A 53,625-nucleotide genomic window follows, 5' to 3' on the forward strand; every position below is an offset into this window, starting at 1 on the left:
GGCCGCTGGGGTCGCCGTCGTCGTCTCCGCGGGGTGGTGGGTGGCCCTGGTTCAGCTGTGGCCGGCGGGGTCACGGCCCTACATCGGTGGCTCGCAGGACAACGACTTCCTCGAGCTGACCTTCGGCTACAACGGTCTGGGACGGCTGACGGGCCGCGAGGTCGGCGCCGTAGGCACCACCGTGGGCCCCGGCGGTGTCGGCCACTGGGGCGAGACCGGACTGCTCCGCCTCGTCGGTTCGCAGTTCGGCGGTCAGATCGCGTGGCTGGTGCCGGCGGCCTTCGTGCTGGGTGCCACGGCCCTGTGGCTGCTGCGCCGGGCCGAGCGCACCTCGGTGCTGCGGGCGGCACTGGTGCTGTGGGTGACCTGGCTGCTGACCACCGCTGTGGTGTTCAGCTTCATGTCGGGGATCTTCCACCCGTACTACACGGTCGCGCTGGCCCCCGCGATTGCCGCGATGGTGGCCATCGGAGCCCTGGTCACCTGGCAGGCCCGTGACAGATGGCTGGGGACGACGGCGCTTGCCGTCGCCACTGCGAGCACCGCCGTGTGGGCGTTCGTGCTGCTGGAGCGCAGCAGTGACTACTACCCGGCGCTGAAGTGGCTGGTGCTGCTCGTCGGGCTGGGGGCCGCAGTGGGCTTCGTCGTCCTCAAGGCGTTCCCGGCGCTGCCGACCCTCGGGCGGACGGGGCTGTTGTCGGTGGTGGGCGCTGCGATCGTCGCCTCGCTGGCGGCGCCGACGGCGTACGCCGTGGACACCGCGGGGACTGCGCACACCGGTTCCCTGCCCAGCGCCGGTCCGGCGGCCGCGTCGGGGAGGGCCATGTTCGGGTGGGGTCCGGGGGGCTGGCCTGGCGGGCAAGGCGGCCCCGGCGGGCAGGGCTGGCCTGGCGGGCAAGGCGGGCAAGGCGGGCAAGGCGGGCAAGGCGGCGGCTGGCAAGGCGGCCCCGGCGGGCAGAGCTGGCCTGGCGGGCAAGGCGGGGGCTGGCAAGGCGGCCCCGGCGGGCAGGGCTGGCCTGGCTGGCAGGGCGGGGGCTGGCCCGGCGGGGGACGTCCGGGGGCAGCGGGCGGCCTGCTCGATGCGACGACGCCGAGCGCCGGGCTCACGTCTCTCCTGCTGGACGACGCCGACCGGTACCGCTGGGTTGCCGCCACCATCGGCTCGCAGAATGCGGCCGGCTACCAGCTCGCCACGCAGCGCCCGGTGATGCCCGTCGGTGGGTTCAACGGCACCGACCCGTCGCCGACGCTGGCCCAGTTCCAGCGGTACGTGAAGGACGGTGCCATCCACTACTTCATCGAGAGCGACACCGAGGAAGCAGCAGACGGCGAGGAGCCGGCCTCCGCGCAGATCCGTGCCTGGGTGGAGGAGAACTACACCCCACAGGAGGAGGGCGGGGTCACCATCTACGACCTCACCGCGCTTCCGGTGCAGGCTTCGGCGTCGAACACGTGGGACGGCACGACCGCCTGACCTCCCCCGCCCCCTCGTCCTACCGAGGCTCACTCAGGAGGTGGCGCTGGTCGCCGATCCGGTGGCCTCGGCGGCGGCGATCGCCTTGATGGACTCGGTGTCGTCGTCCTTGATGGCCTGGAACACCTGGTTCGCCTTCTCCTCGTCCCAGTCGACGACGAGTCCGGCCTTGGTCCGGCGGTTGTCGCTCGCGATCGGCACGTTCAGCGACACCGCCTGACCGCCGGCCACGGCGCGCACACCCATGACGAAGCCGAAGAGGTCCGCAGGGCCGAAGCCGTCGTTCACTGACAGCGCCGCGCCGCCCGCGGAGGCCAGCGGGAACGCGCGCGTCGGGTTGAGCAGCACCGCGGGGGAAGCTGCCTCGTGCGCCACCGCCCCGATGATCGCGCGCTGGCGCTGGGCGCGGCCCAGGTCGCCGTTGACGTCGAGGTCGCGGCTGCGGGCGTAGCCGAGCGCCGTCGCCCCGCTCATCGTCTGGCAGCCGGCGGGGATGTCGAGCCCGGCCTTCGGGTCCTTCATGGCCTTCTCGGGGCACATCTCGACGCCGCCGACGGCGTCGACGAGGTTCGCGAACCCGCCCAGCCCCGTCTCCACGTACCCGTCGATGTGGATGCCGGTGGCGCCCTCCACGGTCTCCACCAGCAGCGACGGCCCGCCAAACGCGTACGCCGCGTTGATCTTGTTGGAGCCGTGGTCGGGGATCTTCACGTAGCTGTCGCGCGGGATGCTCAGCAGCACCGTCGGCCCGCCGCCGGAGGGGCGGTGCAGCAGCATGATCGTGTCGGTGCGCTTGCCCTCGACGTCGGTGCCGGTGGACAGCTCCACCATCTGGTCGCGCGTGAGGCCCTCGCGGCTGTCGGAGCCGACCAGCAGGATCGTTTGGCCGGGCGTCGCCGCCACGGACGAGTCCGGCATCGCCCCGATCCGCTGCACCGACGTGTACGCCACGCCGCCCAGCGCCAGCGGGTACCCGACCAGAGCTAGGAGCAGGACGACGACGGTGCGCCCGGGCCTGCGCCGCCGGCCCGCCGGGCGCGCCGATGGCGGGGGAGCCGCAGGCTGGGGCGGCTGACCGCCGCGGCCGCTGCCGCCACGTCCGCCGCCGCCGCGTCCGCCGTCGCCACCCGAGCCGCCACCGTCTTCCCGGTAGGCGCGCTCCCCGCGGTGGGGGCCCTTCCCCGACCGCTCCTGACCTGCGGGTTCACGCTGGCTCGGGGCGCCACGGCGCAGCGACGGCGACGACCTGTAGGTCGTCGCGGGGCCCCAGCGCGGTTCCTCAGCCACGTCGCGAGCGTAGGACGGCGGAGCCCGCGAAGGGCTGAGAATCGCCTGAAGCCTGGTCGCGCCGCAGGTCAGCGGCCCGTACGCACCTCAACGGCCGAGCCGAGGCGCCTCGATGAGCGGGCACGTATCCATGACGACGTCGAGCCCCGCAGCCGCCGCCCTGGCTGCAGCGTCGTCGTCGACCACGCCGAGCTGCAGCCACACCGCTCCCGCACCCACGGCGATGGCCTCGTCGACGATGGCGCCGGCGCGGCTGCTGTTGACGAAGACGTCGACGACGTCGATGCGACCGGGCACCTCCGCGAGCGTGCGGTAGCCGCGGGCGCCGTGCACCTCTTCGGCGCGGGGATGCACCGGCACGATCGGGTGGCCCATGAGCTGCAGCCCCGCCGCCACGCGGTACGCCGCGCGAGCGGTGTTCTGTGACAGCCCGACCACCGCCCAGCGCCCGGGCGCCGTGAGGAGCCGCGCGATGACCTCGGGATCGTTGCGGTGGGTCACCCTGTGACGGTAGTCAGCTGGCGGGGACGGAGCGCGGCGCCGGCACCGTGCGACGCACGGGGGCGCCCGTGGCGGGCTGCGTCATCGGGCCGACCGGCGGCACCACCGGCGCCAGCGGCGCGGACGCGGCGGCGCTCGTCGTCGTCGTCGATCGAGAGGAAAGGGCGGCCCGTGCGGCGGCGGCCTGCGCCTCGGCCAGCTGGGCGGCCAGGGTGGCTTCGGCGGCGGCGCGTGCGGCGGCCTCGTCGAGGGCCAGGCGGCGGCTCAGCACGGTGACCTGGCGCTGCAGGTCACGCGTGCGCAGGTAGGAGCTGACCATGAACCCGAGGAACGCGACGATCGTCGCGTAGAGCAGCAGGTCGGTGCCGCGCCCGACGCCGAGCACGCCCGCAGCCGACTGCCAGGTCTGGGGGAAGAGCAGCGAGGCGATCGCCAGCGCCACGAAGCCCAGCACGCCGACCCGGCGTATCGCCTGGTGGCGCGCTGTCGAGTGCCCGCGCACGAAGAGGAGCGCCACGACACCGATCCCGACCATCAGCAGGGCCTTGATGAGCACGCTCTCCACCTCGCCATCGTGCAACGCCGTCAGTACCCAGCGTGGCCGTTCCGCATACTCAGAGCAACGACGACACCCGGAAGGGTGCTGACAGTGCCTTCGGGTTCACGGGGACGTCACTTGAAGATGAGCTCGGTGACGATGTTCACCGAGTTCAGCACCGACTGCCCCTTCTTCACCGAGTAGTCGGTGTAGAGGATCTCCACGGGGTGCTCCACCCAGCGCCAGCCGCCGGAGCCGATCTGCTCGACGATCTCGCTGGCGTGCGCCATCCGGTTCTGCGTGATGTCCAGCGACGACGCCACCGCGCGCGTCATCGCCCGCAGCCCGTTGTGCGCGTCGGTCATCTTCACGCCCGTGGTGGCGTTGGAGTAGACGACGCCGGCGCGCAGCACCGCCCGCTTGAGTGCCCCGACGCGGGTGCGCTGATCGAGGAAGCGGCTGCCGATGACGACGTCGGCCTCACCGGAGCGCAGCCGCTCGACCATGGCCAGCGCGTCGGCCACCTGGTGCTGGCCGTCGGCGTCGAACGTCACCACGTACCGGGTGCCGGGATCGGCGAGAGCCCAGTCGATGCCCGTCTGCAGCGCGGCGCCCTGCCCGAGGTTCACCGGGTGGCGCACCACGCGTGCACCGGCGCGCTCGGCGACCTCGCCGCTGCCGTCGCGGCTGGCGTCGTCCACGCAGACGACGTGCGCGAAGCTTCGCCGCAGCCCCGAGATGACGTCACCGACCACGGCCGCCTCGTTGTAGAGCGGCACGACCACCCAGGCGTCCTCTACCAGCACGACGACGACGGTACGTGCGCCCGGCCCTGCGCCGCTGGCGTTCGCGGCGTCTCACCGGCTCGGGGCCTGCGCATCGTGGGAGGGTGGCCGGGTGACAGGGAGGGGGACGACGACGGCGACGAGCGTGCGCCGCGGGTCCAACCTGCCGCGCGTCGGTGACTACAACCAGGTCGTGGTGCTCGAGGCGATCCGCCGGCACACCTCCGGTCTGAGCCGGGTGGAGATCGCCGTCCTCACCGGCCTGTCGGCGCAGGCGGTCTCCAACATCTGCCGTCGTCTGCTGGAGCAGGGCCTCGTGGAGGAGGCCGGCAAGCAGGGCGGCGGCCCGGGCAAGCCGCGCACGCTGCTGCGCCTGGCGCCGCAGGGCCGGTACGCGGTGGGGGTTCACCTCGACCCGGCGGTCGCGACCGTCGTCGTCCTCGACCTCCTCGGGCACGTGGTGGCGCGGCGCGACCACCCGCTGCGTCCGGGCGCCGGTCCGGGGCAGGTGCTGGCCGACATCGCCGGCGACGTCGACGCCGTCATCGCCGAGTCCGGCGTCGACCGTGAGCGCATCGTGGGGCTGGGCGTGGCCGCGCCGGGACCTGTCGACAGCGCCTCCGGGGCCGTGGTGAACCCGCCGAACCTGCCGGGGTGGAGCCGTGTGAACGTGCGCGACCTGCTGGCTGAAGCAACGGGACTGCCCGTGGTGCTCGACAAGGACGTCGTCGCGGCGGCCGTGGGCGAAGTGTGGGCCGGCGGCGTCGGTGGTACCGGCAGCGCGGTGTTCTTCTACCTCGGCACCGGTGTCGGTGCGGGTCTGGTGCTGCGCGGGGAGGTGTACCGCGGGGCGTCGGGCAACTCCGGCGAGGTCGGGCACCTGGTCACCGGGCGCGGCGGCGCGGAGTGCCCGTGCGGGCTGGCGGGGTGCCTGGGGGAGTCGAGCGGGCCGCTGCACCTCGTGCGCGAAGCCGAGCGGCTCGGCGTGGGCCGGTGGGACCTCGATGCCGGTGATCCCTCCGACGAGTCGGCCGCTGAGCCGGCCACCGCGGCAGAGCACCGCGCGTCGGTGGCCTCGGCGTTCGTCGAGGTGTGCTCGCTGGCTGACGCAGGGCACCCAGCGGCGTCAGAGCTCCTGGAGGATCTCGCCTGCCGGATGGCCAAGGCCGCCATCGACGTGGTGGACATGCTCGACGTCGAGCGCGTCGTGTTCGGTGGGCCGCTGTGGTCACCGCTGCGGCGCACGTTCCTACGCGTGGTCCCGCCGCTGGTGGCCGCAGGCGCTGTGGCGCGGGCGATCCACCCGGTGGAAGTACGGGGCACGCTCGTCGGAGACGACGTCGCCGCGGTGGGCGCGGGATGCCTCGTGCTGGAGGACTCGTTCAGCCCCCGATCGGCGACCCTGCTGCTGGAGCACTGAGCCCCGGTCGGCCCCGGTTCCACCGGCGTGCAGATCTTGGCGATCGATCGGGACTTCCCGCCTCAAGGCCCGACCGATTGCCAAGATCTGCACGACCCTCGGAGCCCAGGGGGCGCTCAGAGGGCCCGGCGCAGCCGCCAGGGGATCCGCATCGGGTCGAACGTGTCATCCCAGGTGAACCGCTCGATGTCGGCGCCGTCGGCCAGCAGGTCGCTGGCCTTGTCCCGGTCTCGGTAGGCGGCGCCGGGACTTCCATGCGGACCTCGGCCGTCAGCCTCGATGTAGAGGGGGCCTCGTTCGGGGCGCCGCCGGCGGTGGCGGTCGATGGTCATGTCGGGGCGGGCGTAGACCCGGCCCGAGGAGTCACGGAGGCGCTGCTGAAGTGCGTTCGGCGCCAGGTGGCCGTCGATCATCCGCGATCGGACGCGGCTCTCCAGCGGCGTCTCGGCGTCAGGGTTTGCCAGCTCCCACAGGTCATCGACCTGACGCCACCCGTTGCTGCCCCTGGCCCGCTCCCGAGCCGTCGCCAGGTCGGACCGCCGCACCCGGCGTCGCAGCGCCCCGTCGAGAACGGCCAGCCCGCTCGGCCGGTCCAGAGTGGGCAGCAGGTCCGCGAGTGTCCGCACCATCGATGTTGTGCGTAGACCCCATGGCGACACGACGTCGTGGGTGGTGAGTGGGCGTACGAGCACACGCAGTCCTGGGCGGGCCCGCAGCTCCTTGCCGGGCGGGACGATCACAGTGACGCCGTCGCAGCGCGGCACGCCGACCAGGCCCCACTCCACCGCAGCACTGTCGAAGCCGAGCGCCGCATGGGGCAGGACGAGCGCGGCGGCTTGGTTCCAGGCGCGCATGAGGTCCTGGGAGGCGTCGGGGCCCGTCTGCACCGCAACCATGCGTGTGCCCTGCAGGGGCGTGCGCCAACCGTCGCGGCGTCCGATGTCGTGGATGCGCGTCCGGTTCAGCCCCGCAGCCAGGAGTTGGCCGGTGGTGAGCACGCCTCGCTGAGAGAGGGCGAGCCCCGCCAGGTGCTGGGGGAGCGAGGGGTCCAGGAGCAGTTCCATGCGCCGCAGGCTGGTTGCCGCGGCCGCCGGCGCGTCGTCGTCGTCCTGATAGCTGTGGACGAACGCCATCGGGGGGGACCCTGTGGGCGGACGACACGCAGATCTTGGCGATCCGTCGGCTCAAAGCGCCGTGAAGTCCGACTGATCGCCAAGATCTGTCACGTCTGCTGGGCCGCTCCGGCGCGCGAGGCGCAGCGGTGCGCGTCTGCCGGAAAGGGAACCTCCGCCGGGCGCGGAGGGCACTCTCGAGTGAGGGCGAGCGCGGTGTCTTCGGTCGAGGTGAAGCCCGGTGAACAGGTGCTGGTGCGCTCGATCACCTACCGGGTGGTCGGAGTTTGATCACGGAAACGTCACGGGCTCGGAGAACCCTTGACAGGGGTATCTCCATTTGATGTAGAAACTTTCCAGTGACGAGTCGCCGGTGACTCGTCGAGTGAGCGAAGGGGCCACCCCAATGCAGCGCAGGCGCATCGCAGGCATCGCCGCGGCAGCCGTCACCCTCAGCCTGGCGATGACCGCGTGCGGTTCGTCCGGGGGCAGTGGCGACGGCGGCGGCAACGACAAGACCGTCACCGTCGTCTACCAGAAGACGTCGAGCTTCACGCAGCTCGACAGCGTTCTCACCAAGGCCAAGGGCGAGTACGAGGCCGCTCACCCGGGCATGACGGTGGAGCTGAAGCCCGTCGAGTCTGAGGCCGACCAGTACTTCACCAAGCTCGCGCTGATGAACAAGTCCAAGGACACCGCCCCCGACGTCATCTACGAGGACAGCTTCCAGGTCCGCTCCGACGCCGCCGCCGGCTACCTCGCCCCCCTGGACGAGCAGCTCAAGGGCTGGAGCGACTGGAGCCAGTTCGACGACACCGCCAAGCAGGCCGGCCTCGGCGACGACGGCAAGACCTACGGCGTGAGCCTGGGCACCGACACCCGCGCCCTCTACTTCAACAAGACCCTCTTCGCGCAGGCCGGACTCCCGACGGACTGGAAGCCGAAGACCTGGGACGACATCCTCACCGCTGCCCGCGCCATCAAGGCGAAGGTGCCCGGCGTCATCCCGCTCAACATCTACGGCTCCAAGGCCGGTGGCGAGCAGACGTCGATGCAGGGCTTCGAGATGCTCATGTACGGCACGAAGGACCCGCTGTACGACACCGACAGCAAGAAGTGGCTGACCGGATCGAAGGGGTTCACGGACTCCCTGGGCTTCTACCAGACGGTGTTCTCCGAGGGCCTCGGCCCGAGCCAGGACGTCGCCCTCGACCCGACCCTGGGCAGTCAGGTCTCCACCACGCTCATCCCGCAGGGCAAGATCGCCATGGCGATCGACGGCTCGTGGCTGCCCGGTCAGTGGCTCAAGGGCGACAACGCCTGGCCGCAGTGGCAGGAGACCATGGGCTACGCGCCCATGCCGACGCAGGACGGCTCCGCCCCCGGCGCCACCTCGATGTCCGGCGGCTGGCTGCTGTCCGTGGGTGCCAACGCTCCTGACAAGAAGGCCGCGTTCGACTTCGTCTCCACGGCGCTCAGCAAGGAGAACGCTCTCAAGTACGGCACCGAGGCCTCCCAGATCGCCGTCCGCAAGGACGTCGCCACGGACCCGGCGTACCTGGGCTACAACCCCTCGTTCGAGTTCTTCTCCTCGCTGGTGCCCGTGACGCACTTCCGCCCGGCCACGCCTGACTACTCGCAGATCTCCAGCAACATCCAGGTCGCCGTGGAGTCCGTCGTCACCGGAAGCTCCAGCCCCGCCGACGCCGCCAAGGCGTACGACGAGGCACTGACCGGCATCGTCGGCGAAGACAAGACCCAGGCCGCGAGCTGACCATGTCCACCCTCGAGCTCGACAGCTCGGCGTCCCGGGGGAGCAGCGTTCCGCTGCGCCCCCGGGGCAAGGGCAAGGACGCCGCCCGCACCGCCGGGCGCCTCCTGCCGCTGACGCCGGCGATCGCCCTCATGGGCGTCTTCCTGGCCGGCCCCATCGGCTACGCGCTCTACGGGTCGCTCACCAACGCGACGCTGTCGGGCTACCGGGCCGTCAACCCCGACTTCGTCGGCATCGACAACTACACGCGCCTGCTCACGAGCTCCGGCTTCTGGGAGTCGGCGCTCCTGACGCTCGTGTTCGTGGTCACCTCCGCGGTGATCGGCCAGAACGCGCTCGGCATGTTCCTCGCCGTGCTCATCGAGAAGGCGCCCAAGCCGGTCGCCAATCTCGTCGGGGCCCTCGTGGTCGGCGCGTGGGTGATGCCGGAGATCGTTGCCGCGTTCGCGCTGTACGCCTTCTTCTCCACCAACGGCACGCTCAACAAGCTGCTGCTGTTCTTCGGCGCCGACAGCGTCACGTGGCTCATCAGCTTCCCGCTGCTGGCCGTGATCCTCGCCAACATCTGGCGCGGCACCGCGTTCTCGATGATGGTCTACGGCGCGGCGCTGGCCGAGGTGCCGCCGGAGATCGACGAGGCCGCGCAGATCGACGGCGCCAACCCGGTGCAGCGGTTCTTCCGCATCACCCTGCCGATGGTCCGCCGGGCCATCGCCACCAACATGATGCTCGTCACGCTGCAGACGCTCGGCGTCTTCACCCTGATCTGGGTGATGACCGCGGGCGGCCCCGGCACCAAGAGCACCACGCTCCCGCTGCTGGCGTTCCAGCAGGCGTTCAAGCTCTCCCAGGTCGGCTACGGCACGGCCATCGCCACCGTCACGCTCATGGTCGGCGCGATCTTCGCGGTGGTCTACGTGAAGGTCCTCAAGCCGGAGGTGGACTGATGACCGTCCCGACCGCAGGCCGTGCCAGCAGCGCCAGCAACGCCAGCGCCAGCAACGCCAGCGCCAGCAACACGAACGGCGCCGCCCCCGCCGTCGTCGTCCCCTCCGGTCCGGCGGCCGCCCAGCCGCCGCTCCCGGCCGGCGTGCCCGGCCGCCCGAGTCGGCCCAGCCAGCCCGCCCGCAAGCGCCGTCGTGACGCGATGGCTCTGGCCTCCCCGCGCAAGACCGGCACGGCGATCGCGGCCAGCATCGCGCTCGCCGTGGTGGGCGTGGCGTTCTTCGTGCCGCTGGCGTGGATCGTGCTGGCGTCGGTCGACCCGGCGGCCACGGTCGCCGTCGGCATCCCCGGCAGCTTCACGCTCGACAACTTCACCACCGTCCTCACGCCGGACCTGACGTTCGTCCCGCTGTGGAACTCCCTGGTGGTCTCCGGGGGCACGGCGGTGGTGACGGTGCTCGTCGCGACGCTCGCCGCGTACCCGCTGAGCCGCTACCAGATGCGGTGGAACAAGTCGTTCCTCTACACGGTGCTGTTTGCCAGCTGCCTGCCCATCACCGCGGTGATGGTGCCGGTGTACGCGCTGTTCGTGGCCCTGGGCCTGCTCGACTCGCTGCCCGGCACGGTGATGTTCCTCGCCGCGACCAGCCTGCCGATGGCGATCTGGATGATGAAGAACTTCGTCGACAGTGTGCCGATCTCCCTGGAGGAGGCGGCGTGGATGGACGGCGCCAGCGCGATGCAGGCCCTGTTCCGCGTGGTGGTGCCGCTGATGCGCCCCGGCCTCGCGGTGGTCTTCATCTTCGTGTTCACCCAGGCGTGGGGGAACTTCTTCGTGCCGTTCGTGCTGCTGCTCGACCCGGACAAGCAGCCCGCCGCGGTGAGCATCTACAACTTCTTCGGCGTCAACGGCGCCATCGCCTACGGGCAGCTGGCCGCCTTCTCCGTGCTGTACACCCTGCCCGTGCTGTTCCTGTACCTGCTGGTGCAGCGCCTGTCCGGGGGCTTCGCCCTCGCCGGCGGCGTCAAGGGCTGACCCGCCCCCCTGAACCGCGCACGGCCGGCTGATGCCCCCCAGCGGCCGGCCGTGCGCGCCCCACCTCAGACTCTCCCCCGTAGGAAGGCACCACCGTGCACGACGACTCCCCCCTCGTGGAGATGCGGGTCGAGCGCTTCGTCAGGGAGCGTCTCGTCCCCGCCCTCCACCGGCGCCGCCACCCGCTGACCGTCACCCGCTGGGAGGCACCCGGCGAGCCGGTGCCCTTCGCTGCGGCGAGCGCCCAGGCGTTCACGCCGTTCGAGATCGGCCCGGCGGGCACGCCCTACGGCAAGCCGTGGGGCACCACGTGGTTCCGCCTCACCGGCGAGGTCCCGGCCGGCTTCGGTGACGACCCGGGTGTGCGCGTGGAGGTCGACGTCGACCTCGGCTACCTCGCCATCCAGCCCGGCTTCCAGTGCGAGGCCACCGCCTACCGCCCCGACGGCACCGTGGTGAAGGGCCTGCACCCCCGCAACCGCTACCTGCCACTGGCGCAGGTCACCACTGACGCCGCTACCACGAGCAAGACCACGACGACGACGGCGAGCGCGGTGTCCGTCGACGTCCTCCTGGAGGCCTCGTCCAACCCCGACGCGTCGGGCGCCGAGGGCGGCCACGACTGGTACTTCCAGCCGACCGCGGTGGGCTCGAAGGAGACCGCCGGTACCGACCCGGTGTACCGCATGCGCGCCGCCGACGTCGTCGAGCTGGATCTCGACGTGTACGAGCTCACCCGCGACGTGTGGACGCTGCGCGGCCTGCTCGCTCAGCTTCCGCAGGCCACGAGCCGGCGCGCCAGCGTGCTGCGCGCGCTGGAGGACATGGTCGACGCCGTCGACCCCGAGGACGTCTCCGGCACCGCCGCCGCCGGTCGCGCCGCCCTGGCGTCGGCACTGGCCGCCCAGGCAGACGCCACCGCGCACCGCACCGTGGCCGTGGGCCACGCGCACATCGACTCGGCGTGGCTGTGGCCGACCCGCGAGACCGCGCGCAAGTGCACCCGCACCTTCTCCAACGTGCTCAGCCTCATGGAGGAGGACGACGACTTCACGTTCGCCTGCTCCTCTGCCCAGCAGTACGCGTGGGTGCGCGACGCGCAGCCGGAGCTGTTCGAGCGCATCAAGAAGCGCGTCGCCGAGGGCCGCTTCGTGGCCGTGGGCGGCATGTGGGTGGAGTCCGACACCAACCTGCCCGGCGGTGAGGCCCTGGCCCGCCAGTTCGTGGCTGGCAAGCGCTTCTTCGCCGAGGAACTGGGCGTGGAGCCCCTCGACGTCTGGCTGCCCGACTCCTTCGGCTACACCGCCGCGATGCCGCAGATCGCGCGCCTGGCCGGCGCCCGCTGGTTCCTCACGCAGAAGCCGAGCTGGAACGAGACCAACCGCATCCCCCACCACACGTTCTGGTGGGAGGGCATCGACGGGTCGCGCATCTACACGCACTTCCCGCCGGCGGACAACTACAACTCCGAGGTCTCCGCGGAGGACCTGGCCCGCGCCGAGCGCCAGTACGCCGAGAAGGGCCGCGCCAACACCTCGCTGCTGCTGTTCGGCTACGGCGACGGCGGCGGCGGTCCCACCCGCGAGATGGTCGCCGCCACCAAGCGCGCCCGGAGCCTGGAGGGCTCCCCGCGCGTGGAGCTGGGCGACCCGCACCAGTTCTTCCGCGACGCCGAGGCCGAGTACCCCCAGCCCCCGGTGTGGAGCGGGGAGATGTACCTGGAGTTCCACCGCGGCACGTACACCTCGCAGGCGCGCACCAAGCGCGGCAACCGCCGCAGCGAGCACCTGCTGCGCGAGGCGGAGCTGTGGGCGACGGCCGCCGCGGTGAAGTCAGCCGAGCAGGGTGGCACCGGGGCTGGGTACGCCTACCCCTACGACGAGCTCGAGCGCATCTGGCACACCGTGCTGCTGCAGCAGTTCCACGACATCCTTCCCGGCACGTCCATCGCGTGGGTGCACCGCGAGGCCGAGGCCAACTACGCGCGGATCGCCGTCGAGCTGGAGTCGCTCATCGCCGAGGCGCTGGCGTTCCTGGCCGGCGACGGCGAGAGCGTGATCGCCTTCAACGCCGCTCCGCACGAGCGCGCCGGTGCGCCGGCCCTCGGCATGGCTCCTCTTTCCGACCGTGATCATGGGAAGTCGGCCACCTCGGGTGGCCAACTGTCCATGATCACCGCCGGGGGGATCGTGCTCGACAACGGGCTGGTCCGCGTCGTCATCGACGCCGACGGGCTGCTCGCCTCCGTGCGTGACCTCACCGCCGAGGGCGGCCGTGCTGCTGGAGGAGGCCGCGAGGTGCTGCCCCCGGGCACCCGCGGCGGCCTGCTGACGCTGCACCGCGACACCCCCACCCAGTGGGACGCCTGGGACGTCGACGTGCACTACCAGCGCCACACCACCGAGCTCACCGCCGCCGAGTCCGTGGAGCTGGTCGAGGACGGCTCTGTTGCTGGATCTGGTGCTGGAACCGGCGCGGGCGCTCGTGCTGCAGTGCGGGTGGTCCGCAGCTTCGGCTCCTCCCGCGTCGAGCAGCTCATCACCCTCGAGCCGGGCAGCTCGGTGGTCGGGTTCGAGCTGGACGTCGACTGGCACGAGAAGCAGAAGATGCTCAAGCTCGCGTTCCCCGTGGATGTCCACGCCGACCGTGCCGCCAGCGAGATCCAGTTCGGCCACGTCATGCGCGCCACCCACACCAACACCAGCTGGGACGCCGCCCGGTTCGAGACCTGCGCGCACCGCTGGGTGCACGTCGGCGAGGCCGGGTACGGCGCGGCCGTGGTCAACGACTCCACCTACGGCTACGACATCGGCCGTGCGACCCGTGAGGACGGCGGCACCACCACCACGGTGCGGATGTCGCTGCTGCGCGCGCCCGTCTACCCCGACCCGCAGGCCGACCAGGGCGAGCACCGCCTGCGCGCCGGCCTCGTGGTGGGGGCGGGCATCGCCGAGGCCGTCCGTGAGGGCTACCGCGCCAACCTGCCCGTCCGCGAGGTCACCGGCTCCGCCGAGGCTGCCTCTGCCGCCCCGGTGGTCAGCGTGCAGGCGCTCGCGGGCCTGGTCAGCGGCCATGAGGGCGTCGTCGTCGAGGCCGTGAAGCTCGCCGAAGACCGCAGCGGCGACGTCATCGTGAGGCTCTACGAGTCCCTGGGTGGGCGGGCGTCGGCGCGCGTCGTCGCCGGGTTCGCGCACGCTGGTGTGACCGAGGTCGACCTGCTGGAGCGGCCCGTCGAGGCGCCCCGTTCCTTGGTCGAGAGCGCCGAGGGCCAGGATGCTGACGTGCACCTGCGTCCCTTCCAGATCGTGACCCTGCGCTTCTCGCGGAGCGCCCGGTGAGCGGCCAGCAGCTTCCCGGCTGGCTCGGTCAGCCCACGCACCGCGCGTGGCTGGACGAGCACTGCCGTGACCTGCTCGCCTTCGGCCAGCTGTTCCCCGCCGAGGGCGGGGGAGCGGCGTGGCTGGACGAGGTCGGCGAGCCCGACCCCAGCCACGGCGTGCAGACGTGGATCACCGCGCGAATGGCGCACGTGTACTCCCTGGGTCACCTGCTGGGCGTGCCCGGCGCCGGAGCGCTGGCCGATGAGGCGCTCGCCGGCCTGTGGGACGCCGAGGACGGCGCCGACGGTGAGGCCCCGCTGCGCGACAGCGTGAACGGCGGCTGGTTCTCCAAGGTCGACTCCGGCGGCACGCCCGCCGAGGGCAAGGCCTGCTACGACCACGCCTTCGTCATCCTGGCCTCCTCCACCGCGACGGCCGCGGGTCGCCCCGGCGCCGCCGCGCTGTTCGACGAGGCGCTGTCCGTCTACGAGCAGCGCTTCTGGGACGAGGCAGCGGGCATGCCCGTCGACACCTGGGACACCGCGTTCACCACCCTGGACGACTACCGCGGCATCAACGGGGCCATGCACTCCGTGGAGGCGTGCCTGGCGGCCTCCGACGTGCTGGCGGATGTCTACGACGACGACGACGACGAGCGCGCCGCGCTGTGGCGCGCCCGTGCCCTGGGGATCCTGGCGAAGGTGGCCGACTGGTCGAGCGCCAACAGCTGGCGCGTGCCGGAGCACTTCGACAGCTCCTGGTCGGTGCAGCTGGAGTACAACGCCGACAAGAAGGCCGACCCGTTCAAGCCCTACGGCGCCACCATCGGCCACGGCCTGGAGTGGTCGCGGTTGCTGCTGCACGGAGACGCCACCGCCCGTGCCGCGGGCGAGGTGCCACCCGCCGACTTCGTCGGGGCCGCCAAGGCGCTGTTCGCGCAGGCCGTGGCGGACGGCTGGCACGTCGACGGGCGCCCCGGCTTCGTCTACACCACCGACTGGTCAGGCAAGCCCGTGGTGCGTGACCGGATGCACTGGGTGCCCGCGGAGGCGACCGCCGCCGCGGCAGCGCTGGCCATCGCGACCGGAGCGCCGACCTACGCCGCTCAGTACGCCCTGTGGTGGGACCACATCGCCGACGTCGTCCTCGATCACGAGGAAGGCTCCTGGCACCACCAGCTCGACGAGCGCAACCTTCCCAGCGGCACGGTCTGGCCCGGCAAGGCCGATCTGTACCACGCGGTGGGTGCCACCCTGGTGCCTCGGCTGCCGCTCGCGCCGTCGCAGGCCACAGCTGTGCGCCAGGGCCTGCTGCGCGGCTGACGCGCTCACCTCGGACTCGTCGGGGGCGGCGGGGCGTCCCCCTAAGGGGGGATCCGCCGCCCGGCGTGACGGAGCCTCAAGGTGCGGTTGGCGTGGCCGATGGACCGATCATGACGTCGGTGCGCGGCCGTGCCGCCCGGGGCCCCGGGCGGCACGCCCCTGCCCTGCCCGACGCTGTCTGGGAACACCGGCACCGGTGGGTGACCACGTTCCTGGCGGTGTTCGTGCTGGCACTGGGCCTGTGGCCCGCCCTGGGGATGCCCGTGCCGGGAATGCTGTCGCCGTTGTCCATCATCCTGGCGGTCGCAGCCCTGGCCCTCATGGTGCTTACGGCTCTGTACCCGTGGCCACGCCTGCCAGCCCCCGCCATGCGAGCGGTCCGAGCCGTGGCGTGCTCGGTCGGGTGCATGGGGGGCGCGAGCCTCGCGGTGGCCCTCGCCGGCGGAGTCACGGAGGCGCACTTCGCGTTCTTCATCCTCCTGCCGGTGGTAGCGCTGTACGAGACGGTGCTGCCGTTTCTCGTGGCTGTCGTCATCGTGGTCGTCGAGCACGGAGTTGTCGGCATGCTGTGGCCCCACCTGGTGTTCGGCCACATGCACGGCCCTGACGGCGCCTGGTCGATGGCCGCGTTGCACGGCGTGCTCTTCGCCGTCGGGTGCGCCGGGTCACTGATGGCCTGGACCGGTGCTCGTGCCGCGCGGCGCCACGCGAACGCCGTCGTCGCCGAGCTGAGCCACCGCGCCCGCCACGACGAGCTCACCGGTCTGCCCAACCGCACCGGCCTGGCGCAGACGCTCGAGAGTGCGCTGTCAGGTGCCCCGCAGGACCTCGCCGTCGTGGTGGTCGACCTCAACCGGTTCAAGGACGTCAACGACACCCTGGGCCATGAGGCCGGCGACGAGCTCCTGCGCCGCGTCGCGCGACTCCTTCACGGGGCTGTCGGCGAGCAGGGCGTGCTCGCTCGCCTCGGCGGTGACGAGTTCGCCATCGTGCTGCCCGGCGCCGACGGCCCCGGCGCGTGCGCCGTCGCCGAACATCTGCGTGATCGGGTGCGCGAGGGCGTGGTGGTCGCAGGGGTCGCCGTCGACGTCGACCTGTCGGCGGGGGTTGCCGTGCACCGCGCGGGAACCTTCCAGAACGCAACGGCCGTGCGTGCCGCATGCACCGAGCTCCTGCGCCTTGCCGACATCGCCATGTACACCGCCAAACGGTCTGGCGGGGGAGCGCTCGTCTACGACGTCGCCACCGACCACCACAGCACCGCCCAGCTGGAGCTGGCTCGTGAACTGCGCACCGCCATCGCGCGGCGCGAGGAGCTGCTGGTGCACTACCAGCCGCAGGTCAGCCTCGACGCGCACGACGAGCAGACGGACGACCAGACGTCCGTGCGGCTGGTGGGGGTCGAGGCGCTGGTGCGCTGGCAGCACCCGACGCGGGGCTTCCTGCCGCCGTCGTCGTTCATCCCCCTGCTGCACGACAGCGACCTCGCCCACCCCTTCACCGCCCTGATGATCGAGATCGCGCTCGACCAGGCGCAGCAGTGGTTCCTCAGCGGGCACGAGGTGCCGGTGGCGGTCAACGCCTTCCCCCGGTGCCTCGTGGAGCCGAGCTTCGTGGCGCAGGTGGCGCAGGCGCTGCACTCGCGCGGTCTGGCCCCCCACCTGCTCCGGTTGGAGATCACCGAAGACGCCCTCATGGCCGACCCGGAGCGGGCCGCCGCCGTCGTCACCGAGCTGCGTGACATGGGTGTCGCGACCGCCGTCGACGACTTCGGCACCGGCTACTCCTCGCTCTCCTACCTGCGGCGACTGCCGGTGGACGAGGTGAAGCTGGACAGGTCGTACGTGTCGGGCCTCGGCGGCGTGGACGGCGGGGGTGACGAGGTGCTCGTCGCCTCAATCGTCCACCTCGCGCACGCCCTCGGCATGCACGTCGTGGCCGAGGGAGTGGAGCATCCCGAGGAGGTGCGGGTGCTGCGCCAGCTCGGCTGCGACACGGCGCAGGGGTACCTGTTCGGCAAGCCGGCTCCCGCCGACCAGCTCGCTCCGGAGCTCCTGGCGACGGCGCGCACGAGCCGCCGGTGGCAGCCCGGCGGTCAGCTCACCGGCGAGATCTCCGGTCCGGCCTCGGGGGGCCTGGGCGCGTCTTCGGGGTAGGCACGCAGAGCCACGATGGCGACGTCGTCCTCGACCTGTGCCCCGACCTGCCGCAGCAGCTCGTCGCAGATCTCTTCCACCGTGGCCTCGTGGAGCCCTTCGACGGTGTGCGCGAGCCACGCCAGCCCCTCGTCGAGCGGCGCTCCGCGGCGCTCGACCAGACCATCGCTGAACAGCAGCAGCGTGGAGCCGGGTTCCAGCGGTACCTCGTGCGCCGTGCGCGGCACGTCGGGGGCCAGGCCGATGAGCAGCTCGGGCTCGCTCTCGAGGTAGCGGGCGCGTCCGTCCGGGCCGACCAGGAGCGGCGGCGGGTGGCCGGCGTTGGACCAGCGCAGCAGACGCTCCCCGCGGCGCTTCATCTCCGGGGTCTGCACCACCTTGACCAGCAGCACCGTGGCCATGGCGCCGACGTCGAGATCGCGCACGGCCGCGTCGAGGCTGGACAGCACCTGGGCGGGTTCCGCGCCGCTGACGTGCGCGATGCCACGCAGGAGGTTGCGCATCTGCCCCATCGCGGCGGCGGCCTCGCGGTCATGGCCGGTGACGTCTCCGACGACGATGCTCGTGGCGCCGTCACCCACCATGAACGCGTCGTACCAGTCACCGCCGACCTGCGCCTCGGCGGCGGCGGGCAGGTAGCGCACCGCCAGGTGCAGGTGGTCGGGCTCGGGCGGGCGGGTGAGCAGGCTGCGCTGCAGCGTCTCGGAGAAGCGCCGCACCGCGGCGTTGGCGGCCCGCTCGGCCTCCTGCGCGTGGATGCGCGAGAGCGCCGTGGCGGCCAGCGCGGTGAACGCCCGCACGAGCGCCTGCTCGTCGGAGGTCCAGGTGTGGTCTCGGTCCAGGAAGAGGGCGAGGGACCCGACGACGACGCCCGCGTCCGTGAGTGCCAGCGCCGCGCAGGCGTGCGTGCCGGCGGCCTCCAGGAGCTCGGCCACCTCCTGCTCGCGGCCCGGGAACAGCGCCAGGGCGGCGGCGCGGTCGGGCAGGAAGTGCGCGCGGCCCGTGGCGGCAGCGTCGACCATCGGCAGGGGCACGCCGGCGGGCAGCTCGGAGACGTCCGCGCGGACCGCGCCGTCGCTGAACCGTGCGGTGAGCGCCCGCAGGCCGCCGTCTTCGAGCACCTCCGAGTGCAGGCACAGGACGGCGCCGCACGCCCCGAGCAGCCCCACCCCGCCTCCGGCGATGACGGCGAGCACGCCCTCCTCGCTCTCGGCGAGTTCCAGCGACTGCGCCAGCGCCACCAGCGCCGTCTGCTGCGCGGCGGTCTGGCGTGCGCTGTGCAGCGCCCGCAGCTCGGCGGTGCGCGCCCAGATCCGCCGCAGCGCCTGCGCCGTGAGGGACCCGAAGGTGGTGAGGAGCGCCCGGTCGGGTTCACGCCACGGGCGCGGCCCGGGGAACCCGATGGAGAGCGCCCCGGCGACGCCGTCGTCGGAGAACAGCGGAACGCAGCCGACGGCGTCCGTGCCGGAGGCCGCCCAGATCGGCGCGCCGGCCGCGAAGGCGGCCGGCGCCTCCGCCCGCGAGGTGACGAACCAGCTGGTGCCGGTGGTGGCGGTGTGGACGGCGGGCAGCGGGACGTCGGCCGGGAGGAAGGCCACGCTGGCGCCGAACGCCTCGTCGTAGGCCGAGGTCAGGGTGCGCAGCGCCCGGGGGCCGGGCTCGCCCGTATGCAGCACCAGCGCGGCCGATGACGCCCCGAACACCTCCGAGGCGGCGCCGTTGACCACCTCGAGCACCGCCTGCTCGGTCTCGGCGTCTCCGAGGGCGCGGGCCACCTCGACGAGGCGGCCCAGGCGCTCGGCGTCCTGAGCTGTCTGCCGCTGGGCACGGCGCAGCTCGGTGACGTCGGAGTTGGTGCCGACCATGCGGACCGCGGCGCCGCTCGCATCGACGAGCACCTGACCGCGGGCGTAGAGGATGCGCTCGGAGCCGTCGGGGTGGACCGTGCGGAACTCCGCCTCCAGGGTGCCGCGCTCGGCGATGGCGCGCTGCAGCAGCTCGGCGATGGGCGCCTGGTCGTCAGGGTGGACGGTCCGGGCGAAGTCGCTGACCAGTCCGGTGAGCGGCATGTCGTCCTGGCCGTACAGGGTGCGGCTGCGGGCGTCCCACTGCAGGGCGTCGGTGGTGAGGTCCCAGTCCCACAGGCCCAGCTGCGCCGCCTCCGTGGCCACTTCGAGGCGTGCGCGGACCAGCTCGTGGGTGACGGCGACGTCCGGCACCTGGCTCGAGCTGGTGTCCACGGCGTCAGTATGGGTGACAGCCGGGCACCCGGCCCCGCGGCGACGTCCGACTGCTGGGCCGATGGAGGCCGAGGTCGAGCCGAGGTCGAGCCGACCTCCAGCCGACCACGAGCAGGACACGAGGAGCGACTTGCTGGCCCGACGTGGCTCCGACCAGCCACACTCCACCGTGTGAGCGGTCACATCGATGTGAGGCACGCAGGGCGTACCCCGTCCATCACCGACGTCGCGGCGCGCGCCGGCGTCTCCATCCAGACGGTCTCGCGGGTGCTCAACGCCGCGCCCAAGGTGGCGCCCGGCACTCGTCAGAGAGTTCAAGACGCCATCACCGAGCTGGGCTACCGCCGCAACCCCGCCGCGCGGGCACTGGCCACCGGCCGCGGCGGCGTGGTGGGCGTTCTCACCTCCAGCTCAGCCCTGTACGGACCGGCCTCGGTCACCGCGGCGCTCGGGCTGGCCGCCGTGGAGGCGGGGGTGCACCTGGCCGTGGAGCACGTCGTCGACTACGACGTCGCCTCCCTCGAGCTCAGCCTGCAGCGCCTGGTCGAGCAGTTCGCCGCGGGCATCGTGGTGGTCGCGCCCGTGCGGGAGGCCTACGGGGTGCTCGCCGGGGCCCAGCTTCCGGTGCCGGTGCTCGCGGTGAGCAGCGGTGGCCAGGGGCCCGCCGAGGTGTCCGTCGACCATCGGGCCGGAGCCCGGCTGGCCACCCAGCACCTGCTCGACCTCGGCCACGCCACCGTGTGGCACGTCCGCGGGCCGCGGGGCTGGTACGAGGCGGACCAGCGCGTGGCCGGTTGGCACGAGGCCCTGGAGGCGGCCGGCCGGGAGGTGCCCCCGCTCATCGACGGCTCGTGGTCGGCGGACTCCGGTTACAGCGCCGGTCAGCTGCTGGGCCGCATCCCCGAGGCCACCGCGGTCTTCGCAGCCAACGACGCCCAGGCGCTGGGGCTCGTGCGGGCGCTGGTGGAGCGGGGCCGGTCGGTTCCCGACGACGTCAGCGTGGTCGGCTTCGACGACGTCCCCGAGAGCGCCTACTTCCTGCCGCCGCTGACCACCGTGCGCCAGGAGTTCTCCGAGCTGGGACGCACCGCGCTGCAGGTGGTGCTGCGCCTCATCGACCGTGAGCATGCCGCGGGCCACGCTCACGACCAGGCCGGGCAAGCAGGACAGGCCGAGCAGCTCACGACGGGTCAGCCGGGGTGGTCGGTGCAGCTGCAGCCGGACCTCGTGGTGCGCAGCAGCACCGCCCCTCCGCGCTCCGGTCGGTAGCCCACGCGCGAGAGCCGTCTCCCTCTCGGGTGTCACTCGCAGATCAAGGTTGAGCATGGTCGAGCCGATCCCCTGGAGAAGAGGTGGCGCCGCGGTGCGCCGCCGTGTCGACGGGAGGGTGAGGGTGGACACCTCCGAACCCGACGATCTGCGCGCTCGGCAGCACCAGGTGATCCGGGACTGCGACCTCCTGGAGGCCGACCAGGACGCCGACCTCCTCGCCGTCACCCGCACCGCCGTCGCTCTGACCGGCCACACCCTGGCACGGATCAACGTGCTGCTGCCCGAGCAGGTGTGCAGCCTGGCCAGCGCCGGTGGTGAGGCCGTGCCGCTGGTGCGCGAGGAGACCCTGTGCCACCGCGCGAGCCTCGTCGGCGGTCCGGTGGTCTCCAGCGACTGCTCCCGTGATCCCCGCTTCGCTGACCTGCCCTGGGTGGACGGCCGTCTCGGCCGTGTCCGCCGCTACGCCATGGCGCCGCTGCAGGTCGACGGTCTCACCGTGGGAACGCTGTGCGTGCTCGACGAGGACGACGGCCCCGCCCTCACCGAAGGCCAGGTCGACCGGCTGGCTGACCTCGCCGCGGTGACCTCGTCGCTGCTGCAGCGCCGCCGCCAGAACCGTCAGGCGCGCGCCGACCACGACGAGCTCGCCCGTGCCCGCGCCTTCGACAGGGCTCTGCTGCAGGCGCTGCCCCTGGGGGTGCTCGCGGCGGACGCCGAGGGCCGCCTCACGCTCGTCAACGACACCCTCCTGTCGTGGTACGGCGGCCAGTTCGCCACCGAGGTGCCTCTCGCGCAGCAGGAGCGGGCGGCGGCCTACTCGCTCTTCGAGCTCGACGGCGTGACGCCCCTGGCTCCGGAGCGGCTACCGATGGAGCAGGTCCTGAGGAACGGCGCGGTGCACAGCAGCGAGTGGGTGCTGGCACCGCCGCTCGCTCCGCGGCGCACCGTCTCGAGCTCGGGCGCGCAGGTGCGCGACGCGGACGGGCGTCTGCTCGGCGCCGTGCTCGCGGTCAGCGACATCACGGAGCGGCGCGCACTGGAGGAGCAACTGCGCCGGTCCGCCACCCACGACGTCCTGACAGGCCTGCCCAACCGGGCCCTGCTGGTCCAGTGCCTCACGGCGGCGCTGACCGACGCACCGACCGCCGCACTGACCGCCGCGGAAGGCCGCCGGGTGGCGGTGCTCTACTGCGACCTCGACGGCTTCAAGGCCGTCAACGACAGCTATGGCCACGCCGCCGGTGACGCCGTGCTGCGCGCGGTGGCCGGGCGGCTCCGGGCGGGGCTCCGTCCCGGTGACGTGGTGGCGCGTCTCGGTGGCGACGAGTTCGTGCTCGTGTGCCCCGGCATCGCCGACCTCGACGAGGCCCGCACCATCGCGAGTCGCCTTGCCGAGAGCGTGTCCGCCCCCATCGAGGCCGACGGCGCGCTCCACCGCGTCGGAGTCAGCGTGGGTGCCGTCCTCAGCTCTCCCGACGACGACGGCGGCTGCGCCGAGAGGCTCCTCAGCTGCGCTGACGCCGAGATGTACGCCAGCAAGCGTGCCCGTCGCCAGGAGCGCGCCGGGGGCGCGTGAGCCTGCCGCTCACCTCCTGAGTACGTGGTGAGATCACCCTCGACCATTCGTGATCATGGACTTCCGGAACGCTCTGGCGTCACAAACTGTGCTGATCTTGGCGATTGGTCGGCTTGTGAGCCCTCGCATGGCGACGGATCGCCAAGATCAGCGAGCTCCCCGCCCTGAGGTGTTCCGGAAGTCCATGATCACGGACTGGTTCAGGGCCTACCGCACGAGGCTCTGAGGTCGACACGCACGAACGCCCGGCCGAGCCCCCCTGCTGGGGGATCCGGCCGGGCGTCGTCGTCGGGTCCTTCGGGGAGCCTCAGTCGAGGATCGCCCGGGTCACGGCAACCTGCTCGGTGAGCACCCCCGCGATGATGTTCTGCGTCTCGTTGATCTCATCCACCACGGTGGTGATCTGGGTCAGGCGCGCGATGACGTCCTGCACCTGGGTCTGGATGAGCCTGACGCGCTCGTCCACCTCGGTGGTGGCCTTGGCGGTGCCGTTGGCCAGCTCCTTGACCTCCCCGGCGACGACGGCGAAGCCCTTGCCCGCATCTCCGGCTCGTGCCGCCTCGATGGTGGCGTTCAGGGCGAGCAGGTTGGTCTGCGCGGCGATCGCCTGGATGGTCGAGACCACCTTGGAGATCTGCGCGCTGGACTCGCCGAGGCCGGCGACGTCGTCGTTGGCCTCCACGGTCAGGGCGCGACCGCGCTCGGCAACCATGCCGGCCGCGACGACGTTCTTCTCCACCTCTTCGATGGAGATGACCAGCTCGCGCCCGGCCACGTTGAGCTTCTCGCGGGTGGCGATGCGGTCCAGGGCCTGGCCGAGCAGGAAGCCGGTGTTGCGCAGGGCGCTCTCTCGGCTCTCGGACATGACCAGGGTGCGGGTGGCGAAGAAGTCCATCGTTCCGACGACCTCGCCGTTGACGATGATCGGCAGGCAGACACCGCTCTTGACGCCGGCGTTGCGCGCCGCGGGGGCGCGGACGCAGTCGGTGACCTCCGCCAGGTCTTCGACGAAGAGGAAGTCACGGGCGGCCCAGGTGCGGCCGGCCACGCCGACGCCCTTGGCGAAGCTGGCCGTGGTGGTCACGCGGCGGAACTCGTCGCCGACCTGGCCGACCTCCTGGTCGAAGTGCAGCGCCTTGCCGGTGGGGTCCACGCTCCAGTAGGAGCCGTAGTTCCAGCCGAAGCCGGAGCAGATGGTGTCCAGGGCGAAGCGGACGGCTTTGGTGGGGTCGTTGGCCTTGGACAGCTCGCGCAGCACGGCGTTGACGGCCTCGACGTCCTGGGCGGCCTTGGCTTGACGCTCGGCCTCGGTGGCGCGCTCGATGGCCTGGGAGACCAGCACGCCGATGGAGCGCAGCACGTCCAGGCGGCCGGGGCTGGGGTCGAGGGTGTGATCGGCGAAGAAGTCCATCGTGCCGACGACGGCGCCGCCCGCGGTGATGGGGAAGCACACACCGCTGCGGACGCCGGAGCGCTGCGCGACGGGAGCGCGCACGCAGTCGGTGAGCTCGGCGATGTCGCGGACGAAGACGAGGTCACGGGCCTTCCAGGCGCGTCCGGACAGGCCGATGCCCTCGCAGAAGGAAGCGGAGCGGGTGACCGCGCGGAACTCCTCGCTGGTGGCGCCGGACTCCTGGGTGAAGCGCAGCTCTGCGCCCGATCCCTTGCCCTCGACGGTCCAGTAGGAGCCGTACACCCAGCCGAACTGGGAACGTACGGCTTCCAGGGCAACACTGACGGCTTGCTGCACGGTGGTCGCGGCGGCGACCGCCTTGACGACGGCGACGACGGCGCGGACGTCTGCCTCGGCCTCGGCGGCTGCCGTGGCCGCGGCGGTCGGGGCCTTGTCCCGACCTGCTCGCTTCATCACTGGTGCTCCTTGCTCCGGCGGCGCCTTGCGTGCCGCACAGAGCAGGTATCGGCGTCAGCCGCTCCGGCATGTAGCCGGCCGGACCTACCGCTCGAAAGGGGGACACCGTGCACTCTGTGTCTTTTCATCTCCGATCGGTGACGTGTCGAGTGATGAACCCGCAGGTCGCAGGCTGTGTGTCAGGCGGATGGTGCCGGACCGGCAGGTGTGGCCCCGGCTGTAGGCGCCGTTGCGGAGATCACCCGATTGCAGTCCCGCTCCCGTCAGCCTGTCCCTCTCATGGGAGCGAGGTGGGGGAGGGGGCGGGTCAGAGGCGGAACCGCGAGATGGTGTCGCGCAGCTCGGCCGCAGTGCGCGAGACGTCGTGCGCCGTCGTCGTCGTTGCCGCCGCCGAAGCGGTGGTCTGTGTGGCGGCCGCCGCGATCCCACTGATGTTGGCGCTGATCCCCACGGTGCCCGCGGAGACCTCGGTGACCGAGCGGACCATCTCCGCCGTCGTCGCCGACTGCTCCTCCACCGCCGAGGCCACGGTGGCCTGCAGGGCGTCGATGCGGCCGATGACCTCGCCGATCTCCTGGATAGCGGCGCGGGCGTCGGAGGCGTCTGCCTGAGCGGTGTGGACCCGAGCCACGATCTGCTCCGTGGCCTGGGCGGTCTGGCGGGCCAGCTCCTTGACCTCTCCGGCCACCACGGCGAAGCCCTTGCCGAGTTCCCCGGCCCGGGCGGCCTCGATGGTCGCGTTGAGTGCCAGGAGGTTGGTCTGCTCGGCGATGGAGGTGATGAGCTTGACCACCTCGCCGATCTCCCGCGAGGACGTGCCGAGGCGTTCCACGGTGGCGCCCGCGGACTCTGCCGTGGAGACGGCGTCGGCGGCGGTCTGCGAGGCGGTCGCGGTGGAGGAGGCGATCTCGCTGATCGCGGAGGTCATCTCCCCGCCGGCGGCGGCGATGGTGGACATGGACAGGGAGATCTCCTGCGAGGTGCCGGCGACCAGCTGGGACTGGCGCGATGACTCCGTCGCACCCGACGACAGCTGGCCGGCGACGGCCGTGAGGTGCTCCGAGCTGCGCATGAGGTCGTCTGCGCCCGAGCTGATCTGTCGCACGACGGTGGCCAGCTGCTCGACGGAGGCGTCCGTGGCGGCGGCCACCTGGCCGACCTCGTCCTTGCTGGCGATGCCGGTGCGCTGGTCCAGGCGTCCCTCGGCTAGGCCGCGGGTCACCGAGACCACCGTGGCCAGGCGCGAGGTGAGGCTGCGGGAGATCATGCGGTTGAACAGCAGGGAGATCGCGGCACCCAGCGCCGTGACCACCGAGAACACGATGAGGCTGGTCCGGTGGGCGGCCTCACCCTGCGCGGCCATGGCGGCCGCGGCGTTTCCCTCGGACTTCACCAGCGCGTCGAGCGCCGTCATCGCGGCGTCCGCTGCGGGGGTGATGGTCTTCGCGCGGAGCTCCTTGTACCCGGCGACGTCACCGGCGAGGGCCTCCTCCATGCCCTTGGTGCGCACGTCGAGGTAGGTCTTGATCGCAGCGGCGGCGGTGGCCCGCTCCGCGGCGCCGGCCCGCGGGTCCGACGACTCGTAAGCCTTCCAGGCCCCTTCCAGTTGCTTGATGTGCTCCGCGGTGACCGTCCGGTAGGTCGCGATCTCCGAGGGGGCCGTCATCGAGGCGGTTGCACCGTCTACGCGCAGCTGGAGCAGGCCCTTGTAGGCGTTGTCGAGGTCGGCGACCGAGACGAGCTGGGAGTACACCGCGGCGTCACGCTGGTTGGCCAGACGCAGCTGCACCGCTCCGTAGCAGCTGACCGCGACGAGGATGGCGACGGAGATCGCCTGCAGCAGCGTCAGCTTGGTGCCGATGCGGAGGTCGTTCAGGTGGCGCAACAACGCGGTCTCCTCCGCTGGGGTGTCTGTGGTGCTCGTGATCGTCTGATCGGCACCTGACACGCTGAACTGCAGCAATAACGATCTCCAGGTGTGAGCCATTTCGAGGGACGATCGGGGGATACCACTCAAGATTTCCCCGTGGTCACGCTGCGTAGGCGATGATCGGATGCGTGGGGGACACCGTGACAGCGGGCACCGATGGGGTGCCCTTCGTCCGTACCCCCGTGCGGGGTCCCGCTGGGTGGGCGGGCCTGACCCGCTGGGCCAGTCCGAACCGCTGGGACGGGTGGCGGCGCGGGCCGGCGCGCGTGGCGCTCGAGGTCGCCGTCGTCCTGGTCTGCGCCGCAGAGGTGCTCGCGTGGGAGCACGCGACCGTCAATAGCTCGTTCATCATCGCCTCGCTCACGGTGCTGGCCGTGATCGCCCGGTACCGGTGGCCCGTTGCCGCAGCGGTGGTGGCCGGGCCGGCGCTGGGGTGGACGGCGCTTCTCCTGACTCCGCTGGTGCTCCTGTTCACCGCGGGTCAGCGGGAGCGGCGTGACGTGGTGGTGGTGGGCCTGGTGGCGTGGACGGTCGTGTCCAGCGCGGCGCTCATGACCTTCCAGGACTACCGCTACCTCGTGGACGACGGACCGCTGCGCCTCGTGACGGACATGGCCGCCGCGGTGGCGATGTCCGCGGGGGCCGCGGGCCTCGGGCGGCTGGTACGGACCCGCCGGGAGCAGGCCGCGGCGTTGCGCGAGCTCGTGGCGGGGCGGGCGCGGGAGCAGGCGCTGGCCGAGCACGCGGCCCGCGCCGACGAGCGGGCGCACCTGGCACGCGAGATGCACGACGTCGTCGCCTCGCAGGTCACCCTCATCGCGGTGCAGGCCGCAGGCCTACGGATGACTCCCGGCGTGGACGAGCGGACCCGGCAGATCGCGGAGACCATCCGCGCCGCCGCCAGCCAGACCACCCGCGAGCTGCGGGAGGTGCTCACCGAGCTGCGCCGGCCGGAGGCAGCGCCCTCGGCGCCTGCCGCCTCGACTGCCTCAACGTCCGTGGTGCTGCCGCCGTCGGCGATGGCCCACGGAGTCACGACACAGGGCGCCGCGCGTGCGTCGTCGCCGTGCCTGCGGGCCCTGGACACGTTGTGGGCGAGCGCCGGCTGCGCCGGTCAGCTCGTGGTCAACGTGCCCGACACGCTCACGGTGGCCGAGCCGGTGCAGCACGCTGCGTACCGGATCCTGCAGGAGGGGCTGACCAACGCCGTGCGCTACGCCCCGGGGGCGGTGGTGCGGGCCGGGATCGAGCTGGTCGCCTCGACACTGGTGGTCTCCGTGGTCAACGGACCTGCCCCTGCCGGTCCCGCCGCGCCCGCCGCGCCCGCCGCAGCGGGGGCTTCCACCGAGCCGGAGTCTGACCTTCATTCCACCACAGGAACGACGACGGCGACCGCCACCGGCACGGCGCTCGCCTCGGACCTGCCGTCCCTGTCAACGGGCAACGGCCTCGCGGGGGTGCGTGAGCGCGCCGAGTCGCTGCGCGGCCACGCGAGCTGGGGCCCCACCGATGACGGTGGCTACCAGCTCACCGCTGTGCTCCCGATCTCCAGCTGAGACCAGGGACGACGACGGCGACTCTCCGTCAGCGGTGGTGCGAGCAGGCCGACGGCCAGAGCAGGTCGCGCAGCGCACGCAGTGCGCTCGGCGCTGGCTGCGCGGCGTGAACGCCGTGAGCTCCGCGGGTGGCCCCCTGCGGAGCGTGCAGCGAGAAGAACCACTCCTGGTCATCCGTGACCGGTGCCGGCGGGGTGTCGCGGCGGCTGCGGCGCTGCTGCGCGGTCTGGTCGAGGCTCACGGGCAGGTCATCGACGCCGAATGCATCCCTCTCTATGGCGCCGCCGCAGAAGCACCCGTTCGGCAGGCTCCACCTCAGAAAGAAGGAGTAGGACGACGACGGCGGGGGCGAAGCTCGGGCGTCGGCTTCGCCAGCGCCGAGGGGCCCGGGAGTCGGGCGTCGTGGTCGAGCAGCTGTGGAGTGTGAGCCCCTTCGGCCTGATCGGTCCGCTACTCCCGTGGGGCCAACGCTTCACACCCAAGGGGCCAACACTTACGGCTCCCTGAGCCCCGCGCCGACCTCCCCGCGGCGCCTTCCTTCAGGACCCGAGCGTCATTCACACCGACGAACACCCGTCAGGGGAGCAGGCCCTCGCGGTAGGCCCGCGCGAAGAGCCCCTTGCCGTCGTCTACCGGTAGGCGCATATCGGTAGCGAGGAGCGCGTCGACCGCCTGCTCAGCAGCGGGGCGATCGCCGGAGCGCTTGAACTCGGAGATGACCACCCACAGGGTGTCGCGGCACGTGACGCCGAGGCGCTCGGCCTGGGTGATCGCTTCCCGCTCGTCAATGAGTGCGATCGAGCCGCGGTGGTATGCAACGGCGATGACTGCGCACTCGCCCATGTGCTCGTCAGGTCCACCGCCCATCGCTGCCTTGACGGACAGCGCGGTCAGTACTTCGGCGTCGGTGAGGACCACTTGCTGGGCCCACGGAACGGTCGACACGGCAGGGATGCCGCTGTATCGCTGCCGCCCCTGTTCGATCTCACCGCGCACCTCGTCGGGGACGAGGATCCGTTGTGCCTGCGCCAGGTTCGCGAGCAGGTGACCGTGCCCGGCGCGCCACAAGTGCGTGTAAACGCTGGTGTCGATGACCCAGCCCAGCGGGTCAGCCACCGTGGCCCGTGAAGGAGGGGCGCAGGTCTGACCATTCGGGGGCCTCCTGCTCGGGTAAGTCAGCCCTCGTCACGGTGCCGCGAAGCAGCTCGGTCGTCCGGGCGGCCGTGAGGCGGCGAGCCGAGTAACCCGATAGGCACGCGTCGACGAACGACGGTGACAGGTATCCGAGCTGCAGGTGCTCGTGCCAGCGGATATTCCGATGGAGGTAGTCGCCCTTGGTCGGAGGCCGATCGGCCAGTTGACGTCGGTCTTCCTCGTCGATGAGGTCCAGTGTCTTGAGGTGACCGAGAACCGCCGTCCAGCTGACCATGTACCGGGCGGCCACGTCGATGGCACGCTCCCGATGCGACCTCGGTGCGAGCTCATTCCAGAGAGCCACCACTCCGGCGCGCGGAGCAAGCAGGTGGATGGCGAAAGAGTTGAGCATGCGCTCGTCGTGGAGAGAGCCGCTCGCGTCGTACGCATCTCCGCAGAGCCAGTGGCCCAGCTCGTGCGCGAGAGTCATGCGGCGCCGGCCCGAGTCGTCATCGGCGTTGACTACTGCGACGCCGAACGGGCCTGCCGGTGTCTCCACCTCCACACAGGCGCCCGGAGCGCCGTCGACGCCGAGTGAGGTGACGTGGACCAGCAGGCCGAGGCGTTCGCAGGTGTCGCCGAGATCGGTGATGGGGGAGCTCCCGAGATCCAGGTGCCGACGGATCCGGCTGGCGAGGCTCTCTGCCGCCATGTGGTCGTGAGGTGTCCTCCGCCCCGCCGGCCGGGTGGCAGGAACCAGCAGACGCAGGTCGGCGAGGAAGAACACGTCGGTGGAGAACTGGAGCAGCTCGGCGTCGAGCTGCGTCGTGGACGGGTGGGTCTCCCCTGCGTCGCGACGACGGCTGACCACTGCCGGCGGGGCCTCAGAAACGAAGTACGACAGGGGACGTCCTAGCGCCTCGGCGATGACCACGAGCTCGCGGGCGTTGAGGTTGCGCTCGCCCTTCTCGAGCCTGCTGATGGCCGACCTGTCGACCCCGATCGTGCGGGCCACCTGCGCCTGGGTCAGACCCGCCTCGTCGCGTGCCTGCGTCAGCCGAAGCCCGAGTTCGACATTGTTCACGTGTGTGAATATCGCACGCGCAGATCTCGTGCGGCACCTCGACTCGCCCTGTCGAGGGTTGCTCTCGTGCAGGCGCGGCACACAAGTAACGGAGCACATCGGCGAGAGATGCCCGGAAGGCGTTGCCCGGCATCGCCGACGCCTGGGCAATGAGCGCCTCGAGGCTCCGGCAGACGCGCTGCAGCAGCCACGTCTGATTCCGGTCGTCCTGGAGCTCCTCGTAGTCCTGCGCCGAGGGCATCAGCTCGTCGGTTCGAGCACGCGCCTCGAAGCGAGTGAAGTCGTGGTGGGGCGTAAACCCGAGTAGGCATACCACTGCGTGCTGGGTGTCGTGCCAGGTGGCCGCCCGCTGGCCATCCTCGCCGTCGAGCTTGTCGATGTCAGGACGGTGCACCCGCGACAGCGGAGCTTCGGTGCCCCTGGGGTTCCGGGAGCGGATGTCCGCGAACTTCGAGACCAGTCGCCCCCAGTCGCTCGCCCCGATGATGGCGGCGAGGTCTCCCACGGATCACCTGTCGGCCCTGAGGTCCTCTCGTGCCCGGGCAGTCACGCGGAGCTCGTACTCGCCGTCCAGCGGGTCGGACCAAGCTTCCTCGTGGCGGCTCACTCTGCGGTCGACGTGCGGGCCGATCCGGCTGACCTGCGTGCGTCTGCGCGATGAGCCCTGGCGAAGATCGCCTCGGCGGCTGCGGTGCGTCCCTCGCGGAGGGCTCGTCCCGCTTCGATCATTTCGGCAGGGGTTGGCGGGACGTCGAGCATTTCAGCAGCCTGCGCGCGGGCGCGTTGAGCTGCTTCTCGATTCGCTGCAGCTGATGCGGCTCGCTCTGCGCGGAGGTGCTCGACCTCAGCTCGCGGGTAACGGTGATGTGTGCCGACCGGCTGGTCGGTGAGCTTGCCCGCCTTGGCCCACCTCACCACCGTCGGTCGCGAGACGCCGAGCACCGCCGCCGCTTCCTCTGGGCTCATCCACTCAGGTGCCGAGCCGCGGTCCAGCAGTGCCTCGAACTCCCGCAGGAGGCTCGGGTCCGCCTCGAGCAGCTTGCTGACCAGCATGGCGCCGCGTGGGTTGAGGTCGAGGTGCTCGTCGCCCACTGAGACGGACACCCTGAGCGCTCCGGACAGCGTCAGCGGAAAGCGCCCGGTCACCGAGCCCGGCGCCACCAGATGCTCCATCGTCGCCACAGTGACCTCCATCGGCAGATAACTGCAACAACTGTTCATCTGTGGTGGAGCAACGGTGCGTCGTGCCACGCGAAGATCTGCTTGCCGGACTGCCCCACGGGCCGACCAGGGCCGCGACGACGCGGTCGGAGGTGGGCAGGACGTCGCCGAGCATCCTTGCGGCGCTCCGGGAGAAGAGCCCACGGTCGAGCGCGTCCGTCGACTGGTCGGGCAGCGGTGCGTCTGCCCAGATGGTCGCTCGTCCTCGATCAGCACTGCTCTCGTGCACCTCTGCTCTCCGGATCACGACTCGAGGGCCTCGCGCACGTCGAGCCGGGAGCACCGGGACGCCCGGCATTGGCCTTGGAGCGCCGTGGGGTGGTCGCCAGCCTGGCGGTCAGAGGCCCAGCGCGATGCGGAGGCCCTCTTCGACCGCCCTCATGGCCACCGGCGAGAGCGCCCCCGCGTCCTTGACCCGGTCTTCGTCGTAGAGCTGCACCACGTCATCGCAGCTGACGTATCCGGTCCACACCTCACCCGGTGGAAGTGCGACGTGGCTGGCGAAGGGGCGGTGGGTGGTCGTCAGGCGGACGGCCAGCGCTGTGAGGCCCTTGTTCCGACCGTTGTTCGAGACGATGAGCATGTACTTGGGCACAGGCCGGTCGTTCTCATCGGTGAGGCCGATGTCGGCGAGGTAGATCCGTCCTCGTACGTACTGCGTCACCGGTAGGAGTCCTCCGATGCGGCTGCGTTGCGGGCGCGGCGACGGCGGAGCTGCTCATGCTCGGCGGACAGCGCCGCGCTGCCAGTGATCTCCTCAGCTTCCTGCGCGTACAGGGCGCCCTCCTGCGCTTCGCGCAGCACACGGATGCCTTCGTGCAGGGCGAGAGCCAGCACGGCCGACTCGGAGGCGTCTGTCGCGTCCAGGCCCGCGGCCTGGGGGGCTTCGCGGATCAAGGCGAGGTCGCGCAGGTCGCGCGGGGAGATGGACACGCTCTTGCGCGCCTTCTTGCCGGACGCGGTAGCGGTCGTGCCGGAAGTAGCTGCGCTCATGTCACCCATCATGGCCTCTGAATCGGCATCAGGCAACGAGGCTTGAAGTGATGCTGAGAATGCAGCACTCTTTGCCGCAGCGCGCTTTCCGCATGGTCAGGGGTCGAGGAGTCTCTCCTGGACCTGCTCACCAGGGCAGCGCGTCCGCTCGGACTCAACTCGCTTGCTCGGCACCGAGGAGGTGTCGCTCAAGGGGCTGCATGTCGCTGGTGGAGGACAAGGACGACGACGAACCAGCAAGCGCAGATCGATGGCGGCCGACGTCAACCACCACTGCCCTGCGAACGCCTCGATGCGCCGGGTCGCCTACCAGTACAGCCTCATGTCCACACGCGGCTTCACCAAGCACGCGGTGGCGTACGCGCGCACGCACGGCATCGCCCTGCACGACTTCTCCGGCGACGCGTGGCAGGCGGTGCGCGACACCGTCGACCTCGCCGTGGAGACCTTCATGCCACTGCTCGCGGGGGCCGGCGGGTACAAGGCGGTGCCCCTCTCCTCCCTGCGGCGGCTGCTGCGGCGGCGCTGGCCACCCTCCAGCGCTCCCACGGCGACGATCCCTTCGCCGTGGCCGCGTTCGACTGGTCGGGCTCGCGCGGCGCCACGACAGGTCGCTGCTCATCGGCTACCCGTACGGGCAGCTGCTGCTGGCGCTGCGCCCTGACCAGGCGGACGACCTCGACACGCTCCTCGCGAAGCACGCCCGGACGGTCAGGGGAGTCCAGGTGGTCCGCGTCCGGCTGGCCTTCTCCCTGGTCAGCCTGCCGGGTGCGCCGCCCACGGGGGAGGGCGGTGCCGGTGACTGGGTGGTGGAGCCGGAGGACCGGTCCGGCGACTTCCGCCTGCGCGTCGGCCTGCCGCAGGGCTTCGAGCGCACCCTGCTCACCACCGACGGTGCTGCCGCGACCACGGGAGGGCGCACCGGGAGCATCGCCATCTACCGGCACGGCACTCCCTACCGCCTGGAGTTCGCGCTGGAGGTGCGCACGGGCTCTCCTGAGGACGACGACGAGAGGCCGTCCCCGCGCAGCGAGCGCGCCGAGGAGGCGGTGGCCATCAGGCGCGAAGCGCGGGCCTCGGAGTGGCGTGGCAGGGGAGTGGCTCGCCGCGCCGATGCTCCCGCCCGCACCCGTCCCTGCTCCTGCTCGCGCCCAGAGCCGTTCGACGCTGGCTGACGTGCCCGTGCCCGTCGACGCAACAGTCGACGGTGTGCGCCGTGCTGCGTGAGGCCCCGACGACGTACTTCTCGCTCAGAAGTACCACGCGGGTCGGACGATGACGCGTGTGCTGGCTCCCGCGCTGGCGAGAGTGCAGGTCACCGCCTCAGCGCGTGCGCCCGGAACCCTCACCAGGCCGTGAGCGCGGGTCAGCTCCACGACCGAGAGGCGGGCATCCACGTCGAGCCCGCTTGACGCTCTGACACCAAGGGGGCGGCGAAGGCGACGACGTCCGCGACGACCTCGTCGAGACGGGCCGGCAGGTGTGAGCCAGCGGCGCCGAGTGACCTCCCGTAGGCCGCGAACGCAGCGGCACGCATGGTCGCCAGGGCTGCGATGCGGTCCGCCAGGGGGACGAGCGCGGTGCGGCGATAGGACGTCGTCGCGATCAAGGCGGTGCGGACCGTCGCATGGGTGAAGGAGCGACGTCCTGTGAGCGTCCAGACGTCGGCGTAGTCCTTCATGCGTGTGTTGACCTCGCCCAGCTCGATGGCCGTGGCGAGCTTCTCCGCGAGGACCGTCTCGAGCGGGTACCCCAGGACGCTCACGGCGGGTGAGCCCGGACGCACCGACGGCAGCCGAACCCGTTGCGGTCCAGGAGTGATCGGATCTCCTGTATTGACGTCGAGGCACACCTTCAGAGGAGCTGTCGCCAGCTGGGCGTCGAGCGTGACGCGGACGCCGGCGTACAGCCCTTCCTCACGGATCCGGCGCGTCTTCAACGAAGCGGTGTCGAAGGAGATGCCGTCGAGGCCTTCACCGTCAGGGTCCGGTAGCGCTGCGATCGCCGCCACCACCTCGGTCACAGCAGCCTGCGTCGGCAGCGATGCCTCGGACCATCGTGTCGGCGTCCACCGTCGGGCGCCGGGTGTCCACGGCTGCGAGCAGCATGCCGCCCTTCAGGATGAACTAGTCGGCGTACGGCGAGACCGCCAGGCGGGCGGGCCACCGCTCCAGTGCCTAGAAGGTCAGGACCTGTTGGAGCGCCGTCCCCTCTCGTCTCGCCTGGTTCTGCAGGTCGAGGTACTCCCGGCCACCGGGTGAGCTCCGGTCGACCCTGCTCACTGCGCGGAGGCCACGTCGAGGGCGGTCAGGGTGGCCGCCTTGACCCGCAGGGCTGTGGCGTACTCGTAGACAGCGCTGCGGTGAGCCCCCGGACGGGCGAGGTAGCGGTTCACGGCGCGGTACGCCACGTCGTGTCCCACCTGCGGCGCAGGCGTATCAGATCCACCACCGTGCGAGCAGCGTCGTACACCGGCACCTCCTCGCCAGGAGCCGCTTCCACGCTGCTCAGGCCCAGGCGCCGCGAGCTGGCTCTGGGCGGCCCGCCTCCGCGGTCACCGCCACGCGACGACCCCAGGGTTCTCAGCCCCGGCCCGTTCGAGCCAGCGTCGGAGCCATTGGTCTGTCACGCGCCGCGATCGGCGAGCGACGGCCTGGACAGCCCTTCGCTCGAGGACCGCTTGCTCATGGAGCTGCAGGGGAGTGGCGCCCTCCCGCCACTCCACCTCGTCCAATCCCCGCACCAGCTGGGCCACTGGCAGTGCGCCGGTGGATCTCACGTCGAGGTGGACCGCGTTCATCGACTCTTCGGGCGACAGCAACGGGCCCGACCTCTGAACTGCTGTGAGCAGCCATTGCAACGACGCATCCAGCATCTCAGCGACCTCGCCGGGGCTCATCGCGGCGGGAAGCAGCTCCCCGGGCCGGGCGCCGCCGAAGGGATGCCGGTCGGCGTCGAGCTCCACCATCCACGCTGAGGTCTGGACGACCAGGAACAAGCCGGGAGGCGAGCTCCCGGGCCCGGGATGGCTGCGCGACACCTGAGCCACCGCCACGACGGGGTGTCTCGCCTGCCTGGACGTCGAGGACGCCCCCGACTCGAGGCGCGCGGTGACGATCTTCAGCCCTTCGTCCGCGACGACTCGTTGCCATCCTGTAGAGCGGCAGTTCCACGCCGGAGCGGCGTCTGCCAGCCATCGCGTGACGGGATCGCCCTCGTCGACCCAGCGCGTCGCCGAGGACCACAGGGAACCCGGCGGGGGTGTGGTCGAGCCAGGCGGTGTCGGGATGAAGGCGCACAGGCTGAAGCCCAGATGAGCGGAGGACGCATCGATCCGCTCCATGGGGCGGGGCGTGTCGATGACCAGCCCGTTGGCCGGTGCCAGTCCACGCGGTAGAGCCGTCCACCGAGATGACGGGTCCTGCAGTGCAATGTCGATCGCCTCCCGCGCCGCACGTCGCTTGCTCATGGCGGTGGCGACCGCCACGGGCGTGCTCATCGGGTGCCTGGCCTCCCGGTCCCGCAGCGCGGCCACCGCGTCGGCCAGGGCCCCGAGGGCCGCGTCCGCGGTGGCCCGCACCGTGACGATGCTCTTGAGCGCCCGCAGGTCCTCGGCGATGGAGCTGAGGGAGCCCGGCTCCACCCAGTACGAGGTGAAGTACTGCCGCATCGCGCGGCTGAGCAGTCCGCGCAGTGCGGGGTCGTACGTGGCCGACCACCCCACCAGCACCAGCGCGTGGTCGTGCAGGAGCCGTTCCATGAACGTGACGACCGCGGCGTCGTATGCAGCCAGCTCGGCGTGGGTGTTCTTCATGGTCTGCGCCGTGCGGTAGTCACCGTGGAGGTGCACGACCAGGGCGCGCACCGTGTTCAGCGGGGGGAGTCCCCGGACCTCGTCTGCTGACGAGACCACCACCGGGTCGACGCCGGCGTCAGCGAGTGCCCGCTCGACCAGCCTGTCGACGTTCAGGGTGACCACCACGCGCACGCTGCCGTCGGCCACGAGGCGGGCGACGGCACGGTGTGCGGCCGTGGGTTTTCGACGCTCGGCCGGGTCTTCGGCGTCGGGTCGCGGCTCCAAGAAGCCGGCCAGGAGGCGTTGACGCTCCAGCGGGGTCGGCGCTGACGTCCAGGAACCCTCTGAGCGTCGCGACCCGCCGGATCAGCTCCTCCTCCACGTCCCACGCCGTCGGCAGGCCCGCGGCCTTGGAGACACCTGCGCCTAGGAGGAGGGCATGCGACCCGGGTGTGGCGTGGAGGGTCGCCGCGAGGGGCAGCAGCGGGTCGAGCGGTGGCCTGAGCACGAGCCCGTTGTACGCGGGACCCCTGACACCTCGACTCGCCGGACGAGCCGAGCCGCTGAGGGCGTGCCGCCCCCGCAGCCCCGAGCGCGTCCTCGCGATCCGCCGGGCGCCGTCGGCCCGTCGGCGGGAGCTGTTGACGGGTCGTCGGAGGTGCTCCGTCCGTCGACGGGTGGACCGCTCCGGCGTGGCGTGCTGACGCTCCGGGACGACGACGACGGCGACGGTCCGTGTCAACGACCTGCGCGCTGCGCGCCGTGTCGGTGTACGTCGTCGCGGACGGCGACGCGCTGAGGGTTGTGCCGCCCGAGGGCGCCAGGGGCGGTGACGCTGAGTGACGTCGCGGGTGCGATGGCCGTTTCGGGGCCGCGAGGCAGGCAAGTCTGGGCAAACGCGCAGGTCGCGAGCGGCAGTCTGTCCGTATTGATGAGGATTTTCACCGATATCGACGTTGGTGTGACTCGCGTGACGAGCGAGACACAAAAAGGTTTGCGAGCCAAATGGGGCGTGTCGCGGCGCGTGGCGTGTCGGGATCGGGCACTGTTCATGTACGCCGATCGGGGGAGCTTCACCTGGCTCCCGGGAGGCGCGCTCCGCCTCGGCGACGCCGCCGCGACACGCGCGGACCACAACGGTGTGGTTCGGCGTCACCGCAGGTCAGCGGCTTTTTTTGCCGCGCTGCGACACGCCGACACGCGCCATGTTTGGAAATCCCACGTCTGGGGCAGCGGGCGGGCTAACTTCTTCCATGTCGTCACCGAGAGGTGAGGAAGCAACACAGTCCGTAATGTCCGGATCCGCCGGACGGCGGATCTGGAAGACCCGGAACCCCGGGTCCTTCCCAGGCCCGGGGACCTGCGTCCCCAACCGTTCATTCCATGGAGGACATTCACATGTCTGCTCGCAACATGGCGAAGCGCACCGCCGCGGGGACGCTCGCTCTCGCGGTCTGCCTCGGTGGTGGCGCTATCGCCCTCGCCTCGGCCGCTTCTGCTGACGCCAACTTCAAGTTCGACAACCGCATCTCGGGCGACGACCGCTACGGCACTGCCGTCGCCGCCTCCAAGGCTGCGTTCGACAAGGCTGACAACGTCATCCTCGTCAACGGCTACGCCACGGTGGACGGCCTCACTGCCTCCTACCTCGCCGGTGTCGCCAACGCCCCGATCCTCTACGTGAGCGACAAGGGCGCCGACGACCAGACCAAGGCCGAGATCAAGCGCCTCGGCGCCAAGAACATCTGGCTGGTCGGTGGCGAGAAGGTCATCCCCGCCTCCGTCGCTGACGCCATCAAGGGCGACGGCTACACCGTCACCCGCATCAACGGCTCCGACCGCTACGAGACCGCCGCCCTGATCGCCGAGGCCGGCATCAAGATCTCCGGCAAGAAGCCCTCCACGGTCTTCGTCGCCTCGGGCACCTCCTTCGCCGACGCCCTCGCGGTCTCCCCGGTGGCCTTCGTCAAGGGCTACCCGATCATCCTGACCGACAAGGACTCCACCTCCGACTTCTCCAAGAAGGAGCTCGGCGTCATCGGCACCGACTCCAAGGTGCTCGTCGGTGGCACCGCGGTCGTGTCCGACAAGGTCGCCGCAGACCTTTCCATCAAGTCCGACGCTCGCGTCGCCGGTGATGACCGCGCCGTGACCGCCAACAAGATCAGCGACTGGGCCAAGAAGACCCAGGGCTTCAACCCCGCCAACGCCGCCCTGGTCGGTGGCACCAACGGCAACGGCGCTGACTCCCTCGTGGCCGCCCCGCTGCTGGGCAAGTCCTTCACCACCCTGCACTTCGCTGGCTGGGACGCGACCGCGACCTACATGAAGGACCACTCCGCGGAGCTGACCGGCAAGGGCTTCATCTTCGGTGGCAAGGCCGCCGTCTCCGACGGCCAGGTCTCCTCTGCCCAGTCCGCAGCCCAGTCTGCTGCCGCTGCGGTGGGGCAGATCGTCACCGCTTACAGCAACACCTCCTTCAGCGTTGCTGACGCTGCTAGCCAGGGCGCCAAGAAGTACACGCTGAAGTCCACTGACAAGTACGTCGTGAGCGGCTCGGCAGCCACGCAGGGTGCCTTCGTGGCCTCGCTGGCCGTCGGCGCTACCGTTTCCGTCTCTGTGGCTGGCGACGTTGCCACCTACACCCTGGTGCCGGTCTCCTCGACCGGTTTCTCCAGCGGCCTTGTGGGTGCCTACGACACCTCGGCGAAGACCTTCTCCGTGGTCGAGCCGATCACCGGCACCAAGCTGCCCTTCCTTAGCGCCAGCGCCACCTCGTACAACTACACGACCGGTGGCGCCTTCGTGAACTACACGGTGGACGGTCAGAGCGTCTCGCAGGGCATCTTCGAGGGTGCGATCAGCTACGGCGACACCGTTTCGGTGAAGGGCACGGGGGCTGACCTCAACAACATCCGCACGGTGGCACTCACCAGCGGAAGCATCTCCGGCACCGTGGCCAGCGTCACCGGTTCGTCGCCGATCACCGCCTTCACGGTGAAGAGCACGGCTGGCGCCACGTTCACCATCCCGCTGCCCACGACCGGCGACGCGGTGTCCATCGACGGCACCGCCTCCACGTCTGCAGCGTTCACCGGCGCAGCTGCCGTGACGGGCCCGCCGGCTGTTGCGGCGGTCGTCAGCCCCGTCAGCGTCGGTGACCAGGTCACCTACGCCAAGGCCGGTGGTGTCCAGAAGGTGACGCTGGTCAACGCCGCCCCGAGCAAGCTGGCGGGCATGGTGGCCGACTCGGTGACCATCTCTGGAACGCCCACGGCAACCAACTCGACCCAGCTCGCCTACTGGTCGCCCGCCGGGACCGCGAGCAAGGTGACCTACGCGGACGTCAGCCGCTTCATCGTGGACGGGACCGTCGCTTCCAAGGCTGACTTCGTGGCCGCTGCCACCGCGGGTGACGCGGTTGTCTACCAGCCGGCCGACACCACCACGAACACGACGTCGTCGCTCACCCTGACCAGCAAGCCCCTCGCGGGCACGGTGGCCGTGGGTGACGTCGACTCGAGCGGCCACCACGTGAGCGTTGTCAACGCTGACGGCGACACGATCGCCACGCAGGCTGACTACAGCTCGGCGACGAGCGTCTACGCGACCGGTACCGGCAACAACGTGTACACGATCGACGGGACGACCTCTACGCTGGCGCAGTTCGACGCCATGGTGAATCGGATCCAGACGGGTGCTCGCCAGGGCAGCGTCCAGGCCTCCATCTCGAATGGCACTGTGACGTGGACGCTGTCGACGATGAACTTCACGGCGGCTCCGGCGCCTGTCTCCATCACCAAGGGCGCTTCCAACGTTGTGGTGGTCACCTTCAACAAGCCGGTGACCCCTGCTGGTAGCGCGGCGTTCAGTGACTGGACCATCACGGGGGCCGGCACGGCCACTGCTGTCGCGTGGACCGCGAACAACACCGTCGCGACCTTCACCGGCACCGCGATCACCACCGGTACTGTCACGGTCACCCCGCTGAACGCGACCAAGGCAGCGCTCTACACGGACACCTACGGCACCACGGTTGGCACGGGAAGCATCTCCGCGACCTTCTGATAGCTCGCCTTCAACAGAGCGGGCCGGGACCTTCAGGTCCCGGCCCGCTCTGTCATGTTCAGCCGGGCGATGCCGCCGATGCTGACCACTGACACGCAGAAGGGCCCCGCCGCGACAGCGGCGGGGCCCTTCTCGACACCGTGACGAACGGAGGACCTCCTCCACCAAGGCCCATTCACACGCGCTGCGTCGCGGGTCCTCGATGGGCTGCTAGCTCACGAGCCGAGCACGGTCGCCGCCGTGGTGGGGCCGTGGGGCAGCGGTAAGAGCAGCAAGGTGAAATTCACGATCGGCAAGATGGGCGGATACGAGCGGGTCGTGAGGCTCGACCCGTGGATGGTCGGGGGCCCGACCGCCGTCGCGCAGGAGGTCGTCACCGCGGTGACGCAGGCCCTCGGACGCGCCGACCTACCTCCCGAGGCCAATGAGCGTTGTACCACGCTACTTCAAGACCGCGTTGGCCGCCGCCACCGGCGCGGGGTGTGCCCTCGGAGGGGCGATGGCCGCCCAGCACGGAGTCGACCTCGGGCCCGAGGCGGCAGCCGTCATCGCCGATGCCACCAAGGCCGTCACCACCAGCGCCCAGGACGCCACGCGGGCCCGGGAGGTTTACGAGGCCTCGCTGGAGAGGGCCTTCACCGCGATCTCCAGGCTGCTGCGCGAGCGCCAGCAGGGGGTGCTGGTGGTGGTACGCATCGCCCTACAGGCTGTCCGCCCGGGAGGCCGGGCCTGGCACGCGGCCCTGGCTGATGACATCAAGAGGCCGTCCACGCCTCGCGCAAAGCAGTGCCCCGGCACAGCGTCACCAAGCTTGCGCAGCCGCGCGGTGATCGCGCTGATCTGACGACCCACCTCACCCACTTCGACGTCGCCCTCAAGGACCTCGTCGGTCCTCCGCCGCTCGTCGCCCAGGTCGAGCAGGTCCTCGCTGAGCAACGCCCTCGACGTCGCCTGCTCGCCCACGGCCTCGCGCCTGCTACTCGAGGCGCTTCCCGGCTTGGGCTGTCCGCGAAGCCGCCGACCCCGCCCTGAGCCCCCGCCAGCGTGGTGCGGCGGTGCGTGTCCCCGAACGAGTTGTGGACCGGCGACGCACTGCATGGCCCAAAGATCGCCGGACCGCAAGACCTACTTGTTCGCGTTCATCGATGCCCAGCTGGAAGCTCTGCGGATGCTGACCAACCACCGGCAGATGGGTGGGATGTACTCCACCAGCCCGTTCGCGGCTCTGCTGGTGGGGCAGCCGACACTACGCCGGATGATCAAGCACGGGATGTTGGCGGCGTTGGACCAGCGGATCGCGTTGCGGTACGCGATGCCAGGGATGAGCGCGACCGAGACCTGCTCCTACCTGAAGCATCACGTCGCCTTGGCAGGACGGGTGGACACCCTGTTCAGTGATGATGCGGCGGCGTCGATCCACACCTCGAGTCGGGGGTACCCGCGGGCGGTGAACAACCTCGCGTTGACGGCGTTGACGGCGTTGACGGCGTTGACGGCGTTGACGGCGTTGACGGCGTAGAAGGCGTAGACGGCGATGCTCGCGGCGGGCAAGGCGATCGTGGATGAGAGCGCAGCACGAGCCGCCCTCGCGGAGGTTACCGCCGACTGAGCACACGGGCCGGGTGCACCTCCACGTCGAAGAAGGGCCCCGCCGCTACCGCGGCGGGGCCCTCTTGCATGCCGATGGTCGGCATCGGCGGTGATGCCGTCGTCGGCATCAGATGCGACGCGCAACACGGTGGCCTCCCACCCCGGGGTGGGGTGGGAGGCCATCGGAGTGTGGGTCGGCTGATCAGACCGCGGCTGGGGTCAGCCCTTCAGCAGCGCTCCCGCTCGGTCGTAGGCCGCACCGGGGATGACGGAGGTGCCACCGAAGACCAGCACCCGCTGAGCGGCCAGCCCACCCAGCGCTGAGGTGGTGGCGGCCGGCACTGCCTCGGAGCCGGTGGGGGTCAACAGCAGCGGACCCCCCAGGGCCGCCATCGCCGCCGACCCCGACAGCGCATCAGGCCAGGAAGCCCCGCCGGCCATGCCCACCGAGGCGACTGAGGCGACCGTCGTGCTCGTGGGGGTCTTCATGGCGGCGGCGAGCTTGGCGGAGGTCTCATACCGGTCAGCCCCCACCACGGCACGACCCGCCGCGCCGGCCAGGCCTGCGGTGGTGGCGGCGGCCTTGGCCGGTCCACCGATCGCGACGGCGCGCTCACCCTTGGGGTCGTGGTCAGCGAGGTACTTCGCGGTCGCGGCGGGGAGGGTGTCCCCGTCGGTGAGCAGCACCACCCCGCCGGTGGACTGGGCGTAGGCCGCGACGCTGACGCCGTCGGCGAAGTCGCGGCCGGTGACCAGGTAGATCGGCCCGACGTCGCCGGCGCGCTTGGTGGTGGCATCAGCGATCATCGCGGCGGTCTGGTAGCGGTCACCCCCGCCGATGCGCTGCACGCTGTCTCCGACGACCAAGCCACCCACGGCGCTCTCAACGGCGTCGGACAGGGCCTTGTCCCCGCCCAGGACGTACACGGTGCCGCCGGCGGCGACCAGCCGCTTGACCTGAGTGGCTGCCTCGTCGCTGAGCCGGTTGCCGTTGGTGAGCAGCAGGGGTCCGCCGACCTGGCCTGCTAGGCGGGAGCCGGGCAGTGCGTCGGCGTAGGAACCGGCGGTGGCCAGCACCACGTTGCGGCTGGTACCAGCCGGCGGAGTGGTGAAGATCTTCTCGGCGATGTCCGCTGACGTCGCCACCCGGTCGGCTCCGGCGAAGCGCTGCGGCCCAGCCGGCAAGGAGGCGACCACGGTCTGTGCCTCGGTGATGGTGATGGTGAGGTTCCTGCTCGCCGCGGCGTGGGTGGCAGTGGCAGCAGCAGTGACCGTGATGGTGCAGGTCCCGGCCTTGGCCGCGGTGATGATCCCGGCGCCGTCGACGGTGCACACCGACGGCGAGCCGCTGGTGTAGCTCAGCGTCCCCCCGGCGGAGGCGACCGCGTTGAGCGCCGCCGTCCGCGCGTTCAACGCCAGGCTCGACGGCGCGCCCGTGGTGATCTGCTGGACCAGCAAGCTGGAACCGCCACCGGAGGACGGCGGCGCAGTGGGCGTGACCGAGGTGGACGCCGCCGAGGGCAACCCTGTACCGATCAGGTTGGTAGCGGTCACAGTGAAGGTGTAGGCGGTCCCGGGAGTCAGGCCCGTGACCGAGCACCCTGCGACCGTGGCGGCCGCGCAGGTGGCGCCACCGGGAGCGGCGGTGACGGTGTACCCGGTGATCGCCGAGCCGCCGTTGCTGCCCGGGGCGGCCCAGGAGACGGCCGCCGAGGCGACCCCTGCCACCGCGGTGACAGCGCTCGGTGCGCCAGGTGCGGTGAGTGCGTTGATGGTGAGGTTGATGGTCTGCTCGTCGTAGCCGGCGGTGTTGGTGGCGCGCACCGTGAACGCCGGCACCGCCCCCGGGGTGGAGGACGCTGTTCCGGACAGCACCCCGGTGGAGGAATTCAGACTCAGCCAGCTAGGCAGCGACCCGGCGGAGACGCTCCACGTCGAGGGCGTACCCGAAGCGACCAAGGTCGCCGAGAAAGCAGCACCCGCGGTGGCGGTGCTCGGGGCGGTGGAGGTGATGGTCGGCAGCGTCCCGGTGGGCAGGGTCACCTTCTCGATGCGGTTGTTAAAGGTGTCGGCGATGTAGAGCTTGCCCGCGGCACCCACGCCAACCCCATAGGGGTAGTTCAGTCGGGAGGACGTGGCGGGGCCGGCAGTGGGAGCACCGCCGGTGCCGGTGCCGGCGACGAAGCTGAGCTGGCCGGTGCTGGCATCGACCTTGGAGACGCGGTTGTTGCCTGAGTCGGCGATGTAGACGTTGCCCGCGGAGTCGACCGCCACCCCCGCGGGGGCGCTCAGCGGGGAGGAGGTCGCCGCAACGCCGGCGGTGGCTATCCCGGCGGTGCCGGTGCCGGCGACGAAGCTGAGCTGGCCGGTGCTGGCATCGACCTTCGAGACGCGGTTGTTGCTCGGGTCGGCGATGTAGACGTTGCCCGCGGAGTCGACCGCCACCCCCTGGGGGCTGTTCAGCGGGGAGGTGGTGGCTGCAACGCCGGCGGTGGCTGCCCCTTGGGTGCCATCACCGGCGACGAAGCTGAGCTGGCCGGTGCTGTGGTCGACCTTGTTGATGCGGTGGTTGTTCGTGTCGGCGATGTAGACGTTGCCCGCGGAGTCGACGGCCACGCCCGAGGGGGTGTTCAGCGGGGAGGAGGTGGCTGCAACGCCGGCGGTGGCTGCCCCTTGGGTGCCATCACCGGCGACGAAGCTGAGCAGGCCGGTGCTGGCATCGACCTTCTCGACGCGGTGGTTGTTCGAGTCGGCGATGAAGACGTTGCCCGCGGAGTCGACCGCCACCCCCTGGGGGTTGTTCAGCGGGGAGGAGGTGGCCGCAACGCCGGCGGTGGCTGCCCCCAAGTTGCCAGTGCCGGCGACGAAGCTGAGCTGGCTGGTGCTGGCATCGACCTTGACAATGCGGTGGTTGCTTGATTCGGCGATGTAGACGTTGCCCGCGGAGTCGACCGCCACCCCCTGGGGGTAGCTCAGCGGGGAGGCGGTCGCCGCAACGCCGGAGGTGGCCGCCCCGGCAGTGCCGGTGCCGGCGAGGAAGCTCAAGGTGGACGACCCGGCGACCGGCGCGGCGACCACGCCGGGGGCGGCCAGGGCAGCGATGGCGCAGGACAGGGTCGCACTCACCGCGCCAATGCGGGTCAGTCCCCCCATTACCTTTCGCCGGTGGCCGCGGTGGTGGTTGTTCGGGCTCAGTGGCGGCGGGGGGTCGCTGGCGCCGCGGTGGGAGCGCACGGTGGTGGCGGTGGTCATGGGATCCCCTTCGTGGTGCACCCGGCGGACGCCCCGCGGCTGCGTGTGGGCGGAGGTCAGGCGTTCATGCTCGGGGTCGGCCGCCACGATCCGGTGGATCTTGACCGGCGTGTCGGGCGCCAAGACGAAGGACACAGGCGCAATGCCGAGACGCCGGTGGCCTCCCACCCCGGGGTGGGAGGCCACCGGCTCGTGGTGCCGCTGGTTGCGTGGTGCCGGTTGCGTTCGTTGCCGACGACGTCATCACCGATGCCGATCTCATAATTATCAGTCACCCCCAGGACGTTCGCCGGGGGTAGCTATTCAGGTGGTGGCCAGCTGGGGGATCCAGACGCGGCCCTCGAACAGCTCCCGCAGCACCACCAGCGAGGCCCGCCCTTGGCGCTGAGCGGTGAGTAGGTAGGAGCGGATCGCCACGAAGACCTCCGCGCCCTTGACGGTGCGCAGGCACCCGGAGATCTTCTGGCGCAGCTTCACCCCCCGCAGGTCACGCTCGGCCTGGTTGTTGGTGAACGGCACCGCGAAGTCACGCGCGAACCGCAGGTAGGCCTTCTGCTCACCCTCGATCCGCAGCAGCAGGTTCACCGCCTTCGGCCGCCGCGACGCCGCTAGCCACCCACCCGGCGGGGGCGGGTTCTGCTCATGCCCTAGGGCGAGGATCTTCTCGAAGGTGGTGACCTTGGCGGCCAACACCGCCGGGTCCAGCTCTTGGCGCCCTTCCTGCCGTGCGGTCCTGACCTCGGCGTTCAGGCTCTCCAGGAAGTGCAGCATCTTCCCCGCCCAGGACTGGGAGCCGTCCTCGGTGGTGCACGCCGGTGCCGCTTCGCACACCGCCCGCAGCTCGCGGACCACGTGCGCCCCGCACAAAGCGTGCACCGCGGCGTAGGAGAAGTACGGCGCCCAGTAGTCCGAGACCAGCACTGCACCGGGCTTGAGGTTGCCGATGACGCCGGCCCGGTCGATGGCGGCCCGCCCGCGGCGCCCGTCGCCGGTGTGCACCGACAGGAGAACCAGCGCCAGGGTGCACGCCACGTGCACCCACGCCAGTGACCCCGCCGTGCGCAGCCCGGTCTCATCGGCGTGCAGCACGTCGGCATCGGCGAGCTGGGCGGCCACGGCATCGAGGAACCCGCCGTCGGCGGCGAGGGCATCCCCGGCCGCAGCGGTCCAGGTGGCCACCGACCCCGCGCTGGGGGCGGCCCCGCTCAACCCCGCCAGCACCGCCGCCGCGCGGGCGATGGGCAGGTAGTGCTCCGCGACCAGCCACGCCGCGGCCGCCCGCACCCGCGGTCCGTACTGCACCGGGGCGCTCACCCCCGCCGGCACCCCATCAGCTACCCCGGCGCTGGTGCGCGCACCGCACTCACACACGCAGGTGGCGATGCGGTGCTCAGTCCAGGCCAGTCGCACGTTCTCGGGCAGGTCAGCGACCTGACGAGCCGCGATCGAGGTCACCACCGCATCGGCCAGCGATGCCGCACACCCCGAGCATGCCCTCGGGCGGTGGTCGATGACATCGTCCGGGTCGGCGACCTGGGCCAACGCAGCGCCGTCGTGACCGAGCTGACCACCGGGTTTGCGGCCGGTCTTGGTGCGCCGTGAGGTCGGCGCCGGCGTCGGAGGTTTGCGCAGCCCATCCGAGGACGGCGGCTTCGACGAGGTCCGCGACGTCGCCGTCGCAGCGGCGAGCTTCTCGGTCAGCTCAGCGATGACGGCGTCCTGCTCGGCAATCCGGGCGTCCTGCTCGGTGATCCGGGCAGTCAAGGCGCTGACCTGCTCAGAGAGCATCACCACGAGGGCGATGAGCTCCTCGCGGGAGGCCGAGCCGAGCGCCGAGGCGTCCACGGGCAGCACCACGCCATTCTGTGCGGGGAAGGACACAGCCCGCCGCCAGCGACGGGAAGACCACCCTCACCTGCACCACCATCGGCTGGCAACCCCGCAGCGGTCACCGCGCTGCCCGACCTCCTGAATAGCTACCGCCGGGGTAGGTCAACCGCGGCGAGGTCGGCAACGTGACGCAACCCATCGACGCGGTGATCGCCACCACCCTGTCACCAGGACCCGCACACGCAGGTGCAGCACAGTCGCCTCCCGGGGGGAGGGACGTCATCGGCACGGTGACGCACGCAACAAGACGCACCGCAGCGCGCCACCACCTTGACAGACGGGGACGAATCAGACGGGGAAGCGCTCAGCGTTGATAGTGAGTAGCTATTCAGCCGGTGGCCAGCGGAGAGATCCAGACCCGGCCCTCGAACGGCTCCCGCAGCACCACCAACGAGGCTCGCTCCTGCCGAGCGGCGGTGGGCAAATAGGAGCAGATCGCCTTGAAGGTCTCCAGGCCCTTGACGGTTCGCAGGCACCCGGAGACCTTCCGGCGCAGCTTCACCTCCCGCAGGTCACGCTCGGCCTGGTTGTTCGTGAACGGGACCGCGAAGTCACGGGCGAACCGCAGGTAGGCCTCCTGCTCACCCTCGATCCGCAGCAGCAGGTTCACCGGACCACGAAGGCCAGCGCGGTCTCAGCTCCGCCACCCAGCAACGGCACTGGTACTCCCTGAACGCCTACTACCGCTGGCTCACCACGCTCGGGGTCTCCGGCCGCTCACCGTTAGACCACGTTCGCCCGCCTCGTGCGCTGCCGGTGGCGCGCCGGGACTACACCGCCACTGAGGCCGCGCCAGGCGCGGATCCAGCGGTCGAGGTGGTCACGGGAGTAGGTGACCTCGTTACCGAAGGCGTCGGTGTGGGTGCGCGCGGCCAGCGCCCGTACCGCCGCGCCGCGCTGGCGGGGGCTCAGGGCGGGATCGGCGGCGTCGCGGATGAGCTGGTAGCGGAACATCGCGATCTTCTGGGCGTTGTCGCGGGCGGTGAGCGCCGCCCCAGCCGCACCCGGGGACGACAGGCGCCGCCGGGGTCCCCTTCCAGGCGGCGGGACCGACGGTGACGTCGATGAGGGCGTCGACGGTGGGGGCGTCGACGGTGGGGGCGTCGACGGTGGAAGTGACGGTGGGGGCGTAGCTGTCACGGGTCCTCCTGGCAAGTGCGCGCAGCGCCGGGGAGGGGGCCAGGGCGTGCTGCGAGGCGTTCGCTGACGCGCCGAGCGACGCGCCGAGGTCAAGCCGACCAGGACCGGCCCCGTCAGCGTCAGGGGCAGCTCGTGTTGATCCACATCGACGGCGCCGGGACCGGCGGGGACGTCACCAGGTCGACGAGGCCGACGAGGCCGACGAGGTCACGGGCCAGGTGGGTCAGCAGCTGACCGTGGCTGGCCGCGGTCGCCGCCGCCCACACCCCGTCGCTGCCGTCGCTGCCGTCGCTGCCGTCGCTGCCGTCGCTGGCGTCGACGGCCAGGTCCGCGCCCAGGGTCCGCCCAGGACCGCTGGCGAAGCGGGCCGCGGCCAGGGCCGCGAACCACAGCACCGCGTCCGCCCACGCTGACCCGCCGGTTGCAGCCATGACCGGGTCGATGGCGATGGCGATCCCGGCGGCGGTGAAGAACGCCTCCACCCCGCCCAGCCGTGACCCGAAGCGACGCAGCCAACCCCGCACCGTGCACGCCGGCACGGCGAGCCGGTCAGCGATCCACCGGTGGCCCCGACCAGCGGCTTTGGCGGTCAACGCCCACCCGATCACCGCGGCAGCATCGCCGCGGCGGACCAGCGCGAGCACCGGCAGCAGCACGTGGGTCACCGCGCAGCCGGTGCAGCGGGCCCGGCGCGGCGCCAGACGCACCCGGCGGTCCCCATCGCGGATCATCCGGGGTCGGGCCCAGCCCCACCCGGCCAGGACGCCTGTGCACGCCGGGCAGGCAAGGGCACCGGTGGTCAGGCGTGCCTCGACGCCGGCCGGATCGAGCTCTACGGTCATCAACGGTGCCTCCGAGCGCCGAGCACGGCCCCCCTGGCACCCGCGAAGTGAACGAGGGGGGCCGTTGCTGTGTCTGCGGCGTCGACACGGTGACGACACCCGTCGGCACCCTGACGCACTCGAGGCTCACAGCGACATCGGCATCCTCAGTGACGCCCCACGCCCCGCCCGTCGGCATCCTCACGACGTTCAACACCCGGTGGGGGTCTTGGACCGCAGTACCACCTCCGGGCCGCCGCGCACGGTGGTCTTCAGGTCCGCGATGCCGGTCTCAGCCTGCCAACGCTGGTGGTACAGCGCCGCCAGCGCCGCCGCTGGGTGGGCTGCGGGGTCCATCAGTGTGGTGGCTAGCGAACACCTCCGAGGCCTGTGAGCCGTCGGTGTCGGTGGCGGTCACGGTGTACTCGATGACCCGCACCAGCACCGCTGGCCCATCACTGGCGCGCGGTGGGCGCAGGTAGGAGGTGTAGGTCCCATCGGGCAGCACCGCGTGGGCATCGAAGCTCACGTGCAGGGGCGCGCGGGTGGCCGCCTCAACGATCGAGACCACCCGCACCTTGGGGTAGGCCGAGGGGCGCACCTGCCCGTCTTCACCTGCGCCACCGCCCGTGCCACCGCCTGCGCCACCGCCTGCCGCACTGTCCCGCTGGCTGTGGCGCTGGCTGTGGCGCTGGCCGTTGTGCTCGTGGTGGTGCTGGCTGTGGTGCTCGTGGTGGCGTAGCCGTAGGCGGCTGCATTCTCGGCAGTGTCGGGGACATCCAGCTCATACCCGTCGATGGCCAGCATCCGCCAGGTCGGCCCGGGGAACGTCCCCACGAACGCCCCCGGGGTGAACTCCCCAGCCAACGGCACCGCGACCTGGGAGAACACCGAGGCCACCACCTGTTCGGGGACCTTCTTGCGGGCCTGGGACAACGCACTGGCCGTCGGGGCGCTCCACGGCGCAGCCCACAGCCCCAGCTCATCGAGGTAGCCGGTGACCTTGGCGCAGACCTCCTGGTAGGCCTCATCAGCGAACAGCCACAACCCCATCAGCACGTACACCACCACCTGCGGGGGCAGCTTGGCGTCACTGCGCTTGGCGCGCACCCCCGCCGCAGCCAACGCCGCCGCCACGACGTCGTGATGCACCGCGCCGATGAGGATCCCAATGCTGACCTGCTCGCGGGCGACCACCCGAGCATCCTGGCCCGCTCCAGACCCCCGCGGCAGCACGCACCGGCGCACCGCCTCCCCAGCCGCCTCCCCGGTCAGCTCCCCGGTCAGCTGCTGAACCAGCCCCGCCCACGTCCGCTCATCCACCGACGCCTTGATCGAGGCTGCCAGGGCGCTGACCTGCTCGGCCAGGGAGGCCTCGGCCTCGGCCGCGGCGCCGGGACCGATGGCGGCCTCCTCGATCCTCATCGGTGGCACCCGTCGATGACAACCGAAGACCCCCACTACCCGCAGCCAAACCGGCAAACCCGGACATCCCACCCACCTCAGAGCATGATCATCACTAAGCTACGTGGCATTGCGGCCGTGGGCCCTCTCGCACTGCATGAGCAGGCGAGCGGCGGCAAAAGAGCGGGCCAAGACCTAGAGGTCTTGGCCCGCTCTTTACTGCTGGCCTATCAGCTGACCGAGATGGCCGAGCTCAGAGCAACAAGCTCACCCTGGACACCCGCGCTCGGCGACATGACGATGCCGACCTTGACCGAGCGAGCCGCAGCGAGGCTGGAGACGCCGCTGGCCAGCGTCAGGTCGTTCGCAGCCGCCGTGTGGGCGTCCGACGTGTTGGTCAGGCGACCCGAGGTGGCGAGCAGCTGGCCGGTCGTGGCGTCGAAGACGTTCACGTAGTAAGAGCCGGCGCTGCCGAGGCCGCTGGTGTTCGCCACGCCGAAGCCGAGGGCGGTCGCGTTGACGCTCGAGTTCACCGTCAGCTTGGTCGAGTCGAGCGTGACGGCGGTGTAGCCGCTACCCTTCACGATCTCGCGGTCAGCGCTGAACAGCGGGCCGTAGGCACCCGTGTCGTTCTTGATGCCCGACGCGGATGCCACCTGCACCAGCTGGCTGCCAGAGGAGTCGAGGGAGAAGTTGCCCGAGACCGGGAAGTCGTCGGTCAGCTTCACCTGCAGCGTCTTGCCGCTGTTCAGCTGCTTGACGGTGGCGTTGCTGGAGTCGAGCGTCACGTTGGTCACGCCACCGGAGGTGGTGTTGCGGACCGTCATCGACCAACCGCTGTCGACGGTCACGGCCTGGTCGAAGGTGAACTCAATGATGTCACCGGAGCTGAGCTTGCCGTTGCCGCTGGCGCCGGAGGCCTGCGCGTCAGAGACCACGACGCTGGGCGAGACCGGCACGGTGTTCTGCAGCGTCGAGAGGTTCTGCGACGCAGAGATCGTCGACTCTTCGCCGTCGATGGTCTGCGTGGCGGCGACAGAGTACGTGGTACCCGCCTTCAGCCCGGTCAGCTTGACCTGGTAGCCAGCCGTGGTGGAGTCAGCGTCGGCCGTGGAGGTGGCGGCCAGCGTGTCATCCGTCGTGATGGTGCTGCCCGAACCCTCCTTCAGGTAGATCTTCACCGTCGGCGAGCCCGTCGAGGCGACGGAGGGGACCGTCACCAAGATCGAGGAGTTGGTGGCGCTCGCCGCAGCCAGCGTTCCGAGGACACCGGGGTTGATGTTGTCGAGCACGAACTTCGACTGCTGAGCAGCGGTGGGCGCGTAGACGGAACCGCTCTTCAGCGTGTCACCGACCGTGAGGCGCGACACGAAGTAGTCCATGCCTCGCGGAACCGAGCTAGTCGCCTGGATTGCGTACGCGTCGTTGTCGTCGTAGTGGTAGGTGCCGTTCGCCGTCGTGAAGTACTTGGCGTCCTTGTTGACGAAGACCACGGTCTCGTCGCTGCCCACGGTCCCACCGGCGAAGTCCTCGGGGATCCAGCGCGTGGGGGAGGCGAGCGTGAAGGTCTCGGACGGAACCTGCGGAGACGTCGCGGTAGGAGCAGTCGCGAAGTCGAGGGAGGCGGCGGTCCCGCCGGCCTTGTCGATCCAGATGACCGGAACCACCTTGGTGGCGGCGACGGAGTCGACCGTGAAGGTGACCGTTCCGGACTTGGCGGAGGCCGAAGTCTTCACCGTGTTGCCCGAGGCGGCGGCGGAGCTCAGCACCGCGCCGTTGACGGACTCGATCGAAGCGCCGAGGGTGGTGGCGATCAGGGACGAGCCCTTGAAGGCCGGGGCGTTGTTGACCGTCGTCACGCTGTCCGCGTCGATCAGCCCGATGTTGACCGTCGCGGAGGTGTCCGCCACGGAGACCGTGTAGGTGACCGCGCCCTGGTTGGCCTTGCTGGAGACCGTGAGGGAGGACACCTTCTTGATGGCGTCGTCGCTCGTGCTCGCACTGAGCATGCTGCCAACGGCCTGAGCGGCGGACTGAGCCTTGTTGACCTGGTCGCCAGACACGGCAGCGGTGCCACCGAAGACGAAGCCCTTGCCGGTCAGCTGAGCGGAGTGGTCCTTCAGGTAAACGTTGGTGGCGTCCCAGCCAGCGAAGTGCAGCGTGGTGAGGGACTTGCCCAGCAGGGCCGAGGCGACCAGAGAGTCAGCGCCGTTGCCGTTGGTGCCACCGACCAGGGCAGCGTTGGCGGGGTTGAAGCCCTCGGACTTCTTGGCCCAGTCAGAGACCAGGTTGGCGGTCACGGCGCGGTCAGCACCGGCGACGCGAGCGTCGGACTTGATGGACAGGTCCGCAGCGACCTTGTCGGAGACGACCGCGGTGCCACCGACGAGGATCTTGTTGTCGGTGCCGATGGCGCCGAGCTCGTCCTTGGTGAACTGAGAGGTGGAGTCCTTCTCGGTCAGCGCGATTGGGTAGCCCTTCGCGAAGGCGATCGGGGACACAGCGAGTGCGTCGGCGAAGGAGGTGCCCGAGGCGACGAAAACCTTGGAGGGCTTCTTGCCGGAGAGCTCGGCGCCCTTGGCGGCGATCAGCTTGGCGGTCTCGTAGCGGTCGGAGCCGTTGATGCGCTGGACCTTGTAGCCGTCACCCGTGATGGCGTCCTCGACGGACTTGGGGATGACCGTGGTGCCACCGATCAGCCAGATGTTCCACCGACTCCACCAATTCGTCCACAGGCGAGCGCCACGCCGGTTGGTCGGGCTTGGAGATCGGCCAGAGTGCAGCGGTGCACGATCGGCTGGCGCGCTTCGAAGCGCACTTGCGGGACTACGAACGACTGGCTCCTGCCACGGTCTACGCGTGGACCCGGGGCGTGCGGCTGCTGCTGGAGTTCGTGGCGGACCCGGAGGCCGCATCTGCAGGCGAGGTCAGCGCCGCGGAGTTCAGCGCCTGGCTGCGCGAGGCCGAGGAAGCGGGTCTCGCCTCGGGAACCCGGCAGAACCGCTGGTACGCGGTTCGTGCTTAGAGCGTCCGCCAGTAGGTGCGATCTTGGCGAGTGACCCGCTGGAGTTGCGAGCGGGCACGGGGCCCTCCACATCATGGAGTTGCTAACGCTCTG

Annotated in this window: 41 protein-coding genes and 1 pseudogene (1 of these 42 only partly in view); 17 read left to right on the forward strand and 25 right to left on the reverse strand. The window is 71.1% G+C overall.

Annotation, left to right across the window (positions count from 1 at the left end):
• Positions 1-1,474: the 3' portion of an ArnT family glycosyltransferase gene (locus BXY45_RS13745; protein ID WP_211319565.1), read on the forward strand. The gene continues 680 nt to the left of window position 1, outside the view; 1,474 of the gene's 2,154 nt are visible here — the last part of the coding sequence; the start codon falls outside the window, past its left edge; it ends in the stop codon at positions 1,472-1,474.
• Positions 1,475-1,507: 33 nt separating this feature from the next.
• On the opposite strand, the gene BXY45_RS13750 is transcribed toward BXY45_RS13745, so the two are convergent.
• From BXY45_RS13750 to BXY45_RS13765, 4 genes are all read right to left on the reverse strand, one after another.
• Complete coding sequence (locus BXY45_RS13750; protein WP_211319566.1) at positions 1,508-2,761, reverse strand: LCP family protein; 1,254 nt, start codon at positions 2,759-2,761, stop codon at positions 1,508-1,510.
• A gap of 87 nt (positions 2,762-2,848) precedes the next feature.
• Positions 2,849-3,262 carry a CoA-binding protein gene (locus BXY45_RS13755; protein WP_109775072.1) on the reverse strand — a complete coding sequence of 138 codons (414 nt, stop codon included), beginning with the start codon at positions 3,260-3,262 and terminating at the stop codon, positions 2,849-2,851.
• Positions 3,263-3,275: 13 nt separating this feature from the next.
• A complete protein-coding gene (locus BXY45_RS13760; protein WP_245961819.1) occupies positions 3,276-3,827 on the reverse strand; it encodes a DUF2304 domain-containing protein in 552 nt (183 codons plus the stop codon).
• A gap of 107 nt (positions 3,828-3,934) precedes the next feature.
• Positions 3,935-4,606, reverse strand: a complete 672-nt coding sequence (locus tag BXY45_RS13765; RefSeq protein ID WP_245961820.1) for a glycosyltransferase family 2 protein — start codon at positions 4,604-4,606, stop codon at positions 3,935-3,937.
• Between the two features lie 91 nt (positions 4,607-4,697).
• On the opposite strand from BXY45_RS13765, the gene BXY45_RS13770 reads away from it, so the two are divergent.
• On the forward strand, positions 4,698-6,005 hold the full coding sequence (locus tag BXY45_RS13770) for an ROK family transcriptional regulator (protein ID WP_172601952.1): 1,308 nt from the start codon (positions 4,698-4,700) through the stop codon (positions 6,003-6,005).
• 116 nt (positions 6,006-6,121) lie between these two features.
• Here the strand turns inward: BXY45_RS13770 and BXY45_RS13775 are convergent, their stop codons facing one another.
• Complete coding sequence (locus BXY45_RS13775; protein WP_109775074.1) at positions 6,122-7,138, reverse strand: hypothetical protein; 1,017 nt, start codon at positions 7,136-7,138, stop codon at positions 6,122-6,124.
• 385 nt (positions 7,139-7,523) lie between these two features.
• Between BXY45_RS13775 and BXY45_RS13780 the strand changes: the two genes are divergently transcribed.
• The 6 genes from BXY45_RS13780 (at position 7,524) to BXY45_RS13805 (ending at position 17,670) form a co-directional block, all read left to right on the forward strand.
• On the forward strand, positions 7,524-8,891 hold the full coding sequence (locus BXY45_RS13780; RefSeq protein WP_109775075.1) for an extracellular solute-binding protein: 1,368 nt from the start codon (positions 7,524-7,526) through the stop codon (positions 8,889-8,891).
• Positions 8,892-8,893: 2 nt separating this feature from the next.
• On the forward strand, positions 8,894-9,838 hold the full coding sequence (locus tag BXY45_RS13785) for a carbohydrate ABC transporter permease (RefSeq protein WP_109775076.1): 945 nt from the start codon (positions 8,894-8,896) through the stop codon (positions 9,836-9,838).
• A 200-nt stretch (positions 9,839-10,038) separates the two neighbouring features.
• Positions 10,039-10,872, forward strand: a complete 834-nt coding sequence (locus BXY45_RS13790; RefSeq protein ID WP_109775123.1) for an ABC transporter permease subunit — start codon at positions 10,039-10,041, stop codon at positions 10,870-10,872.
• A 95-nt stretch (positions 10,873-10,967) separates the two neighbouring features.
• Positions 10,968-14,210 carry an alpha-mannosidase gene (locus BXY45_RS13795; RefSeq protein WP_109775077.1) on the forward strand — a complete coding sequence of 1,081 codons (3,243 nt, stop codon included), beginning with the start codon at positions 10,968-10,970 and terminating at the stop codon, positions 14,208-14,210.
• Positions 14,207-15,514, forward strand: a complete 1,308-nt coding sequence (locus tag BXY45_RS13800) for an AGE family epimerase/isomerase (protein ID WP_109775078.1) — start codon at positions 14,207-14,209, stop codon at positions 15,512-15,514. Before BXY45_RS13795 ends, BXY45_RS13800 begins: the two co-directional genes overlap by 4 nt.
• Before the next feature lie 92 nt (positions 15,515-15,606).
• On the forward strand, positions 15,607-17,670 hold the full coding sequence (locus BXY45_RS13805; RefSeq protein ID WP_109775079.1) for a putative bifunctional diguanylate cyclase/phosphodiesterase: 2,064 nt from the start codon (positions 15,607-15,609) through the stop codon (positions 17,668-17,670).
• Here the strand turns inward: BXY45_RS13805 and BXY45_RS13810 are convergent.
• A complete protein-coding gene (locus tag BXY45_RS13810) occupies positions 17,610-19,910 on the reverse strand; it encodes a PP2C family protein-serine/threonine phosphatase (RefSeq protein WP_170131507.1) in 2,301 nt (766 codons plus the stop codon). The two genes, BXY45_RS13805 and BXY45_RS13810, sit on opposite strands and share 61 nt — an antisense overlap.
• 171 nt (positions 19,911-20,081) lie before the next feature.
• Between BXY45_RS13810 and BXY45_RS13815 the strand changes: the two genes are divergently transcribed.
• Together BXY45_RS13815 and BXY45_RS13820 are read left to right on the forward strand one after the other, a co-directional pair.
• Positions 20,082-21,179: a LacI family DNA-binding transcriptional regulator gene (locus BXY45_RS13815; protein ID WP_211319568.1), complete on the forward strand. Its 1,098-nt coding sequence runs from the start codon at positions 20,082-20,084 to the stop codon at positions 21,177-21,179.
• Positions 21,180-21,303: 124 nt separating this feature from the next.
• Positions 21,304-22,758 carry a sensor domain-containing diguanylate cyclase gene (locus BXY45_RS13820; RefSeq protein WP_146211201.1) on the forward strand — a complete coding sequence of 485 codons (1,455 nt, stop codon included), beginning with the start codon at positions 21,304-21,306 and terminating at the stop codon, positions 22,756-22,758.
• 307 nt (positions 22,759-23,065) lie between these two features.
• On the opposite strand, the gene BXY45_RS13825 is transcribed toward BXY45_RS13820, so the two are convergent.
• Positions 23,066-24,625, reverse strand: coding sequence for a GAF domain-containing protein (locus BXY45_RS13825; protein WP_109775125.1), 1,560 nt, complete (start codon positions 24,623-24,625; stop codon positions 23,066-23,068).
• Between the two features lie 310 nt (positions 24,626-24,935).
• Positions 24,936-26,516 (reverse strand): methyl-accepting chemotaxis protein, encoded by a 1,581-nt coding sequence (locus BXY45_RS13830; protein WP_245961821.1) that lies wholly within the window; start codon positions 26,514-26,516, stop codon positions 24,936-24,938.
• A 170-nt stretch (positions 26,517-26,686) separates the two neighbouring features.
• Between BXY45_RS13830 and BXY45_RS13835 the strand changes: the two genes are divergently transcribed.
• Positions 26,687-28,114 (forward strand): sensor histidine kinase, encoded by a 1,428-nt coding sequence (locus BXY45_RS13835; protein WP_109775083.1) that lies wholly within the window; start codon positions 26,687-26,689, stop codon positions 28,112-28,114.
• A 28-nt stretch (positions 28,115-28,142) separates the two neighbouring features.
• Here the strand turns inward: BXY45_RS13835 and BXY45_RS13840 are convergent, their stop codons facing one another.
• The 6 genes from BXY45_RS13840 to BXY45_RS13865 all read right to left on the reverse strand — a co-directional run bounded on the left by BXY45_RS13840 (position 28,143) and on the right by BXY45_RS13865 (position 32,546).
• Positions 28,143-28,355, reverse strand: a complete 213-nt coding sequence (locus BXY45_RS13840; RefSeq protein ID WP_109775084.1) for a hypothetical protein — start codon at positions 28,353-28,355, stop codon at positions 28,143-28,145.
• A 335-nt stretch (positions 28,356-28,690) separates the two neighbouring features.
• Complete coding sequence (locus BXY45_RS13845; RefSeq protein WP_109775085.1) at positions 28,691-29,230, reverse strand: PIN domain-containing protein; 540 nt, start codon at positions 29,228-29,230, stop codon at positions 28,691-28,693.
• Positions 29,223-30,332 (reverse strand): helix-turn-helix domain-containing protein, encoded by a 1,110-nt coding sequence (locus tag BXY45_RS13850; protein ID WP_170131508.1) that lies wholly within the window; start codon positions 30,330-30,332, stop codon positions 29,223-29,225. Before BXY45_RS13850 ends, BXY45_RS13845 begins: the two co-directional genes overlap by 8 nt.
• A gap of 603 nt (positions 30,333-30,935) precedes the next feature.
• On the reverse strand, positions 30,936-31,436 hold the full coding sequence (locus BXY45_RS13855; RefSeq protein WP_211319569.1) for a helix-turn-helix domain-containing protein: 501 nt from the start codon (positions 31,434-31,436) through the stop codon (positions 30,936-30,938).
• A gap of 454 nt (positions 31,437-31,890) precedes the next feature.
• Complete coding sequence (locus BXY45_RS13860) at positions 31,891-32,217, reverse strand: type II toxin-antitoxin system PemK/MazF family toxin (RefSeq protein ID WP_109775087.1); 327 nt, start codon at positions 32,215-32,217, stop codon at positions 31,891-31,893.
• Positions 32,214-32,546 carry a hypothetical protein gene (locus BXY45_RS13865; RefSeq protein WP_109775088.1) on the reverse strand — a complete coding sequence of 111 codons (333 nt, stop codon included), beginning with the start codon at positions 32,544-32,546 and terminating at the stop codon, positions 32,214-32,216. Before BXY45_RS13865 ends, BXY45_RS13860 begins: the two co-directional genes overlap by 4 nt.
• 250 nt (positions 32,547-32,796) lie before the next feature.
• Here BXY45_RS13865 and BXY45_RS13870 point away from each other — a divergent pair, with 250 nt between their 5' ends.
• Together BXY45_RS13870 and BXY45_RS13875 are read left to right on the forward strand one after the other, a co-directional pair.
• Complete coding sequence (locus BXY45_RS13870) at positions 32,797-33,210, forward strand: hypothetical protein (protein ID WP_109775089.1); 414 nt, start codon at positions 32,797-32,799, stop codon at positions 33,208-33,210.
• 61 nt (positions 33,211-33,271) lie between these two features.
• On the forward strand, positions 33,272-33,721 hold the full coding sequence (locus BXY45_RS13875; protein WP_109775090.1) for a hypothetical protein: 450 nt from the start codon (positions 33,272-33,274) through the stop codon (positions 33,719-33,721).
• Positions 33,722-33,912: 191 nt separating this feature from the next.
• Here the strand turns inward: BXY45_RS13875 and BXY45_RS13880 are convergent, their stop codons facing one another.
• From BXY45_RS13880 to BXY45_RS13885, 3 genes are all read right to left on the reverse strand, one after another.
• Positions 33,913-34,569 (reverse strand): nucleotidyl transferase AbiEii/AbiGii toxin family protein, encoded by a 657-nt coding sequence (locus BXY45_RS13880; RefSeq protein WP_170131509.1) that lies wholly within the window; start codon positions 34,567-34,569, stop codon positions 33,913-33,915.
• Between the two features lie 255 nt (positions 34,570-34,824).
• On the reverse strand, positions 34,825-34,956 hold the full coding sequence (locus tag BXY45_RS24565; protein ID WP_281270595.1) for a hypothetical protein: 132 nt from the start codon (positions 34,954-34,956) through the stop codon (positions 34,825-34,827).
• Between the two features lie 144 nt (positions 34,957-35,100).
• Positions 35,101-36,627: an SIR2 family protein gene (locus tag BXY45_RS13885; protein ID WP_170131510.1), complete on the reverse strand. Its 1,527-nt coding sequence runs from the start codon at positions 36,625-36,627 to the stop codon at positions 35,101-35,103.
• A 1,113-nt stretch (positions 36,628-37,740) separates the two neighbouring features.
• On the opposite strand from BXY45_RS13885, the gene BXY45_RS13890 reads away from it, so the two are divergent.
• From BXY45_RS13890 to BXY45_RS24735, 3 genes and pseudogenes are all read left to right on the forward strand, one after another.
• Complete coding sequence (locus BXY45_RS13890) at positions 37,741-40,410, forward strand: cell wall-binding repeat-containing protein (protein ID WP_170131511.1); 2,670 nt, start codon at positions 37,741-37,743, stop codon at positions 40,408-40,410.
• A 424-nt stretch (positions 40,411-40,834) separates the two neighbouring features.
• Positions 40,835-41,254 (forward strand): hypothetical protein, encoded by a 420-nt coding sequence (locus BXY45_RS13895; protein WP_109775094.1) that lies wholly within the window; start codon positions 40,835-40,837, stop codon positions 41,252-41,254.
• A gap of 306 nt (positions 41,255-41,560) precedes the next feature.
• Positions 41,561-42,019, forward strand: a pseudogene (locus BXY45_RS24735) (hypothetical protein); the annotation flags it as partial.
• Between the two features lie 200 nt (positions 42,020-42,219).
• Here the strand turns inward: BXY45_RS24735 and BXY45_RS13905 are convergent.
• The 8 genes from BXY45_RS13905 to BXY45_RS13935 form a co-directional block, all read right to left on the reverse strand.
• The gene (locus tag BXY45_RS13905; protein ID WP_170131513.1) at positions 42,220-45,126 is read right to left on the reverse strand and encodes a cell wall-binding repeat-containing protein; all 2,907 of its coding nucleotides are present in this window, start codon (positions 45,124-45,126) and stop codon (positions 42,220-42,222) included.
• 429 nt (positions 45,127-45,555) lie between these two features.
• Positions 45,556-47,106, reverse strand: a complete 1,551-nt coding sequence (gene tnpC, locus BXY45_RS13910) for an IS66 family transposase (protein WP_146211203.1) — start codon at positions 47,104-47,106, stop codon at positions 45,556-45,558.
• 364 nt (positions 47,107-47,470) lie between these two features.
• The gene (locus BXY45_RS13915) at positions 47,471-47,752 is read right to left on the reverse strand and encodes an IS66 family transposase (protein WP_109775097.1); all 282 of its coding nucleotides are present in this window, start codon (positions 47,750-47,752) and stop codon (positions 47,471-47,473) included.
• A gap of 113 nt (positions 47,753-47,865) precedes the next feature.
• A complete protein-coding gene (locus tag BXY45_RS23335; protein WP_170131514.1) occupies positions 47,866-48,096 on the reverse strand; it encodes a hypothetical protein in 231 nt (76 codons plus the stop codon).
• Positions 48,097-48,401: 305 nt separating this feature from the next.
• The gene (locus tag BXY45_RS13925; RefSeq protein WP_109775099.1) at positions 48,402-49,124 is read right to left on the reverse strand and encodes a hypothetical protein; all 723 of its coding nucleotides are present in this window, start codon (positions 49,122-49,124) and stop codon (positions 48,402-48,404) included.
• Positions 49,125-49,313: 189 nt separating this feature from the next.
• Positions 49,314-49,460 carry a hypothetical protein gene (locus BXY45_RS23340; protein ID WP_170131515.1) on the reverse strand — a complete coding sequence of 49 codons (147 nt, stop codon included), beginning with the start codon at positions 49,458-49,460 and terminating at the stop codon, positions 49,314-49,316.
• Positions 49,461-49,628: 168 nt separating this feature from the next.
• Positions 49,629-50,528, reverse strand: a complete 900-nt coding sequence (locus BXY45_RS13930; RefSeq protein WP_109775100.1) for a transposase domain-containing protein — start codon at positions 50,526-50,528, stop codon at positions 49,629-49,631.
• 209 nt (positions 50,529-50,737) lie between these two features.
• The gene (locus BXY45_RS13935; protein WP_245961826.1) at positions 50,738-53,290 is read right to left on the reverse strand and encodes a cell wall-binding repeat-containing protein; all 2,553 of its coding nucleotides are present in this window, start codon (positions 53,288-53,290) and stop codon (positions 50,738-50,740) included.
• A 2-nt stretch (positions 53,291-53,292) separates the two neighbouring features.
• Here BXY45_RS13935 and BXY45_RS13940 point away from each other — a divergent pair, with 2 nt between their 5' ends.
• Positions 53,293-53,532 (forward strand): site-specific integrase, encoded by a 240-nt coding sequence (locus tag BXY45_RS13940; protein WP_245961822.1) that lies wholly within the window; start codon positions 53,293-53,295, stop codon positions 53,530-53,532.
• Positions 53,533-53,625: the final 93 nt, after the last annotated feature.

The sequence above is a fragment of the Quadrisphaera granulorum genome (genome assembly GCF_003149145.1).
Classification (GTDB): Bacteria; Actinomycetota; Actinomycetes; order Actinomycetales; family Quadrisphaeraceae; genus Quadrisphaera; species Quadrisphaera granulorum.

Bases quoted from the DNA above. Each gene is read 5' to 3' on its own strand.
- BXY45_RS13775 (WP_109775074.1), bottom strand. From the start codon at position 7,138: ATGGCGTTCGTCCACAGCTATCAGGACGACGACGACGCGCCGGCGGCC.
- BXY45_RS13780 (WP_109775075.1), top strand. From the start codon at position 7,524: ATGCAGCGCAGGCGCATCGCAGGCATCGCCGCGGCAGCCGTCACCCTC.
- BXY45_RS13785 (WP_109775076.1), top strand. From the start codon at position 8,894: ATGTCCACCCTCGAGCTCGACAGCTCGGCGTCCCGGGGGAGCAGCGTT.
- BXY45_RS13790 (WP_109775123.1), top strand. From the start codon at position 10,039: ATGGCTCTGGCCTCCCCGCGCAAGACCGGCACGGCGATCGCGGCCAGC.
- BXY45_RS13825 (WP_109775125.1), bottom strand. From the start codon at position 24,625: ATGAAGCGAGCAGGTCGGGACAAGGCCCCGACCGCCGCGGCCACGGCA.
- BXY45_RS13865 (WP_109775088.1), bottom strand. From the start codon at position 32,546: ATGAGCGCAGCTACTTCCGGCACGACCGCTACCGCGTCCGGCAAGAAG.
- BXY45_RS13870 (WP_109775089.1), top strand. From the start codon at position 32,797: ATGGCGGCCGACGTCAACCACCACTGCCCTGCGAACGCCTCGATGCGC.
- BXY45_RS13890 (WP_170131511.1), top strand. From the start codon at position 37,741: ATGTCTGCTCGCAACATGGCGAAGCGCACCGCCGCGGGGACGCTCGCT.
- BXY45_RS13895 (WP_109775094.1), top strand. From the start codon at position 40,835: ATGAGCGTTGTACCACGCTACTTCAAGACCGCGTTGGCCGCCGCCACC.
- BXY45_RS23335 (WP_170131514.1), bottom strand. From the start codon at position 48,096: ATGTTCCGCTACCAGCTCATCCGCGACGCCGCCGATCCCGCCCTGAGC.
- BXY45_RS13925 (WP_109775099.1), bottom strand. From the start codon at position 49,124: ATGACCGTAGAGCTCGATCCGGCCGGCGTCGAGGCACGCCTGACCACC.
- BXY45_RS23340 (WP_170131515.1), bottom strand. From the start codon at position 49,460: ATGGACCCCGCAGCCCACCCAGCGGCGGCGCTGGCGGCGCTGTACCAC.
- BXY45_RS13930 (WP_109775100.1), bottom strand. From the start codon at position 50,528: ATGAGGATCGAGGAGGCCGCCATCGGTCCCGGCGCCGCGGCCGAGGCC.